50 protein-coding genes and 1 pseudogene (1 of these 51 running past the window's edge) are annotated in these 57,671 nt (G+C 63.3%); 39 read left to right on the top strand and 12 right to left on the bottom strand.

From position 1 onward, the window contains the following. From NKH67_RS00255 to ssuD, 10 genes are all read left to right on the top strand, one after another. On the top strand, positions 1-573 hold the 3' portion of the coding sequence (locus NKH67_RS00255; protein WP_352449708.1) for an ABC transporter permease. 414 nt of this gene lie to the left of the window's left edge; only the last 573 of its 987 coding nucleotides appear in the window; its start codon lies beyond the left edge, outside the window; the stop codon is at positions 571-573. Next, complete coding sequence (locus tag NKH67_RS00250; protein ID WP_352471358.1) at positions 573-1,571, top strand: ABC transporter permease; 999 nt, start codon at positions 573-575, stop codon at positions 1,569-1,571. The genes NKH67_RS00255 and NKH67_RS00250 overlap by 1 nt, the downstream gene beginning before the upstream one ends. A gap of 2 nt (positions 1,572-1,573) precedes the next feature. Next, on the top strand, positions 1,574-2,572 hold the full coding sequence (locus NKH67_RS00245) for an ABC transporter ATP-binding protein (RefSeq protein WP_352471356.1): 999 nt from the start codon (positions 1,574-1,576) through the stop codon (positions 2,570-2,572). Further along, positions 2,550-3,497, top strand: coding sequence for an ABC transporter ATP-binding protein (locus tag NKH67_RS00240; RefSeq protein WP_352502692.1), 948 nt, complete (start codon positions 2,550-2,552; stop codon positions 3,495-3,497). The genes NKH67_RS00245 and NKH67_RS00240 overlap by 23 nt, the downstream gene beginning before the upstream one ends. Before the next feature lie 19 nt (positions 3,498-3,516). Continuing rightward, entirely contained in the window at positions 3,517-4,572 is a 1,056-nt protein-coding gene (locus NKH67_RS00235; RefSeq protein ID WP_352623097.1) for an aldo/keto reductase, read from the top strand. A 73-nt stretch (positions 4,573-4,645) separates the two neighbouring features. Next, the gene (gene msuE / locus NKH67_RS00230; RefSeq protein ID WP_352471353.1) at positions 4,646-5,236 is read left to right on the top strand and encodes an FMN reductase; all 591 of its coding nucleotides are present in this window, start codon (positions 4,646-4,648) and stop codon (positions 5,234-5,236) included. Positions 5,237-5,496: 260 nt separating this feature from the next. After that, positions 5,497-6,504, top strand: coding sequence for a taurine ABC transporter substrate-binding protein (tauA, locus tag NKH67_RS00225; protein ID WP_352503197.1), 1,008 nt, complete (start codon positions 5,497-5,499; stop codon positions 6,502-6,504). Positions 6,505-6,573: 69 nt separating this feature from the next. Next, a complete protein-coding gene (locus NKH67_RS00220) occupies positions 6,574-7,368 on the top strand; it encodes a taurine ABC transporter ATP-binding protein (RefSeq protein ID WP_352503198.1) in 795 nt (264 codons plus the stop codon). Further along, a complete protein-coding gene (locus NKH67_RS00215; protein WP_352503199.1) occupies positions 7,365-8,213 on the top strand; it encodes an ABC transporter permease subunit in 849 nt (282 codons plus the stop codon). Before NKH67_RS00220 ends, NKH67_RS00215 begins: the two co-directional genes overlap by 4 nt. A gap of 42 nt (positions 8,214-8,255) precedes the next feature. Next, complete coding sequence (gene ssuD, locus NKH67_RS00210) at positions 8,256-9,404, top strand: FMNH2-dependent alkanesulfonate monooxygenase (protein ID WP_352503200.1); 1,149 nt, start codon at positions 8,256-8,258, stop codon at positions 9,402-9,404. 267 nt (positions 9,405-9,671) lie between these two features. Here the strand turns inward: ssuD and NKH67_RS00205 are convergent, their stop codons facing one another. The 3 genes from NKH67_RS00205 to NKH67_RS00195 all read right to left on the bottom strand — a co-directional run bounded on the left by NKH67_RS00205 (position 9,672) and on the right by NKH67_RS00195 (position 13,170). After that, positions 9,672-10,280 carry a hypothetical protein gene (locus NKH67_RS00205; protein WP_352503201.1) on the bottom strand — a complete coding sequence of 203 codons (609 nt, stop codon included), beginning with the start codon at positions 10,278-10,280 and terminating at the stop codon, positions 9,672-9,674. A 209-nt stretch (positions 10,281-10,489) separates the two neighbouring features. Continuing rightward, positions 10,490-11,770, bottom strand: coding sequence for a GNAT family N-acetyltransferase (locus tag NKH67_RS00200; RefSeq protein ID WP_352503202.1), 1,281 nt, complete (start codon positions 11,768-11,770; stop codon positions 10,490-10,492). Next, positions 11,770-13,170: a lipopolysaccharide biosynthesis protein gene (locus NKH67_RS00195; protein WP_353030129.1), complete on the bottom strand. Its 1,401-nt coding sequence runs from the start codon at positions 13,168-13,170 to the stop codon at positions 11,770-11,772. Before NKH67_RS00195 ends, NKH67_RS00200 begins: the two co-directional genes overlap by 1 nt. 134 nt (positions 13,171-13,304) lie before the next feature. On the opposite strand from NKH67_RS00195, the pseudogene NKH67_RS00190 reads away from it, so the two are divergent. The 4 genes and pseudogenes from NKH67_RS00190 to NKH67_RS00175 all read left to right on the top strand — a co-directional run bounded on the left by NKH67_RS00190 (position 13,305) and on the right by NKH67_RS00175 (position 20,351). Further along, positions 13,305-14,969: pseudogene (locus tag NKH67_RS00190) on the top strand (type I restriction-modification system subunit M). Continuing rightward, positions 14,969-16,141: a restriction endonuclease subunit S gene (locus tag NKH67_RS00185; protein WP_352503204.1), complete on the top strand. Its 1,173-nt coding sequence runs from the start codon at positions 14,969-14,971 to the stop codon at positions 16,139-16,141. Before NKH67_RS00190 ends, NKH67_RS00185 begins: the two are co-directional and overlap by 1 nt. Positions 16,142-16,275: 134 nt before the next feature. Next, a complete protein-coding gene (locus tag NKH67_RS00180) occupies positions 16,276-17,133 on the top strand; it encodes a DUF4268 domain-containing protein (RefSeq protein WP_352503205.1) in 858 nt (285 codons plus the stop codon). Next, positions 17,130-20,351 carry a type I restriction endonuclease subunit R gene (locus NKH67_RS00175; protein WP_352503206.1) on the top strand — a complete coding sequence of 1,074 codons (3,222 nt, stop codon included), beginning with the start codon at positions 17,130-17,132 and terminating at the stop codon, positions 20,349-20,351. Before NKH67_RS00180 ends, NKH67_RS00175 begins: the two co-directional genes overlap by 4 nt. Positions 20,352-20,515: 164 nt before the next feature. On the opposite strand, the gene secA is transcribed toward NKH67_RS00175, so the two are convergent. Continuing rightward, positions 20,516-23,248: a preprotein translocase subunit SecA gene (gene secA / locus NKH67_RS00170; RefSeq protein WP_352503207.1), complete on the bottom strand. Its 2,733-nt coding sequence runs from the start codon at positions 23,246-23,248 to the stop codon at positions 20,516-20,518. 252 nt (positions 23,249-23,500) lie between these two features. Between secA and NKH67_RS00165 the strand changes: the two genes are divergently transcribed. Next, complete coding sequence (locus NKH67_RS00165; RefSeq protein WP_352456658.1) at positions 23,501-24,418, top strand: peptidylprolyl isomerase; 918 nt, start codon at positions 23,501-23,503, stop codon at positions 24,416-24,418. A gap of 43 nt (positions 24,419-24,461) precedes the next feature. Here NKH67_RS00165 and NKH67_RS00160 read toward each other — a convergent pair whose 3' ends face one another. After that, positions 24,462-25,118 (bottom strand): TetR/AcrR family transcriptional regulator, encoded by a 657-nt coding sequence (locus tag NKH67_RS00160; protein ID WP_352503241.1) that lies wholly within the window; start codon positions 25,116-25,118, stop codon positions 24,462-24,464. Positions 25,119-25,226: 108 nt separating this feature from the next. Here NKH67_RS00160 and NKH67_RS00155 point away from each other — a divergent pair, with 108 nt between their 5' ends. Further along, complete coding sequence (locus NKH67_RS00155; RefSeq protein WP_352471336.1) at positions 25,227-25,463, top strand: putative antibiotic biosynthesis monooxygenase; 237 nt, start codon at positions 25,227-25,229, stop codon at positions 25,461-25,463. Positions 25,464-25,466: 3 nt separating this feature from the next. Here NKH67_RS00155 and NKH67_RS00150 read toward each other — a convergent pair whose 3' ends face one another. Continuing rightward, entirely contained in the window at positions 25,467-26,693 is a 1,227-nt protein-coding gene (locus tag NKH67_RS00150) for a caspase family protein (RefSeq protein ID WP_352503208.1), read from the bottom strand. Between the two features lie 179 nt (positions 26,694-26,872). Between NKH67_RS00150 and argJ the strand changes: the two genes are divergently transcribed. From argJ to NKH67_RS00125, 5 genes are all read left to right on the top strand, one after another. Then, on the top strand, positions 26,873-28,114 hold the full coding sequence (gene argJ, locus NKH67_RS00145) for a bifunctional glutamate N-acetyltransferase/amino-acid acetyltransferase ArgJ (RefSeq protein WP_352503209.1): 1,242 nt from the start codon (positions 26,873-26,875) through the stop codon (positions 28,112-28,114). Next, on the top strand, positions 28,114-28,893 hold the full coding sequence (locus tag NKH67_RS00140; RefSeq protein WP_352471332.1) for a GNAT family N-acetyltransferase: 780 nt from the start codon (positions 28,114-28,116) through the stop codon (positions 28,891-28,893). Before argJ ends, NKH67_RS00140 begins: the two co-directional genes overlap by 1 nt. Next, positions 28,890-29,312 carry a (deoxy)nucleoside triphosphate pyrophosphohydrolase gene (locus tag NKH67_RS00135; protein WP_023677979.1) on the top strand — a complete coding sequence of 141 codons (423 nt, stop codon included), beginning with the start codon at positions 28,890-28,892 and terminating at the stop codon, positions 29,310-29,312. Before NKH67_RS00140 ends, NKH67_RS00135 begins: the two co-directional genes overlap by 4 nt. A gap of 127 nt (positions 29,313-29,439) precedes the next feature. Beyond that, complete coding sequence (locus NKH67_RS00130; protein ID WP_023677980.1) at positions 29,440-29,745, top strand: hypothetical protein; 306 nt, start codon at positions 29,440-29,442, stop codon at positions 29,743-29,745. Positions 29,746-29,889: 144 nt separating this feature from the next. Then, positions 29,890-30,069, top strand: a complete 180-nt coding sequence (locus NKH67_RS00125; RefSeq protein WP_023677981.1) for a Flp family type IVb pilin — start codon at positions 29,890-29,892, stop codon at positions 30,067-30,069. A 50-nt stretch (positions 30,070-30,119) separates the two neighbouring features. Here the strand turns inward: NKH67_RS00125 and NKH67_RS00120 are convergent, their stop codons facing one another. Continuing rightward, positions 30,120-30,992, bottom strand: a complete 873-nt coding sequence (locus tag NKH67_RS00120) for a methyltransferase domain-containing protein (RefSeq protein WP_352503210.1) — start codon at positions 30,990-30,992, stop codon at positions 30,120-30,122. Between the two features lie 54 nt (positions 30,993-31,046). Here NKH67_RS00120 and NKH67_RS00115 point away from each other — a divergent pair, with 54 nt between their 5' ends. From NKH67_RS00115 to NKH67_RS00100, 4 genes are read left to right on the top strand one after another with little or no spacing between them, the layout of a single operon-like run. Then, a complete protein-coding gene (locus tag NKH67_RS00115; protein ID WP_352471329.1) occupies positions 31,047-31,847 on the top strand; it encodes a ComF family protein in 801 nt (266 codons plus the stop codon). A 28-nt stretch (positions 31,848-31,875) separates the two neighbouring features. Continuing rightward, on the top strand, positions 31,876-32,145 hold the full coding sequence (gene grxC / locus NKH67_RS00110; RefSeq protein WP_352471328.1) for a glutaredoxin 3: 270 nt from the start codon (positions 31,876-31,878) through the stop codon (positions 32,143-32,145). A gap of 10 nt (positions 32,146-32,155) precedes the next feature. Continuing rightward, positions 32,156-33,022 (top strand): carbon-nitrogen hydrolase family protein, encoded by an 867-nt coding sequence (locus NKH67_RS00105; RefSeq protein WP_352503211.1) that lies wholly within the window; start codon positions 32,156-32,158, stop codon positions 33,020-33,022. Continuing rightward, on the top strand, positions 33,019-33,444 hold the full coding sequence (locus tag NKH67_RS00100; protein WP_352471325.1) for a DUF1178 family protein: 426 nt from the start codon (positions 33,019-33,021) through the stop codon (positions 33,442-33,444). The genes NKH67_RS00105 and NKH67_RS00100 overlap by 4 nt, the downstream gene beginning before the upstream one ends. Positions 33,445-33,585: 141 nt before the next feature. Here the strand turns inward: NKH67_RS00100 and NKH67_RS00095 are convergent, their stop codons facing one another. Then, positions 33,586-34,368, bottom strand: a complete 783-nt coding sequence (locus NKH67_RS00095) for an SDR family NAD(P)-dependent oxidoreductase (protein WP_352503212.1) — start codon at positions 34,366-34,368, stop codon at positions 33,586-33,588. 152 nt (positions 34,369-34,520) lie between these two features. Between NKH67_RS00095 and NKH67_RS00090 the strand changes: the two genes are divergently transcribed. Continuing rightward, positions 34,521-35,741, top strand: a complete 1,221-nt coding sequence (locus NKH67_RS00090; protein WP_352503213.1) for a helix-turn-helix domain-containing protein — start codon at positions 34,521-34,523, stop codon at positions 35,739-35,741. 9 nt (positions 35,742-35,750) lie between these two features. After that, complete coding sequence (locus NKH67_RS00085; RefSeq protein WP_352471321.1) at positions 35,751-36,404, top strand: Vgb family protein; 654 nt, start codon at positions 35,751-35,753, stop codon at positions 36,402-36,404. A 54-nt stretch (positions 36,405-36,458) separates the two neighbouring features. Here NKH67_RS00085 and NKH67_RS00080 read toward each other — a convergent pair whose 3' ends face one another. After that, entirely contained in the window at positions 36,459-37,949 is a 1,491-nt protein-coding gene (locus tag NKH67_RS00080; RefSeq protein WP_353030125.1) for an FAD-dependent monooxygenase, read from the bottom strand. Between the two features lie 68 nt (positions 37,950-38,017). After that, positions 38,018-38,503 (bottom strand): MarR family winged helix-turn-helix transcriptional regulator, encoded by a 486-nt coding sequence (locus tag NKH67_RS00075; RefSeq protein WP_352471319.1) that lies wholly within the window; start codon positions 38,501-38,503, stop codon positions 38,018-38,020. Positions 38,504-38,604: 101 nt separating this feature from the next. Between NKH67_RS00075 and NKH67_RS00070 the strand changes: the two genes are divergently transcribed. Continuing rightward, on the top strand, positions 38,605-39,495 hold the full coding sequence (locus NKH67_RS00070; RefSeq protein WP_352503215.1) for a DMT family transporter: 891 nt from the start codon (positions 38,605-38,607) through the stop codon (positions 39,493-39,495). Positions 39,496-39,514: 19 nt separating this feature from the next. Here NKH67_RS00070 and ubiG read toward each other — a convergent pair whose 3' ends face one another. Continuing rightward, on the bottom strand, positions 39,515-40,264 hold the full coding sequence (gene ubiG / locus NKH67_RS00065) for a bifunctional 2-polyprenyl-6-hydroxyphenol methylase/3-demethylubiquinol 3-O-methyltransferase UbiG (RefSeq protein WP_352503216.1): 750 nt from the start codon (positions 40,262-40,264) through the stop codon (positions 39,515-39,517). A 214-nt stretch (positions 40,265-40,478) separates the two neighbouring features. Here ubiG and NKH67_RS00060 point away from each other — a divergent pair, with 214 nt between their 5' ends. The 10 genes from NKH67_RS00060 to NKH67_RS00015 all read left to right on the top strand — a co-directional run bounded on the left by NKH67_RS00060 (position 40,479) and on the right by NKH67_RS00015 (position 55,552). Next, positions 40,479-41,048, top strand: a complete 570-nt coding sequence (locus tag NKH67_RS00060; protein WP_352503217.1) for a putative glycolipid-binding domain-containing protein — start codon at positions 40,479-40,481, stop codon at positions 41,046-41,048. Positions 41,049-41,169: 121 nt separating this feature from the next. After that, positions 41,170-43,401 carry a sensor domain-containing diguanylate cyclase gene (locus NKH67_RS00055; protein ID WP_353030122.1) on the top strand — a complete coding sequence of 744 codons (2,232 nt, stop codon included), beginning with the start codon at positions 41,170-41,172 and terminating at the stop codon, positions 43,399-43,401. 163 nt (positions 43,402-43,564) lie between these two features. After that, entirely contained in the window at positions 43,565-44,818 is a 1,254-nt protein-coding gene (locus tag NKH67_RS00050; RefSeq protein ID WP_352471486.1) for an aspartate kinase, read from the top strand. Positions 44,819-45,000: 182 nt separating this feature from the next. After that, positions 45,001-47,271 carry a phosphoenolpyruvate--protein phosphotransferase gene (ptsP, locus tag NKH67_RS00045; protein WP_352503219.1) on the top strand — a complete coding sequence of 757 codons (2,271 nt, stop codon included), beginning with the start codon at positions 45,001-45,003 and terminating at the stop codon, positions 47,269-47,271. A gap of 8 nt (positions 47,272-47,279) precedes the next feature. Next, positions 47,280-48,359 (top strand): peptide chain release factor 1, encoded by a 1,080-nt coding sequence (gene prfA / locus NKH67_RS00040; protein WP_352453082.1) that lies wholly within the window; start codon positions 47,280-47,282, stop codon positions 48,357-48,359. After that, entirely contained in the window at positions 48,352-49,230 is an 879-nt protein-coding gene (gene prmC, locus NKH67_RS00035; protein WP_352503220.1) for a peptide chain release factor N(5)-glutamine methyltransferase, read from the top strand. The genes prfA and prmC overlap by 8 nt, the downstream gene beginning before the upstream one ends. A 304-nt stretch (positions 49,231-49,534) precedes the next feature. Further along, positions 49,535-50,476 (top strand): DUF4167 domain-containing protein, encoded by a 942-nt coding sequence (locus NKH67_RS00030; protein WP_352503221.1) that lies wholly within the window; start codon positions 49,535-49,537, stop codon positions 50,474-50,476. Between the two features lie 238 nt (positions 50,477-50,714). Then, positions 50,715-53,321, top strand: coding sequence for an ATP-dependent chaperone ClpB (clpB, locus tag NKH67_RS00025; protein WP_352503222.1), 2,607 nt, complete (start codon positions 50,715-50,717; stop codon positions 53,319-53,321). A gap of 145 nt (positions 53,322-53,466) precedes the next feature. Beyond that, positions 53,467-53,832, top strand: a complete 366-nt coding sequence (locus NKH67_RS00020) for an MmcQ/YjbR family DNA-binding protein (RefSeq protein WP_352503223.1) — start codon at positions 53,467-53,469, stop codon at positions 53,830-53,832. Positions 53,833-54,070: 238 nt separating this feature from the next. Next, entirely contained in the window at positions 54,071-55,552 is a 1,482-nt protein-coding gene (locus NKH67_RS00015) for a L,D-transpeptidase family protein (protein ID WP_352503224.1), read from the top strand. Positions 55,553-55,575: 23 nt separating this feature from the next. Here NKH67_RS00015 and NKH67_RS00010 read toward each other — a convergent pair whose 3' ends face one another. Then, the gene (locus NKH67_RS00010) at positions 55,576-56,208 is read right to left on the bottom strand and encodes a TMEM175 family protein (protein WP_352471308.1); all 633 of its coding nucleotides are present in this window, start codon (positions 56,206-56,208) and stop codon (positions 55,576-55,578) included. Between the two features lie 168 nt (positions 56,209-56,376). On the opposite strand from NKH67_RS00010, the gene NKH67_RS00005 reads away from it, so the two are divergent. Further along, positions 56,377-57,671, top strand: a 1,295-nt coding sequence (locus NKH67_RS00005; RefSeq protein WP_353030118.1) for an MFS transporter, incomplete at its 3' end; no start/stop codon positions are given.

Raw genomic sequence — 57,671 nt, 5'->3', positions numbered from 1 at the left:
GTGCTCTCCGTTATTTCGCTGCTGTTCTATTCAATCCCGGGTTTCTGGATCGGCTTGATGCTGATCGTGCTGTTTTCGGTCAAGCTCGGCTGGCTGCCGAGCGGCGGCTCGGGAACCATCGGCAGCAACCTGACCGGCCTTGCCGGGCTCTGGGACAGGGCGCGCTACATGATCCTGCCGGCACTGTCGCTGGCGCTGTTCTACGTGGCGATCTATGCGCGGCTGACACGAGCGGCGATGCTGGAGGTCCAGTCGCAGGACTACGTGCGCACCGCCGCAGCCAAGGGCCTGCCGCCGGCCATCATCACCATTCGCCATGTCCTGCGCAACGCGCTGATCCCCATTACCACCATGGCCGGCATGCATGTCGGCGGCATGCTCGGCGGCGCCGTGGTTGTCGAGACTGTCTATTCCTGGCCCGGCCTCGGGCGTCTCGCCTTCGAAGCGGTCATGGGCCGCGATTTCACCGTGCTGCTCGGCATCCTTCTGTTGTCGTCGCTGCTGGTGATCATCGCCAACGCGACCGTCGATCTTCTGCACGCCTGGCTCGATCCCCGCATCGGAGTACGCTGATGGCTTCCACCGATTTCGCCGCGGGCGATGCCCGTTCCCGCCGTCTCCATGCCGATGCCCGCGGGCCCGCGGCACCGCCTGAACCCGAGGCAAAGAGTTGGAGCAATCTCCACGCGCCCGACGCACGCTCCGCTTCGGCAGCGTCGGTGCCGATAGCCGCTGGCGGGCGTGCGCTGAAGGTTTTCCTGCGCAATCCCAACGCCATGTTCGGCGTTGTGTTCCTGTCACTGGTCGTGCTGGCCGCACTGCTCGCACCAGTCCTCTATCCGGCCGATCCGCTATCGATGGTGGCGCGGCCCTTCCTGTGGCCGGGCCAGAACCCAGCCTTCCCACTGGGCACGGACTCCATGGGCCGCGATGTGCTTTCGGGCATTCTGCATGGCGCGCGGATTTCGCTGTTCGTCGGCCTGGTGGCGACCGCGCTCGGCCTCAGCTTCGGCATCCTGGTCGGCGCCGCCGCCGGCTACTTCGGCGGCTGGATCGACGACCTGCTGGTGCGCCTGATCGAGATCTTTCAGACCATACCGAGCTTCGTGCTGCTGGTCGTCATGGTGGCGATCGCGCAGCCGACCGCGCCTGTCGTGACAGTGGCGATCGCCGTCATCACCTGGCCGACGGTGGCGCGGTTGACCCGCGCCGAGTTCCGGGCCATCCGCGAGAAGGATTTCGTCATGGCCGCCCGCAGCCTCGGTTACGGCCATGTCCGCATTATCTTCCGCGAGATCCTGCCCAATGCGCTGCCGCCGTTGATCGTGACCTCGTCGGTGATGGTGGCGACCGCGATCCTGATGGAATCGGCGCTGTCCTTCATGGGCCTCGGCGATCCCAACGTCGTCAGCTGGGGCTCGATGATCGGAGCGGGCAGGGAATTGATCCGCACCGCTTGGTATCTGACAGCGCTTCCGGGACTGGCGATCGTCTTTACCGTGCTGGCGCTGAACCTGATCGGTGACGGCCTCAACGACGCGCTCAACCCGCGCTTCTCACAGGAGCGATAGAGATGGCGGCTCCTTTGCTCAGGATCGACAATCTGACGGTTCGCTTCCCGACCGCCGAGCCGGTCAGCCGGCTGAGCTTCGAGGTCGGTGAGGGCGAGACGCTGGCGATCGTTGGTGAATCAGGCTCCGGCAAGTCGCTGACCGCGCTCGCCCTGATGCAGCTTCTGCCGCGCTCGGCGAAAATACCCAATGGCAGGATCGAATTCGCCGGCAAGGATCTGCTCGGTCTCGACCAGAAGGCTATGCGGAGCCTGCGCGGACGCGAGATCGCCATGATCTTCCAGGAGCCGATGACGTCGCTCAATCCGGTGCTGACCATCGGCCGGCAGATCACCGAGGTGCTGACGCTGCACGAAGGCATACGCGGCAAGGCAGCGCGGAACCGTGCCATCGAGCTTCTCAATCTGGTTCGCATTCCCGATCCGCAGCGGCGCATCGATGACTATCCGCACCAGCTTTCCGGCGGCATGCGCCAGCGCATCATGATTGCCATCGCCGTCGCCTGCCGGCCGCGCCTGCTGATTGCCGACGAACCGACGACGGCGCTCGACGTGACCATCCAGGCGCAGGTGCTCGACCTGCTCGATACGCTGCGCCGCGAACTGTCGATGGCTGTCATGCTCATCACCCACGATCTTGGTGTCGTCGCACAATGGGCCGACAAGGTCGTCGTCATGTATGCCGGCCGCAAGGTTGAACAGGCGCTGCCGGACGCACTGTTCAGAACACCCCTTCACCCCTATACGCGCGGCCTGCTGGCGGCGTCGCCGCGGCTGAAGACCAATCTCCACTACCGCGACGCCAGGCTGACGGAGATTCCCGGCAGTATCGTCTCGGCCGCCGGCGAAAAGGGCTGCCCGTTCCGCCCGCGCTGCGCGGTGGCGCGCGACAGCTGCGCCCATTTCGTACCCGACCTCGTCGAGGTGAGCGAGGATCGTCTAGTCGCCTGCCCCTACAGCTTCATTCCGGAGGTTGCGCATGGCGCTGCTCTCGGTCTCTGACCTTTCCACCCATTTCCACGCCCAGGGCGGCACGCTGCGGGCCGTCGATGGCGTATCCCTCGAAGTCGGACGCGGCGAGACGGTTGGTCTCGTCGGCGAAAGCGGTTGCGGAAAATCGACGCTAGGCAAGACCATCATGCGGCTGGTCGACCCGACTAGCGGCAGGATCGAGTTCAACGGCACCGACATCACCGTTCTCGACACGCGCCGGCTGAAGGCGGCGCGCCGTAATATCCAGATGATCTTCCAGGATCCGTTCGCATCGCTCAATCCGCGCCACACGATCGGCGACATCCTGACAGCACCACTGAAGGTCCATGGCATCGGCAACACGGCCGAGCGGCGCACCATCGTCGAGGACATCATCGAGCGTGTCGGTCTGCCGAGGGATTCGCTTGGCCGCTACCCGCATGAATTTTCCGGCGGGCAACGCCAGCGCATCGGCATCGCCCGGGCGCTGATCCTCAATCCGGAACTGGTTGTGTGCGACGAGCCGGTGTCGGCGCTCGACCTTTCGATCCAGGCGCAGATTCTGAACCTGCTGGTCGACATGAAACGTCAGCTCGGCCTGTCCTATCTCTTCATTTCGCACGATCTATCAGTCGTTCGCTATTTCGCCGACCGGGTGCTGGTGATGTATCTCGGACGCATTGTCGAAAGCGCCGACAATGCGGCGCTGTGGACCTCGCCAAAGCATCCCTACACGCGCGCGCTGATGGATGCCGTGCCGGACCCGGCGCGCCGACGTCAGGCCGCGCCGATCCATGGCGATCTGCCAAGCCCGCAGAACATCCCCAGCGGCTGCCGTTTCCATACCCGCTGCCCGCTGGCGACCGATCTGTGCCGTTCGCAGGAACCGGCGTTCCGGGCGATCTCGCCGGGACACCATGTCGCCTGCCACTACGCCGAACCAACCATCAACTGAAATTCAACGGAGCAGAAAAATGTCCGACTACCGCTATCTTGGCCGCAGCGCCCTGAAGGTTTCGCCGCTCAGCCTGGGCACGATGATGTTCGGCGGGCCGACCGAGGAGACGGTCGCGCATCGCATCATCGACAAGGCGCGCGAGCAAGGCATCAACTTCATCGACACCGCCGACGTCTACCACAACGGCAAGTCCGAGGAAGTCGTCGGTCGCGGCATCAAGGCGACGCGCGATCATTGGGTCGTGGCGACCAAGTTCGTCAACTCGCATGACAAGGGGCCTAATCTCGGCGGCCATTCGCGCAAATGGGTGATCCAGACGGTCGAGAACAGCCTGCGGCGCCTGGGAACAGACTATATCGACCTGTTCTACTTCCACCGCGCCGTCTTCGATGCGCCGCTGGAAGAGCCGGTGCGGGCGATCGCCGACCTGATCCGCCAGGGCAAGCTGCGCTATTTCGGCGTCTCCAACTTTCGTGGCTGGCGCATCGCCGAAGTCGCGCATCTGGCCGATGAACTCGGCATCGACCGGCCGGTAGCCAGCCAGCCGCTCTATAACATCGTCAACCGCACCGCCGAGGCCGAACAGCTGCCGGCGGCCGCCTATTACGGTCTTGGCGTCGTCTCCTACAGCCCGCTGGCGCGCGGCGTGCTGACCGGCAAATACGAGCCGAACCAGGCGCCTGCCGCCGACACGCGGGCCGGCCGTGGCGACAAGCGCATCGCCGAGACCGAGTGGCGCCCGGAATCGATCGAGATCGCCAGGCAGATCGCGGCGCACGCAAAGTCGCGCGGCGTCTCGGCCGCCGATTTCGCGCTGGCCTGGGTGTTGAACAACCGGCTGATCACGGCGGCGATCGCCGGCCCGCGTACCGAGGAACAGTGGGACAGCTATGCGAAGGCATTGGACTTCAGGCTGAGCGCCGAGGACGAGGCCTTTGTCGACCGCCTCGTCACTGCCGGTCATGCCTCAACGCATGGGTTCAATGATCCGAGCCATCCGGTCGAAGGCCGCGTGCCGCGTTCGGAGCCGGCCGCGCCGATCCCGCTGACACGGCCTCTGCGCGCCGCCTGACGGTCGCCGACGAAATGGCGGGGCCGGCGGCCCCGCCCGCGTTTCCAATTGCTTTGGACAGATGAGAGAGCCCATGAATTTCCACGTCGAACGGCTGCGCCAGAACATCGTCGTGCTTTCGGGCAACACCCACAGGCCGTCGAAGTCGCGGACGCTGGCGCATCATCTCGGCGAGGCGCTGCGCGAAAGATTGTCTGTCACAGTAAATTTCCTCGATCTTGTCGATGCCGGCCGTGGCCTGGGTGCTGCGTTTACGCGAAGGGAATTGACGCCGGAGGCGCTGAATGTGGTAAACGCGGTCGAACAGGCAGACGCGCTGATTGTCACGACGCCGGTCTACAACGGCTCCTATGCTGGCCTGTTCAAGCATCTGTTCGACCTCATCGATCCACTGGCGCTCGTCGATCGGCCGGTCCTGATCGGCGCGACGGGTGGTGGCCAGCGCCACGCGCTGGTAGTCGAACATCAGCTTCGCCCGCTGTTTGGCTTTTACTCCGCCCTGACGGTGCCGAGCGCCGTCTATGGCAGTGACAGCGACTTTGCCGACGGCAAGCTCGTAGATTCGCTGGTTCTGGCGCGGGCCGGGCAGGCCGTGGATCAATTCGTTGCCCTGCTTTCAGCGCGGCAGCCGAAGAGCCAACCCGTCCGGGCGGCTTCGGGCTGACGGATAAAGTGCCAAGGCAAGTGCCTGATAGGCGATATATATAGCCAAGGCGCGGCCCGTAAGCACTCCGCATTTTGCGCCTGAATAATCCCGCGGGCGACAGCGTGCCGTCTAAATCCGAATTCTTTTTTAAGCGCGAGCTGATTTTAAGAATTCCATTGCTATCTAAGTCTATAATATCAGTGGACTTTAATCCAACGCTCTTTGAATAGGGCGGGCAGTCGAGGGGTTTGCCCTCTGTTCAAAAGGATTAAGGCTCCATGCGAAAACTTATTTCCGCCGCCCTTGTCGGGCTTGCCATAGCGGCCACATCCGCTGCAGCGCATGCCGACGACAAGAAAGTCGTCATCGCCTACCAGACCGGTGCCAATCCCTACAATCTCGGTATTGCCAACGGCGATCTTGCCAAGAAAACCGGCTGGAACATCGAATATCGCCGCTTCAATTCCGGTGCTGACATCTTTGCTGCCATCGCATCCGGCGACGTCCAGATCGGCGATGTCGGATCAAGCCCGTTCGCCGCAGCCGTCAGCAGGGGCATCGACGTGAAGGCCTTCTACATCTCCTCGGTCTCCCGTGACGGAGAAGCCCTGGTGGTGCGGCCCGATATCAAGTCGCCGGCCGACCTGCGGGGCAAGAAGCTCGCGGCCGCGCCGGTATCGACGGATCATTACCAGCTTCTCGCCGTCCTCAAGCAGGAAGGCATTTCGGAGAAGGAAACCCAGGTCATCGCCATTCCGCAGCCCGAAATCGTCGCTGCCTGGAAGCGCGGCGACATTGACGGGGCCTTCGCCTGGGATCCGGCACTCTCTGAACTCAAAAAGGACGGCAAGGTTCTGCTCACAGCCGGCCAGGTCGCCGACCGTGGAGCGCCGACCTTCAGCGCGCTGGTCGTGACCGGCGAGTTCGCCAAGGCCAATCCCGACTTCCTCGGCCAGTATGTCCGGCTGATCGACGGCTACAACACCGCCTACCTGAGTAACCCGGCCGCATGGGGACCGGACTCAGAGAGCGCCAAGCTGATCGCCGGCCTGCAGGGCGGCACGGCGGCCGAGAATTCGGAGCAGTTGAAGACGACTGTGGTTCCGCCGCTCGACGAGCAGGTGTCCGACAAATGGCTGGGCGGTGGCGACAAGAGCGCCGTTGCGAAAATCCTCAAGGACACCGCAGGCTTCCTGAAGGACCAGCACAAGATCACCGCCATCAAGGACAGCTACGCCGCGTTCGCCGATCCGGAATACGCAGACGCTGCCAAGGCCTCGAACTAGAAATCACCTGACGAAATTCAGGTTCTGGCTGGCGGAATTCTCGCCAGCCAGACTGCTTGGAGGCCCACCATGCTTCGGATCCGCGATGCCAGCGTGACCTTTCCGGCCTCGGATGGCCAGGACGTACACGCGCTTGATCACGTCTCGCTCGATATCGCTCCAGATTCCATCGTTGTCGCGGTTGGTACTTCCGGATGCGGCAAGTCGACATTGCTCAACGCGATCGCCGGCTTCCTGCCGCTCACCGAAGGCACGATCACACTGGACGGAAAAGAAATTGTCGCGCCCGGCGGCGATCGTGGCGTCGTCTTCCAGAAAGATACCTTGCTGCCCTGGGCCAATGTGCTGGACAATGTCGCTCTCGGCCTGAAATACCGAGGCGTGCGGCGCGGCGAACGCCATGAGCGATCGAGGCGTCTGCTGGAACTGGTCGGGCTCGCCGATTTCGCCGAAAAGCCGCCCTATGAACTGTCCGGCGGCATGCGCCAGCGAGTCGGCATCGCGCGGGCGCTGGCCACCGATCCGAAGATCCTGCTGATGGACGAGCCGTTCGGCGCCCTCGACAGCCTGACGCGCGAGACGATGCAGCAGCTTCTGGCCTCGGTCTGGGCCAAGACCGGCAAGCAGATCCTGTTCATTACCCATTCGATCGAGGAAGCCCTCACGCTCGGCACCACCATCGTTGTGATGTCGCCTCGACCAGGCCGCATCGTTGCCCGGTTCGACGCCGACTTCGTTCGCGACTTCGCTGAGAGCGGCGACATCGGGCCGATCCAGTCCCACCCGCGTTTCATCGAACTGCGGCAGGAAATCCGCTCGCTCATCCACCAGCCGGAAGGCGCCCGCACAGGAACCTTGCAATGACGCTCGCCGCCAATTCCGGAACCTCTTTTTCGTCTTCGATAGCTCAGCGCGCGCCGTCTCCCAAGACACGCCGGTCCGCTTCGACAAGCACGCTCGGCATCAGCCTGGTCACCCTGGCGTCGCTCATCGCGTTGTGGTTTTTGGCCACGCGCTTCGGCTGGGCGTCGCCGCTGTTCCTGCCGTCGCCGGCCGAGGTACTGACCCAGTTCAGCGCCGTCTGGGCCGATGGGTATGCCAACGGTACGCTCCTCGAGCACACACTCGCCAGCCTCGGCCGCATCGCCGCGGCGCTCGGTGTCGGCATTTTCCTGGGCGTTCCGCTCGGCCTGCTGATGGGACTCAATCGCTGGGTCAAGGGCATCTTCAGCGTTCCGATCGATCTCTACTGGGGTCTGCCGCCTTTGGCCTACCTGCCGCTGCTGATCATCTGGCTGGGCATCGGCGAAACGTCCAAGATCGTGCTCCTGTCGCTGTCGACCTTCGCCCCGATCTGTTTTGCCGCACAGGCCGGCGTCCGGTCGGTGCCGGCCGAACGCGTCAATGCCGCGCTGTCGCTCGGTGCGAGCCGGCTGCAACTTTTCACCAGCATCATCCTGCCGTCCGCGTTGCCGGAAATCATGACCGGCCTGAAGATTGCCATCGGCGCCGGATTGTCCACGCTGGTAGCGGCCGAGCTGATCGCGGCCCAGTCGGGCCTCGGCTACATGATCATGTCGGCGGCCAATTTCCTCGCCACCGACGTCGTCTTCGTCGGCCTCATCGTCATCGCCATCCTTGCCTTCGCCTTTACCAGCGGCATGCGCTGGCTGGAGCATCGCCTCATCCCCTGGAAGGGCAAGATCTGACGCTTGCCTAGACATTCCGCAATCGCTGAAGGAAACAATCCGATGTCCAGCAACACCCGTCCGCTCGACCTCTACTGGTATCTGCCGACCCATGGCGATGGACCGTATCTCGGCACGGACGAGCGGCACCGCCCGGCAACCTTCGGCTATCTCAGGGAGATCGCCCAGGCTGCGGACCGGCTTGGCTTCAAGGGCGTGCTCCTGCCGACAGGAACGCGTTGCGAAGACGCCTGGATCGTGGCGGCCGGGCTGATCCCGCTCACCGAACGGCTGAGGTTCCTCGTGGCACTTCGGCCGGGCAGCGGAACACCGGCGCTGTTTGCGCGTCATGCGGCCACTCTGGACCGCATTTCCGGTGGTCGTGTCCTGCTCAATGTCGTCACTGGAGCCGACCCGGCCGATCTCGCCGGCGACGGCAACAAGCTCAGTCATGACGAGCGCTATGCACAGACCGACGAGTTCCTGACGATCTGGCGGCGGATCCTTTCGGGTGAGCCGGCGGATTTCGACGGCAAATATCTTTCCGCCCACGGCACCGACATTTCCTTCCCGCCGGTTCAGCGGCCGCATCCGCCACTCTGGTTCGGAGGCTCTTCGGATGCCGGCATCGCGATCGCCGCCAAGCACGTGGATACCTATCTGAGCTGGGGTGAACCGGTGGACCAGCTTGCCGAAAAGATCGCCCGCGTCAGGGAAGCCGCAGCGGCGCAAGGCCGCATGATGCGCTTCGGGCTTCGCGTTCACCTGATCGTACGCGAAACGGAGGATGAGGCGTGGGCGGCGGCCGACCGGCTGATCAGCCACGTCACCGACGACCTGATCGCCGAAGCCCAGAAGGGATTTGTCCACATTTCGGAATCCGTCGGCCAAAAGCGCATGTCGGCGCTCCATCAAGGCCGCCGCGACCGGCTGGTCGTCGGCCCGAATCTATGGGCGGGACCGGGGCTGGTGCGCGGCGGTGCGGGGACGGCCCTGGTCGGCAATCCCGACAATGTTGCCGCGCGCATTCGCGAGTATCAGGAGATCGGCATCGAAACCATCATCGCGTCCGGCTATCCGCATCTGGAAGAGGCGTTCAACGTCGCTGAATTGCTTTTCCCCAAACTCGGCCTGAATGGCGAAGCCGCACCCCAGGAGCGCAGCTGGGACGTCGAGTTCGGACGCCCCAAAGTCACCGCGTCCGCTTCGTGACGACCTGCCGATAGCGTCGGCCAGAGCGATGTCATGTCACTTCGCGACGGCGATCGGAGCGAGGCTGCGGCCAGGTCCAATGACATGGCTTTCGGGAATCGACCGAGAGCAACGAGCGTCCTGGCTAACCGCCGGATAAAGTTAGGATAGGCCATATCCGGCCGCTCAAGCGAGCTCGGCTGGCGTTATCCCAGGAGCCCTCCTGGGATAACTGCTATTGAGGCCGCGGCCGGTCCCTCCGACAGCCTCAGGCGGTAACGAGGTCGCTCACATCGGCCCCGGCACCATCTTGGTCGGCTGCTCCGGCATCGGGAACGCATAATTGTCGCATTTCACGTCCGGGTTCGTCGGGCTGAACATTCCGAGCGGGTTGTCCTTGAACAGCCAGGCGTGAAGGTCGTAGTGGTGGAACTCCTTCGGGATGAGCGGATAATGCCCCTCCATGGGCCCCATGAATGTCTGGCCGAAAAGCTTCGGCGGCTCCTTGGTGTCGGGCGTCAAGGGCACGAGCCATTCCACGCCGACCAGGCGCAATTCGCCGCCGACCGGCTCATAGATCAGCACATTGGGACGCGTCGGATCCGCGGTCGGGCCGACAGTCGTGACATTGACGAAATGGATGCCCATCGCGCCCTTCGGGTAGTCCATCGCCCCCTCTACCTTTTCGCCGCTGTAGGAGACGCATCCTACCGTCGATAGATAAAGCTCGCGAATGGCAACCTTGTAGTCTTCATACCTGGACAGCGATTTACGCAGGGCATCGATCTCGGCTTTGTCGGGTTCGGCCGCCCGAGGAGTGGCGGCGTTCAGACACGCGCCAACGAGACCTGCCAAGGCGAGGATACCGACACGCCTGAGGTGAGTTGTTTTCATCATGCATTCCTCCCGGATTTTTTTCTTCTGGCCGTGCAGGACCGAGGCGGCAGTGATGCTGGACGCGCGGCCGTAATTGATCGCCTCATCCCGGTTGGGACTGCGTCGATGCTAATCCTTTCCGCTGATCGGGAGAATTAACCCTGACGACCTAGGCCCGAGCGGGCCGACGGTGCAGAGACGGACGGTCGGGCCCGCTTTGGACCGATGCACTAGCGCCGGCGCAGCAGGCTCCTCATCCGGTTGCGCAGCAGGCGCGCCATGTTGCGGGTTTCGCGGTAGAGGTGAAGCTGCGACGCCGCCTGGCGGGCGGGGCGGTCGGCGTCCGGCGTCAGCCCGATCACCAGCGTGCCCATGGGCTTGCGTTCGCTCCACAGCCGGCTCATCACCGGATGGTCGGGCACCGCGCAGGAATCGGTCATCATGATGTTGGGGTCGTCGAGATGCTGCCTGGTCACCTCGATCATCAGCAGCGTGCCCGGCGAATAGGCAGCGAGCGTCTCGTCATAGGCGGTCTTCCAGGTGTAGGCGACGCCGGCCTCGACGAAGACGACCAGGCAGGCGATGGTGCGGCCGTCGAGCGTCAGCGAATGGATGCGGCAAAGATCCTGTTCGGCCAGCCGGTGCACCGCTTCGCGGGCGAAGGCGGCGCGGTAGCGGTCGATGGCCATGGCGGTGCGCTCGCGGCCTTTCCAGCCGGCGGCCTCCAGCGTCAGGAAATTCTCGATGGCATGGCGGATCTCGTCAGGCCCGCGCGCCACGACATGCTCCAGCCGGCCGAGGTCGGCAAGGCGGCGCTTCAGGCGGCGGAACTCGCGATAATGGTGCGCGCGCAGCGAAGCTTTCAGATATTCCTCGCCATCGAGCTCGCTTTCGAGCACCGGGCGCTCGGCCTTGCCGGTGGTGACCAGCGTCAGGCCGCGCGTTTCGGCGACGCTGGCGAGCAGGCTCGCCACCGGGCCATCCAGCCTTATGTCGGGCAGGACGAAGACCTTCGGCAGCTTGAGATGAGGCCTCGACAGCATCGCGAAGAAATCCTCGATGACGCCGATCGGATCGTCGCGGTCGACCAGGGGCGTGCCGATCGGGCCGAACGGGCTCGACCAGGTGCGCATGACTGGAACCCCGAGCGGCACCATCGGCCGCTCGACCGAGAACGGCACCAGCAGGCGCAGCCGGTTGCGATACTGGTCACCGTCCCGGATGACGGCCAGCCGCACCTCGCGGTCCTCCAGCCTGGGCATGGCCGGCGCCAGGAAGCGCGGATTGAAGAAGACGTTGGGCTCGATCGTGCGGGTACAGAGATAGTCGAGCTCCTCGACCAGGTCGAAGCCGGCGGAGGCCGGATAGATGGCAAGCTTGCGCTCGGGCCGGTTGTTGGCGAGGATCTCGACATGGGCGGGGTCGGCTTCGCGGGCAAGCCCGGCAAGGCCGGACACCATGGCGCCGGCCGGGCCGCCGCTGGTTTCCTCGAGCAAGGGGACGGCAGCCATCAGGCGGCTCCTTTGGCGGGCACGAAAATGACCATGACGATGCCGAGCTTGCGCCAGACCGTGAAGGACAGCGCGCCGGCCTCGAAGATCATGGCGAAGACGGTGGCCATCGCCGCGCCCCACAGGCCGAAGAGCGGGATCAGCACGACGCTAAGCGCGATGTTGAAGGCCAGCGTCATGGCGTAGACGGCGGCGCAGATATTCTGGTTGCCGCTCATGGTGAGCAGGCTTTCGCAAGGGCCGACGGCGGCCCGCGCGACGACGCCGAGCACCAGCAGGAACAGCAGCGGATAGCCGGCGGAAAATTCCGGGCCGAACAGGGTCAGCATCGGCTCGCCCAGGGCCAGCACCAGCAGCGCCATCGCCAGCGACGGCCAGAAGGTCCACGACACGGTTTCGCGGGCAAAGGCGGCGAGCTTTTGCGGTTCGCCATGGGTGAATTGCGCATAGCGCTGGGCGACGCCGGCCTTGACCGCGAAATAGACGAAATGCACCAGCGCCAGCGTCTTGACGGTGGCGAAATAGACGGCGACGTCGTTGGGATGGAGATAGGCGCCGACCATCAGCACGTCGGCATTGGTGAGCAGGAAGAAGAAGCTCTCGACCAGGAAGATCGGCAGCGAGACGATGAACCATTGGCCGAAATGCAATTTCATCGGTCCGGCCGGGATCCTTTTGTCGATACGCGACGTCACGCCGATGAGCTGGCCGAGCGTGGTGGCATAGGTGGCGGCGATCGCGGCGAAGATCGCCGTTCTGGCGTCCGGCGCGTAGCCTGCCAGCAGCATCAGCGCCATGAACGCCAGGATCAGCAGCGGCCGCACCAGGAATGTCGGCGACAGCGCAAACAGCGCCCAGGAATTGGCCCGCGCCAGCCCTTGCAGCAGGTCGGACATGGCGATCATCGGCAGGCAGATGATGCCGAGGATGAACGGCACGACATAGTAGTCTTCGATAAAGGCCGACAGCAGCCAGACGCCGAGCGCGCCGACGCCGGCGATCAGCGTCGAGGCAACCAGCACGAACAGCCGGCTGGCCCGCACGATGCCGCGCAGTTCGGCCATCATGCCGCGCTCGCGATATTCGGGAATGAAGCGGATGATCGAGGTGTGGAAGCCGAGGCAGGCGAGATTGCCGACGATGACCATCGTCACCCACACGAGCACGAAAATGCCGTATTCGAACGACCCCATCCAGCGCGCCATCAAAACCTGGCTGACGAAGGCGATGACGGCGCTGACGATGCGGACCGAAAAGGCGATCAGCGACATGCGGCCGGCCTCGCCGCGCGCGCCGGCGCTGAACAGCACGGCATCGATCAGGCCAAGCAGCGGCCTTATGCGCAGCGCAAGGCGCTGCGGCAGGAACCGCCCGGCTGTCGTCGCCGCGGAAAAGCGCACCCAATACTCTCCGTTTTCCGCCAATTTACAGGGGTTGGGTGTAGCGGAGACACATTAAGAAACGGTTGGGTGGGCTTTCCTTCGCCCCGTCTCTATACGGGGAGAAGGTGCCGGCAGGCGGATGAGGGGCGGCCATGCCTAGAGAATGCGAGCCCGATCCTGACGCTCGGGTTGCCATTTTTAACCCTTGGGCTGTAATGGTTGGAGAAGATCGAGGGGGAGTGCATCCGATGGCGATTGATCTGGCCGAGATCGAGAAGAGGCTGTGGAGCGTTGCGGATCAGCTCCGCGCCAATTCCGGGCTGAAGCCGTCGGAATATTCCCGTCCCGTCCTCGGACTGCTCTTCCTGCGCTATGCGGAGACCAGGTTCGCTGCAGTTGAGAAGGACTTGCAGCCGCGCGAAGGCAGCCGCCTCGGGCCGCCTGGACCTGATGCCTACAAGGCCCGCAACGTCATCTATCTGACGCCTGAATCGCGCTTCTCGCATCTCCTGCAATTGCCCGATGGATCAAACCTCGGTCGGGCACTCAATCATGCGATGGAGGACATTGAGAAGCACAATCCCGATTTGGCCGATGCGCTGCCGAAGAACTACGGCGCGGTCGGCGATGGCATCCTGCGTGAGCTTATAAAGCTTCTTGCTCCGGTCGAGATCGCCGGTGACGCTTTTGGCAAGGTGTACGAGTATTTCATGGGCTCGTTCGCGTTGCAGGAAATGCAGAAGGGCGGCGAATATTACACGCCGTCGAGCATTGTCCGATTGATTGTCGAGATTATCGAACCGTATCGCGGGCGCATCCTCGATCCTGCCTGCGGTTCGGGCGGCATGTTCGTCCATTCGGCGGATTTCGTCCGGGCGCATCAGAATGCTCCTGAAAAAGAGCTTTCGATCTACGGCATCGAGAAGGTCAGCGAGACGCTGCGGCTTGCCAAGATGAATCTCGCCGTCCACGGGCTCAGCGGGACGATCATGGATGCCAATGCATACTACGACGAGCCCTTCGCCGATCTCGGCGGCATGGTCGGCAAATTCGATTTCGTCATGGCCAATCCGCCCTTCAATGTGACAGGCGTCGACAAGGAGAAAGAATCGGTCGCCAAACGGGCTGACCGCTTCCCTTTCGGTCTGCCAAAGCCAGACAATGGCAACTATCTCTGGATCGAACTGTTCTGGTCAGCGTTGAATGAGACTGGCAGGGGTGGCTTCGTCATGGCCAATTCTGCCTCTGATGCACGAGGCTCGGAAGCCGAAATCAGGCAGAAGCTCGTCGAGACCGGCGGGGTCGACGTGATCGTCTCGGTTGGCCCGAACTTCTTCTACACGGTGACGTTGCCCTGCACGCTCTGATTCCTCGACAAGCGCAAATGTAAAGGCAAGCGGGCTGATCAGGTGCTGTTCATCGACGCCCGGCACACTTTCCGTCAGATCGATCGCGCGCATCGTGACTTCACCGACGCCCAGGTCGAGTTCCTGGCTAACATCGTCCGCTTGTGGCGTGGTGAGGAGATCGAAGCCAACTGGGGCAGTCACGACTTACTAGCGGCGAATGGGCTCGACAATAGCTATTCCGATGTGCCGGGCCTGTGCAAGGCGGCGACCCGCACTGAGATCGAAGCTCAGGGCTGGAGCCTCAATCCAGGCCGATATGTCGGCGCAAAGCCAGGCGAGGCCGAGGACGTCGATTTCGCCGAGCGCCTAGAGGAATTGCAAGAGGAGTTCGAGCAATTGACGGCCAAGGCGCGGACGCTAGAGGAGCAGATCGGAATAAATGCCGGGTTGATCTTGGAGACCCTGTGATGTGGCGCGACAGCACCCTTGGCAATCTCGTGTCTTTGCAAAGAGGATATGACTTGACCGAAGGAGAACGCACCTCCGGTCCCGTTCCGGTTATCGGTTCGAATGGTCGTAATGGCTGGCACAACAAGGCACGTGTTTCAGGTCCCGGTGTGACAGTCGGGCGAAGCGGGGCATCGGCGGGGGTCGTTACCTATGTCGCCGAACCGTTTTGGCCTCATAACACTGTTCTGTATGTCACCGACTTCAAAGGTAATGAGCCACGTTTTGTTGCCTATCTCCTCAGTACGCTGAATCTCGCTAGTTACAATTCTGGCAGTGCCCAGCCTTCACTAAACCGCAACTTCCTATATCCCAAGGCAATACGGGTTCCCTCGATTGATCAGCAACGCCGCATTACTTCGATCCTCTCCGCCTACGACGATCTGATCGAGAATAACACGCGGCGGATCGCGATCTTGGAGGAAATGGCACGGCGATTCTACGAGGAGTGTTTCGTCCATTTCCGCGCCCCTTGTGTGCAAGGACTGCCGCTCGTCGAGAGCCCGATCGGGCCGATCCCGCAAGGATGGGAGGTTACCCCGCTTGACACCATTATTGATTTTGACCCGCGCGTGCATGTTCCGAAAGATAAATTGAATACTTTTGTCCCGATGACATCCCTCCAAACGGATTCAATGATCTTGGGTGAGTTTGGGATCAAGAAGGGCAATAGTGGCTCGAAATTCCAGAACGGTGATACGCTCCTTGCGCGGATCACTCCTTGTTTGGAGAATGGAAAGACTGGGTTTGTTGACAACCTTCCGACAGATGATGCCGTCGCTTGTGGATCGACCGAGTTTGTCGTGATGAGAGGCGTGAAAGTTCCTTCCGAGTTCGTCCAGTTGTTAGCGAGGAATGATGCCTTTCGGGCTCATGCAATCAGGAGCATGTCAGGAGCAACTGGGCGTCAACGAGTTCGGCGGGCAAGCCTTGAGCAGTACGAGATTGCTAGGCCCGATGATAAGACATTGAACCACTTCGCAAGCTTGGTGGCGCCTATGTTCAGGCTCTGCCGAACCTTGGCAGATACCACTTCCAATCTGCGCGTCCAGCGCGATCTCCTCCTGCCCAAATTGATCTCCGGCGAGATCGGCGTATCGGAAGGAGAAGAACTTATGGAGGCGGCGGAGTGACCTTCCCCAGGCTTGGACGGCTGACGACGATTTCCGCCAAGGCTGTCTGGCTGCACGAAGCACAGACTTTCACTCCATGGCTAGCCGAGAACCTCGACCTGCTCGGCGAGGCCCTTCAGATCGGTGAGCTGGAATTGAAGGCGACCGAACTGCCGGCCGGCGAATTTCGTCTCGACATTCTGGCTGAAGATGAGAGTGGCAACCCGGTTCTGATCGAGAACCAGTTCGGCAATACCGATCATCGGCATCTGGGGCAACTCATCACCTACATTGCCAGCCAGAGAAGCGATGTCACCGCCATCTGGATCGCCGAGTCGATCCGGGAAGACCATCGTGCCGCAATCGACTGGCTGAACAGCACGACCAAGGAAGGCTTCAACTTCTTTGCGGTGGAAGTCGAAGCGCTGAAGATTGGCGACAGCGACCCAGCGCCATTCTTTCGAGTGGTCGCCCAACCGAACAATTGGGCACGGGCGGTCGACGCCAAGGTTTCGAGCGAGGGCGAATTAGCCGAGCGGCACAAGGTTCGCTTAGCTTATTGGGCATCGTTCGCTGAGTATCTGCGCAAGAACGATCCTTCTTTCGCAATTAATCGACAGAACAAGGACAATTGGATCCAATTTCGCATCGGCCGTGCTGGGTTCGCAATCCTCTGCACGATCAGCACAAGCAAGCAGCGGATTGGTGTGGAACTCTATTTATTCAATGACCCGCTCAAAGTCGGCATCCGCGAGCTGAAGCTCAACCGCGCGGCGATCGAGGCCGCTATCGGCGAGCCGCTCGAATGGCAAGAATTGCCGAATAAGAAGGCCAGCCGCATTGCGCTCTACAGGAATGATGTCGACCCTTCCGAAACGGGCAGCTATTCCGACCTCCACGCTTGGATGCTCGACAAGATGCAGAGGTTCCGGCTGGTATTTGCCCCGCGAGTGAAACTGCTCGATCTTGGTGCTGACGGCAGCGGGAACGGTGAGCCCGACGAGGCCGCATGAGCGAAGGGGATCATCTCGTCTATGAGCAGAGGGCGTCGAGTTATCGCGGCTTCTCCGAAGATGAGCTTATCGAACAACCCGCCATCGACCTTTTCAAGGCTCTTGGCTGGCAGACAGCCAATCTCTACGGCGAGTTCGGTACTCCCGCGACGCCACGGACGAGCCCGGAGGGGCGAGAATCGCGCCGTGACGCATTTCTCCCAAATCGCCTTCGAGCGGCCCTCTCCGGACTGAACCCCGGACTGCCGCAATCCGCCCTAGAGGAAGCCTATGCGTCGCTGACAAGCGAACGCACGGCACTGGAGCCGGTCCGCGCCAATGCCGACTTGCACCAAATGCTGCGCGACGGAGTGAAGGTGAAAGTTCGCTCATCGGGCGGATCGCTGCGCGACGAAACAGTCCGCGTTGTCGACTGGGCGAATGCCAGCGCGAATGACTTCTTGCTTGCCAGTCAGGTCTGGTTCTCGGGCGATCTCTACACCCGCCGTGCCGATCTGGTCGGTTTCGTCAACGGGATACCGCTGCTCTTTATAGAACTGAAGGCGCTCTATCGCTCGATCGCGGACGCCTATGAGGGCAACCTCAAGGACTATCGAACCGCAATTCCACAGGTCTTCGTTCCCAACGGCTTCGTCATCCTTTCCAATGGCCATGAAGCCAAGCTCGGAGCGCCGCTCGCGCCGTTCGAGTTCTTCACTGACTGGAAGAAGATCGACGACGAGGAGGAAGAGGGCGTCGTCTCGCTGGAGACCTTGATCAGGGGCACTTGTCGTCCCGAACGCTTCCTCGGCATCGTCGAGAACTTCATTGCCTTCCAGGAGGGCGAGAAGGGCCTGATCAAGATTCTCGCCAAGAACCACCAGTATCTCGGCGTAAACCGCGCGATGGAGGCCGTCGGTAAGCTGAAGGAGAACCAGGGCCGTCTCGGTGTCTTCTGGCACACGCAAGGATCGGGCAAGAGCTTCTCCATGATGTTCTTCAGCCGCAAGGTGCTGAGGAAACGTCCTGGCGACTGGACCTTCGTCATTGTCACCGATCGCACGGAACTCGATGACCAGATCGCCGATACGTTCTCGTCGTGCGGTGCGCTTACCAAGGACCGGCAACTGGTGCAGGCAGACTCGCGCAAACATCTCCAAGAGCTGCTTTCAGGGAACGAGCGTTACATCTTCACGCTGATCCAGAAGTTCGGCACCGAGCGCGGCGAAATCTATCCGCAATTGTCGGCTCGCTCCGATATCATCGTCATCACCGACGAGGCGCATCGCAGCCAGTACGATGTACTTGCCGCCAACATGCGAGCGGCACTCCCCAACGCCGCTTTCCTCGGCTTCACCGGCACGCCGCTGATAGCAGGTGAAGAGGAACGCACACGCGAGGTGTTCGGCGACTATGTCTCGGTCTACGACTTCGCTCAGTCGATCGTGGATGGCGCGACAGTGCCGCTCTATTACGAAAGCCGGTTGCCAGAGCTGCAGCTCAAGAGCGCCGACCTCGACGAAGAGATAGCCAAGGTTCTTGACGAAGCCGGGCTCGATCCCGAAGCGGAAGAGCAATTGGCGAAGCGCTTCGCCAAGCAATACCACCTCATCACCAACGATGACCGGCTCGACAAGATAGCGGCCGATTTGGTGCGTCATTTCACCGGTCGCGGTTATCGCGGCAAGGCGATGTTTGTGGCAATCGACAAGGCGACCGCCGTGCGGATGCACGACAAGGTGCAGGTGCATTGGACCGCGCATCTGAAGCAAGAGCGGACCCGCATTGCAGCACTCACGGATGCTGTCGAGCGGACGGCGCTGGAGGAGCACTTGGCGTGGCTGGAGGCCACGGACATGGCGGTCATCGTCAGCCAGTCGCAGAATGAAATCGAGGTCATCGCCAAGCGCGGAGCCGACATCCGACCGCACCGTCAACGGATGGTCAAGGAGGAACTCGACGAACGCTTCAAGTCGGCGGACGATCCGCTGAGGTTGGTCTTTGTCTGCGCCATGTGGATCACCGGCTTCGACGTGCCGACCTGCTCAACGATCTATCTGGACAAACCAATGAAGAACCATACGCTGATGCAGACGATCGCTCGGGCGAACCGTGTCGCGCCCGGCAAGCAGGCGGGCCTTATCGTCGACTATGTCGGCGTGTTCCGGAATCTCAAGGAGGCGCTGGCGATCTATACAAGACCTCGCCCCGGCGCGGAGACTGACCCGATCAAGGAGAAGGCCCAGTTGCTTGCCGAAGTCAAAGCGGCGCTGGACAAGGCGCTGGCTTTTGCCGCCGTGCGAGATGTTGATCCGGATGCAGTCATCGCCGCGCAAGGCTTTGAGCGCGCTGCAAAGATCAGGCAAGCGGCAGAAGCCTTGCTCGGTACCGACGAGGCCAAACGCGCGTTCCTTGGGCTGGTGAGCACGGCGTGGAAGCTCTTCAAGGCAGCGCTGCCGGATCCGGCCGTGCTTCCCTATCGGGGTGCTATGGTGGTCCTTCAGGTCATAGCGGAGACGATGCGCAGCCTCACAAGGGCCGGTCCGTCAAAGGACCTTGAAGCTGTGCTTGCAGAGATCGAACGGCTCGTCGATCAGGCGATCTCAGGCATCGCGATCCGCGCTCCGATACTTCAGGGCGGCGATCTGAAGAAGTTGCTCGATCTGTCGACGATCGATTTCGACAAGCTCGCCGCACTGTTTGCCCAAGGCTCCAAGAAGACCGCCACAGAGGTCCTGAGGGGCACGGCGGAGAAACGGGCAAAGGACCTCGCGGCCAAGAACCCGGCCCGTGTGAGCCTTCTGGAGCGGCTGCAGAAGCTGATCGACGAATACAACACCGGCAGCATGGATATCGAGGAACTGTTCCAGCAACTGATGGCCTTTGTCGGCGATCTCGACGAGGAAGAGCAGCGCCACATCCGCGAGGGTTTGAGCGAGGAAGAACTCGCGATCTTCGATATCCTGACCAAGCCCGAACCGAAGCTGACAAAGACCCAGGAGATCGAGGTCAAGAAGCTGGCGCGGGAGTTGCTCGCCAAGCTCAAGAAGGAGAAGCTCGTTCTCGACTGGCGGTCCAAGGAAACGGCAAAGGCGGGCGTAAGGCAGACGATCGGCGAAGAGTTCGACGCTCATCTGCCCGAGGTCTACGACCGCAAGCTGTTCGAGGAGAAAGTCCAGAGGACTTATCAATTCGTGTTCGAGCGGATGGGAACTTCAAACGAGCGTACGGCGCTGTAGGGCGGCTGAAGGCGGCATAGGCCCGGCGGGACAGCGCCCCCCTCTGGCCTGCCGGCCATCTCCCCCTCAAGTGGGGAGATCGGCCAATCGCGAAAGTCCGCGCTGCCCCTCATCCGCCCTTCGGGCACCTTCTCCCCGTGAACGGGGAGAAGGAAAGGCGCGCCTTACGCAAACGCCCCGTGACAATGCTTGTATTTCTTGCCCGACCCGCACGGGCAGGCCTCGTTGCGGCCGACCTTGCCCCAGGTCGCCGGGTTCTTCGGGTCGCGGTCTTCGGGGGCGACGATGGCGTTGGTCTCCTGGCGGACCAGAACGGCCGTCTCGCCGCCTTCGAAATCGTCCTCGCCGGTGAAGCCGTCGATATGGCTGCCGAACATGTCGGGGGCTTCGGGCGGCGGCGCATCGGCCGCCTGGCGGACCAGCTCGACGCGCATCAGCTGCGCGGTGACGGCCTGGCGCAGATTGCCCAGCATTGCCTGGAACAGCTCGAACGCTTCGCCCTTGTACTCCTGCAGCGGATCGCGCTGCGCATAGCCGCGGAAGCCGACGACCGAGCGCAGATGGTCGAGATTGACGATGTGCTCGCGCCACAGATGGTCGAGCGTCTGCAGCACCACCGAGCGCTCGACATAGGTCATCACGTCGGGGCCGAAGCGCTCGGCGCGTTCCTTGGCGGCGGCCTCGGCGGCCTGGCTGATGCGCTCGCGGATGTCGTCCTCGGCGATGCCTTCTTCCTTGACCCAGTTCTCGACCGGCAGATCGAGGTTGAGGAATTCGGCGATCTCGGCCTTGAGGCCGGCAACGTTCCACTGCTCGGCATAGGCGTTTTCGGGAATGTTCTTGGCGACGATCTCCTCGATGACGCCTTCGCGCATCTCTGTGATGGTCTCGGACAGGCCCTCGCCGTCCATCAGCTCGATGCGCTGCTCGAACACCACCTTGCGCTGGTCGTTGGAGACGTCGTCATATTTCAAGAGGTTCTTGCGGATGTCGAAGTTGCGCGCCTCGACCTTCTTCTGCGCCTTTTCCAGCGCCTTGTTGATCCAGGGGTGGATGATCGCCTCGTCTTCCTTGAGACCGAGCTTCTGCAGCATGCCGTCCATGCGCTCGGAGCCGAAGATGCGCATCAGGTCGTCCTGCAGCGACAGGAAGAATTTCGAGCGGCCGGGATCGCCCTGGCGGCCCGAGCGGCCGCGCAACTGGTTGTCGATGCGGCGCGATTCATGGCGTTCGGTGGCGAGCACGTAGAGGCCGCCGGCGGCGAGCGCCTTTTCCTTCAGCCGGGCAATGTCGTCGCGGATTTCCTTTTCCCTGGCCTCGCGCTCGGGGCCGGCCGGCATGTCGCCAAGCTCCTCGGCGATGCGCATGTCGGCATTGCCGCCGAGCTGGATATCGGTGCCGCGGCCGGCCATGTTGGTGGCGATGGTGATGGCGCCGGGCTTGCCGGCCTGGGCGACGATCGCCGCCTCGCGCTCATGGTGGCGGGCGTTCAGCACCTCGAAATCCTTAAAACCTTCCTTGCGCAGGCGCTCGGCCAGTTGCTCGGACTTCTCGATGGAAGTCGTGCCGACCAGCGTCGGCTGGCCCTTGGCGCGGGCTTCCTTGATCTCCTTGACGATCGCCTTGTATTTCTCCTCGACCGTCCGGTAGACCTCGTCGTCTTCGTCAATGCGGATGACCGGCAGGTTGGTCGGAATCTCGGTGACGTCGAGATTGTAGATGTTGGCGAATTCCTCGGCCTCGGTCAGCGCCGTGCCGGTCATGCCGGCGAGCTTCTTGTAGAGGCGGAAGTAGTTCTGGAAGGTGACCGAGGCGAGCGTCTGGTTCTCCGGCTGGATCGCCACATGCTCCTTGGCTTCGAGCGCCTGGTGCAGGCCCTCCGAATAGCGGCGGCCGGGCATCATGCGGCCGGTGAACTCGTCGATGATGACGATCTCGCCGTTGCGCACGATATAGTCCTTGTCCCGCTGGAACAGCCGGTGCGCCTTCAGCGCGTTGTTGACGTGGTGGACGATGGCGACGTTCTCGACGTCGTAGAGCGACTCGCCCTTGAGCAGGCCGGCATCGCGCAGCATGTTCTCCAGCTTCTCGGTGCCTTCCTCGGTGAAGATCGAGGTCTTCTGCTTCTCGTCGATCTCGTAGTCCTGCGGCTGCAGCTGGATGATGAAGGTGTCGATGGTGTTGTACATTTCCGAACGGTCCTCGAGCGGACCGGAAATGATCAGCGGCGTGCGGGCTTCGTCGACCAGGATGGAATCGACCTCGTCGACGATGGCGTAGCTGTGACCGCGCTGCACCATCTGGGCGCGCTCGTATTTCATGTTGTCGCGCAGATAGTCGAAGCCGAGCTCGTTGTTGGTGGCGTAGGTGACGTCGGCGGCGTAGGCGACGCGGCGCTCCTCGTCGGACAGGCCATGGACGATGACGCCGACCTTGAGGCCGAGGAATTTGTAGACGCGGCCCATCCATTCGGAGTCGCGGGTGGCCAGGTAGTCGTTGACGGTGACGACATGGACGCCGTTGCCGGCGAGCGCGTTTAGGTAGACCGGCAGCGTCGCCACCAGCGTCTTGCCTTCGCCGGTGCGCATCTCGGCGATGCCGCCATTGTGCAGCACCATGCCGCCGATCAGCTGCACGTCGAACGGCCGCATGCCGAGCACGCGGCGGGCGGCCTCACGCACGGTGGCGAAGGCCGGCACCAGGAGGTCGTCGAGACTGGCGCCGTTGGCGATGTCCTGGCGGAATTTGTCGGTGCGGGCCTGAAGCTCGGCGTCGGAAAGCGCCCGCATCTCGTTTTCCATGGCATTGATCGCCTCGACGCGCGGCCGGGTCGATTTGACCCGACGATCGTTGGAGGAGCCGAAAACCTTACGGGCGAGACCGCCGAGACTGACCATCCAATGGCCCTTTCGATAGCATTCCAAGTCATTGCGACAGGCGCCGGCTGGCCCCATCAAATGCGCGTGAACGCGGACAAACGCAAAAAGCGCCCGGAAAACGGTTCTGGACGCAAAGTCGTTGGACAGATAAGAGGGGGCTCATTCGATGTCAACGCCGCGCTCGCCCTGTCGACCGCGCCAAATTCCGCCACAATCTTGCTGGTCTGGAAGCCATTCCGCTCTAGCTACCCCGCTTTGGAGATAATCGTAATGTCAGTATTGTTCCGCCGCGCGTCGCTCGCCAGCCTTGGTCTGGCATTCGGGCTATCGGCCCTCTCGCTGTCGCCGCTGATGGCGCAGGAAGCCGCCCCTGCCCAGCCGGCAGCACCCGCTCCGGCGGCCAAGCCGGTCGATCCGAACGCCGTGGTCGCCACCATCAACGGCCAGACGCTGACCGAGGCAGACCTTGGGCTTGCCGAGGGCGAGCTGTCGCAGCAGTTCGCGCAGCTTCCGCCCGAGCAGCGCCGCGCCGCGGCACTTTCGGCGGCGATCGAAATCCGCGTCATGGCGGCTCAGGCGGTGACCACCGGCCTCGACAAGGACCCCGACTTCCAGCGCCGCATGGCCTTCCTGCAGCAGCGCGCGCTGCATGGCGAAATGGTCGAGAAGGGCGTCGTCGACAAGGTTACCGATGCCGAGGTCCGCGCCCGATACGACCAGGAAATCGCCAACACGCCGCCCACCAATGAGGTGCACGCCCGTCACATCCTCGTGAAGACGAAGGAGGAGGCAGACGCCATCATCAAGCAGCTCGACGGCGGCGCCGACTTCCAGAAGCTTGCCAACGAGCACACCAGCGATCCGAGCGGCAAGACCAGCGGCGGCGATCTCGGCTGGTTCGGACCTGGCCAGATGGTGCCGGAATTCGACAAGGCGGTGTTTGCGCTGGCGGTCGGCAAATATACCGACCAGCCGGTGCAGTCGCAGTTCGGCTGGCACGTCATCAAGGTCGAGGACAAGCGCACCAAGCAGCCGCCGGCGTTCGACCAGGTCAAGGACCAGGCGCGCCAGGCGGTCATCCGCGACAAGTATTTCGCGCTGGTCAAGTCGCTGCGCGCCAACGCCAAGGTCGACATCCCCGATGCGAACCTGAAGAAGACGGTCGACGCGCTGGAAAGCGCCAAATAGGCCAGACTGGGCTACGACAGGGCGCGCTGCCGCCCTGTCGCTTCTATTTGGTAGGGCGAGCGATGATGCGTCGACGCCGCCGCCGGACCGCCGTGGCGTGGTCGGCATCGTCAGCGACTATGCCTTTCAAAACATAGCCGACCGCCCTGCGCAGCGTCGCTTCGTCCTCGTCCAGGCGGTTCGTCAGAAGATGCGTCCAGGCGAACGAGGCAATCAGGTCGGCGACGACAGTGGCATCGACGTCGGCAGCTATTTCTCCCCTTGCCTTGGCGCGTTCGACCATCTGGCCGGTGTGGATGCGACGCCCTCTTGCGTATTCGGCGAGGGCGGCGGCGGCTTTTTCGTCCGACTGCGCCTCGGCAATCAGCGATCTGAACACGCTGCCCGACGACGTGTCGCGCCAATGCGCGAACAAGCTCTTCAGGAAGCCGACGAGATCCTCCGCAAGGTTCCCGGTATCGGGATTATCGACGCGCTTTTGCCGCTGATAAACGTCGAGCAGCAAGGCGGCCTTGCTTGGCCACCAGCGATAGATCGTCGGTTTTCCGGCGCGTGCGCGGCGTGCCACCGCCTCAATCGAGAAGCCGGAATAGCCGGCTTCGACCAGTACCGCCTCGGCGGCATCGAGAATGGCATCGGCGCTTTCCGGGCTGCGCCGTGCGCCAGCCGACTTGCGCCCGGGATCGGTGATTTCGCCCATCTCTTCTTCCTTACCCGCGATTTCGCCAGCCATCATATACAACTCTTGACGAAACGGAACGATCCGTTTTATATGTAACGGAACGTTCCGTAACGATAAGGAGAGTTTATGAACTCGACCGCCGTGACCCGCTTTTCGCGCCTGCGCTTCGCCCTGCTTGTGCTGCTCGGCGTGTATCCGCTGATCACTGCCATTCTGTATGTGGTTTTTCCGCTGACGCAGGAATGGCAAATCTGGCAGCGTACGCTGGTCATCGCGCCGCTGATGGTCTCGATCATGATCTGGGGACTGATTCCGGGCGTGCAGCGGGCGTTTCGCGGGTTCATCAACCCAGCGGTCCGCTGATGTTCATTCCAGCGCTTGCGACGTTTCCGACGCAACGCGCCACGCGCCATCGGCCAGCACGAGTTCCAGCGTCACCCGCGCCTTGCCGGTCAGGCGCTGCGCCGATTTGTCTTTCGGCACATAGTCGTAGCGCATGGCGAAAACCACGTCGGCACGGTCCTTGCCGTGCGGCGTCACCTCAAGGCTGCCGGGCTCGAGACCGAACGACCATGATGCCCATTGCGCGAACCAGTCGGTCTTGACCTTGACGATCGCCTCGCTGTCGTAGCGCGTGCCGTAGATGGTGGCCGACGCACCGTAGAGCCGCTTGACGGTTTCGCGCATTCTCCTGGCATCAGGCGCCAGATAGTTTTCGCGCAAGAATTTTTCGATGGCACCCTCGTCGCCGACGGAGCGTTCGAGCGCAGCCACCTGCGACGCGGGAGCCGGGCTGACGGCCGGTTTCGGTTGCTGGGCAGTGTCTCCGCCCGGAACGAATTCGAAACGCTCGAGCAGCGAACCCTGCTCCCAGGGACGCTGCGCCTCGCGCGTTGCCGAAACGACGTCGCGGCGCACCGCAATCATCATGTCGTTGATGCTCTGTCCGGGTTCCGCCATATGCCGCAAAAGTGCCGCCGCAAACGGCGAGTTGCGTCCCGTCCCGTCCATTGCGACGGCGCCGGGCGCAGTCGAGAAGGCGATGAATGAGCCGCGTGTCGACTCGAACTGGGCAAGACCGGCGAGAGCCGTCGCCGAGCGCGTCGTGGCGCTGCGGCTGAGACTTCGGGCAAACGGGTTGTTGCGGCAGGCATCGAGGAAGACCAGGCTGACCTTGGTCTGCTGCTCCATGATGTCGAGAACCTCGTCGATCGGCACCGCCTCGAGCTGCAGCTTGACCGGCATGTCCAGCCGGGCGTCGACCGGCACGATGAAGTTGCGCCCGTCGACCTGCAGGCCGTGGCCGGCATAGTAGAACAGCCCGGCACCGGCACCCTGCAGCGCATCGGAGAATTCGCCGATCTTGCGTTCGAGCTCGCGCTTGCCGAGATCGTTGCCTTCGATCACCTCGAAACCGATGGCGCGCAGCTTGTCGGCGATGTCGAGCGCATCGTTGACGGGATTGGCCAGCGTGCCGGCTTCGGCGTAGCTGCCGTTGCCGACCACAAGCGCCACGCGCCGCGCCGTCTGCGCATCGGCGCGCAGCAGCAGAAAGCCCAGAAACGCCAGTGCCAAGACCACAAGCCTGCCCATGGGGCAGGATCATAGCGCTATCGGTCGCAGCGACGCCAACAAATTTGCAACAGCCTGCTTGCTGCATGAGGCGGTGTCAGGCTTCCGGCACCCGTAACGGCTGTGAAACGCCTTGCGCCAGCGCGTGCTATCGGGCAAACCGGCGTTCCTTTCGCGATTTTTCCCGCCCGGGGTCTTCCATGTCCACACAGGTTTCGCCGCTCGCGCCGAAGAAATATCCCAAGATGCCGGTGATCGAGAGCGTGCGCATCGCCACCGCCGAGGCCGGCATAAAATACAAGAACCGCACCGACTTGCTGGCCATGGTGTTCGACGCCGGCACCACCGTCGCCGGCGTGTTCACCAGGTCGAAATGCCCGTCGGCGCCGGTCGATTTCTGCCGGCAGAACCTCGTGGCTGGCAAGGCACGCGTGCTGGTCGTCAATTCCGGCAATGCCAATGCCTTTACCGGCCAGAAGGGCCGCGCCTCGACGGCACTCACGGGCGAGGTGGCGGCGAAAGCGGCCGATTGCACAGCGGGCGAGGTATTCCTGGCCTCGACCGGCGTGATCGGCGAACCGCTCGACGCCGGCAAGTTCAGCCATCTGCTGGCCGGTCTGGTCAAGGACGGCAAGCCGGAATTGTGGACCGAAGCCGCCAAGGCGATCATGACTACCGACACCTATCCCAAACTGGCGACCGCGACGGTCAAGCTCGGCGATGCCGACGTCACCATCAACGGTATCGCCAAGGGCGCCGGGATGATCGCGCCCGACATGGCGACGATGCTTTCCTTCATCGCCACCGATGCGCCGATCGCAGCACCCGTGCTGCAGGACCTCCTGTCGCGTGGCACGGCCAAGACCTTCAACGCGGTTACCGTCGACAGCGACACCTCGACCAGCGACACGCTGCTGATGTTCGCCACGGGTGCTGCCGCCAGGCGCGGCGCGCCGGCAATTTCCGACCCCAAGGATGCGCGCCTCGGCGCCTTCCGCCGTGCCCTCGGCAAGGTGCTGAAATCGCTGGCACTGCAGGTGGTGCGCGACGGCGAGGGCGCCCGCAAGCAGGTCGAGGTCACCGTCACCGGAGCCAAATCGGCCCGCTCGGCCAAGCGCATCGCGCTGTCGATCGCCAATTCGCCGTTGGTCAAGACGGCAGTCGCCGGCGAGGACGCCAATTGGGGCCGCGTCGTCATGGCTGTCGGCAAGGCCGGCGAACCGGCCGACCGCGACCTTCTGTCGATCTGGTTCGGCGACAACCGCCTGGCCTATCAGGGCGAGCGCGACGCCGCGTATTCCGAGGAGGCGACTTCGGCGTATATGAAGCGCGACGAGATCCGCATCCGCGCCGATATCGGCATCGGCCGCGGCAAGGCGACGGTGTGGACCTGCGATCTCACCAAGGAATATGTCGCCATAAACGGCGATTATCGGAGCTGATGGCGTTGGCTTCCAGACATCCGGCAAGCGTGTTGGCGATCGTGCGCCGCTATGAGGCGGCCGGCTTTCGCGCCTGGCCGGCGGCCGCCGTCCATTATGACGGCACCTGGGTGGTTCGGCTGACGGCCGGCCACCCGGCCAAGCGGCTGAACTCGGTCAATCCGCTCGATCCGGGCGACATCCAGCACATTGCCGAGCGCATCGGTCGCGCCAGCCGCCGCTTCGACGCCTATGGCAGGCCGCTGACCTTTCGCATCTCACCGCTGTCGGGGCCTGATCTTTCGAAGTACCTCGACAGCGAAGGCTGGAGTACGTTCGCGGAGTCGCTGGTCATGCGGCTGCCGCTGGCGGACGCCGCGCTCGACGATGCCATGGACCAGATTCCGTTGAAGGACATCAGCCGTTTCATCGGCGCGGCGCTCAAGGTGAGCGGCTCGGATGTGTCGCTGCGTCCGGGCCTGTCGGAGATCATCGGCGCCATCCAACCGGAGGCCGGGCTGTTTGCGCTGGAGGCCGGCAGCGAACCGCTGGCAACGTTGATCTGCGTGCATGACGGCGACCTTGCCGGCCTGTTCGAGATCGCCACTGACAGGTCGGTGCGCAACCAGGGCCATGGCCGCCATCTCATCCGGTCGGCGCTGAAATGGGCGCGGCTGCGCGGGGCGCGGGAAGCCTGGCTGCAGGTCGAGGCGGACAACGCGCCGGCGCTGGCGCTCTACCGTTCGCTCGGATTCGACGAAGTCTATCGCTATCGCTATCGCCGGCCACCCGGCGCATGAGCGGCTTGGATACGATCGGCAAACGCCTGCTCCTGGTCGCGGCCTGCGCCCTGGTCGATGCCGACGGGCGCGTGCTTTTGGCGCAGCGGCCCGAAGGCAAGCAACTCGCCGGCCTGTGGGAGTTTCCGGGCGGCAAGGTCGAGCCCGGTGAGACGCCGGAACAATGCCTGATCCGCGAATTGTACGAGGAGATCGGCATCGAAACCGACATCCCTTGCCTGGCGCCACTCACCTTCGCCAGCCATTCCTACGATGATTTTCACCTGCTGATGCCGCTGTTCGTCTGCCGTCGGTTCCGCGGCATTGCCCAGCCGAAGGAAGGCCAGGTGCTGAAATGGGTGCGGCCGCGCCAGATGCGCGATTTTCCAATGCCGCCGGCCGATGCCCCGTTGATCCAGTTCCTCATCGATCTGCTGTAACGGCCGACCTGCCGTAAATCGGGCAGCGCCGCAACGCGCCGGCAGCAGCGTTAATGAAAGATTTATCTGACCGTGAAAAATTGACGCTAGGCGGTTTCGCCGATTCCACCGCTGGGGAGCGATTTGCATGAGCCTTGAAAAGGACTGGGACTCGCCTTGGCCGGACCGCCTTCCTGGCGCCGCCAATGCCGGCATGGGAATATTGCGCATCGCCCTCTTGTTCGGCTCGGCCGCGGTGGCTCTGGCCTTGATCGCGACGCCCTACCTCGACAGCCGGACCCGCTCGCAGTTTGCCCGCGACGGGCTTGATACGATGAGCACCGGCTCGATCGGCCAGCGCGACAGCTATACGCTACGCAAGAGCGTGCTGCAGCCGCTGCCCAGTTCGGTCTGCGTTATACGGGCCGATGGCAGAAGCAGCGGCGACTGCTGACTCCTCAACAGATCTCCAGGATTCGGCTGTTTCCTAGAATGCAGCTGGTTCCTAGAATGCAGCTGGTTCACCGCGCGTTAAGCCTGTCGCATTAACCTTTCTTAACGGGTCGGCGCTAGGTTCGGGCAAGAGGGATAGGCGCCCATGAAAATGTTGCTGCAACGATTTTTAGAAGACGAGAGGGGTGCGACGGCTATCGAATATGGTTTGATCGTCGCCGTTCTGTCGCTTGCCATTGTCGCTGGTATTGGCCAGGCTGCCGGCGCCATCCAGTGGTTGTTCAGCGACAACAGCAGCAAGCTTGCCAACGCTTTTGCACAGTGACCCGCTTAGCTTTTGCGTGGGATACGCTTAGCTTTTGCGCAAGGATGCGCTCAGGGGCCGCCGGGGTTTTCCAGGATTGTCTTCAGCGATATTTTTGCGGAGCCCGGCTTCAGCGGCTTTTGCTGAGAGGCATCGGGCGCCCAGCCTGACATCCAGACCACCGAGAAACTCGCCCTGACGCGGCCATCGGCATCCGAAAACCGCTCCGCATAGATTTCGGCGGCGCGCGCGAACAGCGCTCGCGTGCCCGGCCGCCTGCTGCGGTCGACAAGCGCGCTGGTCTCGCCCATGGCGCGCAGATCGGCGACCAGGCCAAATAGCGAATCGTAGCGCACCGTGATCGTCTCGACGTCGGCAACTGGCAGTGCCAGGCCGGCGCGCTGCAGCAGCGCGCCGGCGTCGCGGACGTCGGTGAACGGGATCACACGCGGGCTGGCGCCGCCATAGAGTTCGGTCTCGGCGGCAAGCAGGCTTTCGCGCAGTTCGGAGAGCGTGCCTGTGCCGGCGAAGGCGCCAAGGAAAAGCCCGTCCGACTTCAGCGCCCGGCGGACCTGCACCAGCATGCCGGGAATGTCGTTCATCGCCTGCAGCGACAGCAGCGAGACTGCGAGGTCGAGGCTTTCCGGCTCGAATGGCACGGTTTCCAACGGTGCCAACAGTCCTGGCTGGCCACCCAGGAAAGCGGCGTCGGCCTCGACGCGCACGTTTTCCGTCACCTTGCCGCTTTCGGCGAGCACCTCTGCTGCTGCCGGCGTCTGGCAAAACAATGAGGCCGCCTTGCCGAACCTGCGTTCGACGGCGCCGAGCCGGTCGGCAAGATCCTCGGCCGCCCGCCGCATGAGGAAATCCGCGCCGGCGATGGGGCGGGCCAGTGCCCGGCGCTTGCGCGCCAGCCAGAGCGAGGTGTCAATTACAGGCTGCAATGGGCAGGTCCTTGTGCTTCGCTCTCTGATATAGTGATGCGGAGGACCAACCACGTGGCCGATCCCATGCCAGAGATCAAGCGTATTGCGATCAAGAGCATTGCCCGCAAGGCATTGGGCTGGCCAGCGCGGCTCTTGTTCCCGCCGGTCTGTGCCGGCTGCCGCCGCCATGTCTCGCAGCCCGGCGTGTTGTGCGGCGCCTGCTGGCCGAAACTCAGGCTGCTGGAACGGCCGTGGTGCCCGGTGATGGGCACGCCGTTCACCCACAATATGGGTGAGGGTTTCCTGTCGGCGGAGGCGATAGCCGACCCGCCGCCGTTCGAGCGCGCGCGGGCGGCGGTCGCCTATTCCGGCGTTGCCCGCCAGATGGTGCAAGGGCTGAAATACCAGGACCGCACCGATCTGGCGCCGTGGATGGCGCGCTGGATGCTTCGCGCCGGTGCCGAGCTGATCGCCGAGGCCGACGTGGTCGTGCCGGTGCCGCTGCACTGGCGGCGTTTCTTCCGACGGCAGTTCAACCAGTCGGCGGAACTGGCGCGGGCGGTGGCGCAGCTCGGGGAGCGGCCTTTCGCGCCATCAGCCATCAGGCGCGTCAAACTCACGCGCCAGCAGGTCGGGCTGGAGCGGCGGGAACGCGAGGAAAATGTTCGCGCCGCATTCAAAGTGCCTGATGAGGCGGAGATCGAAATCACCGGCCGCCGGGTGCTGCTGATCGACGACGTCTACACCACCGGCGCCACCGTCCGCGCGGTCGCCAAGGCGTTGAAGAAGGGCGGCGCCGGCGCGGTCGACGTACTGACCTTTGCGCGTGTGCTGCCGGGGGACTTTCGGGCCGACGAATCGGCGCCTATATAGCCTAGGAACGAGGCAGGATTGCTGACCGATGGTCGATGTGACGATCTACACGCGGATGATGTGCGGCTATTGCACCGCGGCCAAGCGGCTGCTCGACAGGAAGGGTGTGACCTACACCGAGCACGACGCCTCGTTCTCGCCGGAGCTGCGCCAGGAGATGATTTCCCGCGCTCACGGCCGTTCCACCTTTCCGCAGATATTCATCGGCGACACGCATGTCGGCGGCTCTGACGATCTCCACGAATTGGAGGCGGAAGGACGGCTGGACACATTGCTCGCCAACGGCTCGGCCAGATAAGGACATGACGATGGGTGGTTTCAAGGCGGCGGCGATCCAGATGCGTTCGGGAACCAGCCCGGAGCGCAATGCGGTCGATCTGGAACGGCTGGTGCGCGAGGCAGCAGGCCTTGGCGCGACCTATATCCAGACGCCGGAAATGACCGGCGCGCTGATCCGCGACAGCCAGGCGCGGGCCGCTTCCTTCACCTCCGAAGACAAGGACATCGTCGTCTCGACGTCGCGGCGGCTGGCCAGCGAGCTCGGCATTTTCCTGCATATCGGCTCGACCGCCATTCTGCGCGCCGACGGCAAGCTTGCCAACCGCGCCCTTCTGTTCGGGCCGGACGGCGCCAGGATTGCCACCTACGACAAGATCCACATGTTCGACGTCGATCTCGACAATGGCGAGAGCTGGCGCGAATCCGCCGCCTATGAGCCTGGCACCGAGGCCGTCGTCGCCGAAGTCAATGGCGCGAAGCTCGGCTTTGCCGTCTGCTACGATCTGCGCTTTCCGCAGCTGTTCCGTGCCGAGGCGCTGGCCGGCGCCGATCTGCTTACGGTGCCCGCCGCCTTCACCCGCCAGACCGGCGAAGCGCATTGGCATGTGCTGCTCAGGGCGCGCGCTATCGAGAACGGCGCCTATGTGGTTGCGGCCGCGCAAGGCGGCGTGCACGAGGACGGCCGCGAAACCTATGGCCATTCGCTGATCGTCGATCCCTGGGGCCGCATCGTCGCCGAAGCTGCGCATGACGAGCCGGCGGTGATCGTCGCCGAGATCGACCCGGCGCAGTCAGTCGCCGCGCGCAAAAAGATACCGAATCTCAAAAACGCACGCGATTTTGCCGTAAACGCCGGTTCGGCGGAGGCAATGCCGCTCAGGGGTGCCGCCTCTTGATCCGCTTTTCCCTGATCTGCGAGCACGAGCACGAGTTCGAGGCCTGGTTCCGCAGCAACGACGATTTCGACACCCAGAAGAGGCGCGGTTTCGTCGATTGCCCGGCCTGCGGCTCGCACAAGGTCGACAAGGCGCTGATGGCGCCTGCCGTCTCCACCGGGCGCAAGCGCGAAAGCATCGCGCTGGCCATGGGCGAGGCGCAGAAGCAGGCGCTGGCGCAGCTCAAGGCGCTGGCCGACAAGGTGCGCGAGAATGCCGACTATGTCGGCGACAAATTCGCCGAGGAAGCGCGCAAGATCCATTTCGGCGAAAGCGATCCGCGCGGTATCTATGGCGAGGCGACGCTGGACGAGGCCAAGAGCCTCGCCGAAGACGGTGTCGAGTTCATGCCTATTCCAAGCTTCCCCGACGACCGCAACTGATCCGTCAACTTGCTCCAGACATAGCGAGGCATCTCTCCGCCAGGCAGAGCCATGATCTGAAGGTCGGCGCCGTCGTCGGTGACAGGCGACCGGCTGCGTCGTGGAGCCATGCTGCCGCCCCCTGCACAAGCGTCCGCAGTTTCAGGCCGAGCAGCAAGGATGGGGCTCGCGGGCAATCGTTTCGCTGCTTCTTTCATGCCCACCACTTGACGGAGTTGCTTCCGCATAGGCTGCAAACTGGCGTTCAAGCGCCTTGACTGCACTGCTGCGCCAGCCTTCCGCCAGGGATTCCGACATGGGATCGGGGAAGATTTCCTCTTCGCCGTTCTCCACGCCGTCCAGGATCGCCCGCGCGACAGACTCCGGAGAGGCTTTCGCGATGTCCAGGCCCCGTGTCATGTCCGTGTCCACCGGGCCGGGAAGGACCCTGTGCACGCTGACACCCCGTCCGGCCAAAAGGGTGCGCAACGACTGCGACAGCGAGAACGAGGCCGCCTTCGAGACCGAGTAGGCCGGACTGAACGGCACGGCGGCAATCGAGGCCAGCGACAGAATGTTGACGATGGCTCCCCGCGACCGGGCCAGCAACGGCAGCAGAGCCTGGGTAACGTCGTACGAGCCGAAGAGGTTTACGGCGAGCTGTTGTTCGAGCACACGACGGTCGCTGAGGTCATCGATGGGCGATACGCCGGCGTTGTTGATGAGGATATCGAGAGCATCGATCTTCTCGACGGCTTCCCGGATCTGCGCAGCGTTGGTCACATCCATGGTCAGGGAGGTCACACGCCGGTCCGGATGAGCCATCGGTTGGCGGGTTGCGGCATAGACGCGCTTTACGCCTCTGCTCAGGGCTTCCTCGACCAGTGCCCGACCGATGCCCCGATTGGCTCCAGTCACCAGGATGGTTGTACCTTCGATCTTCATTGCGTCTCTCCTAATGCTTATCGTTGTGTTCGAGCGTTGGCGCGCCGCAACTCAGGTTGGCTACAGTCGCCGTTGTCGATACGACTGGTTGGTGAGATGGACTTAGCGCCGGACGTCGAAGCCATGGGAGTGACAAGTGTGACGGGATTCCGATGGACTCGCTGATCACGGCCGCGGCGCATGCGCTGGCGACGGGCGATCCGCTCGGCGCCTTGAAGCGGGTTGCGCTGCGCGACGATGCGCCGGCGCTGGCGTTGCGCGGTATCGCGATGGCGCAGCTTGGCGACCTGAATAGGGCGAAGGTTCTCCTCAAGAGGGCGGCGCGCGCATTCAGCCCGAGGGAGGCCGTGGCCCGCGCGCGGTGTATCGTCGCCGAGGCCGAGATCGCGCTCGTCTCGCGCGACCTTACCTGGCCGGCCAAGGCACTCGACGCCGCACGGGCGACGCTTGAAAAGCATGGCGACCGCGTCAACGCCGCGCATGCGCGCAACCTCGACGTTCGGCGCCTGCTGCTGATCGGCCATCTCGACGAAGCCGAGCGCAGGCTGGACGGCTTCGATCCGTCGCCGCTGCCGCCGGCATCGCGGGCCGCCCACGAGCTGGCTGTCGCCGGCATCGCCATCCGCCGCTTGCGGACCGGTCCTGCGCGCGCCGCGCTCGGGCTGGCGGCGCGGGCGGCGCGGGCGGCGGGCATCCCCGCGCTGATCGCGGAGGTGGAGAGCGCATCGCTGGTGCTGGACACGCCGGCCGCGCGCCTTGTCGCGCGTGGCGGGGAACGGCCCCTCCTGCTCGATGAAGTCGAAGCGCTCCTGGCGTCGGGGGCGCTCGTGGTGGATGCATGCCGCAATGTCGTGCGTGTCGCAGACACCGTCGTCTCGCTGGCGACCCGCCCGGTGCTGTTCGCGCTGGCCCGCGCGCTGGCCGAAGCCTGGCCGGGGGACGTGGCAAGAGCGACGCTCATTGCGCGCGCTTTCCGCGGAAAGGACGCGGACGAATCACATCGCGCACGATTGCGCGTCGAAGTCGGGCGGCTTCGCGCGGAGCTTCGGAGCTTGGCGGATGTGAGCGCGACGAAGCGGGGCTTTGCGCTGGCCCCGCGCCGCGCAGGTGAGGTCGTCGTGCTGGCGCCACCCGTCGAAGAAGAGCATGCCGCCGTGCTCGCCTTCCTCGCGGACGGCGAGTCTTGGTCGAGTTCGGCCCTGGCGATTGCGCTTGGAGCCAGTTCGCGTACCGTGCAGCGAGCGCTCGAGCAGCTCGCCCAGGCCGGCAAGGTGCAGTCGTTCGGCCGCGGACGGGCGCGTCGCTGGATGACCCCGCCGCTGACGGGTTTCCCGACAATCTTGTTACTCCCCGGCCCACTGCCGGGCTACTAGGATGGAATTATGGAACGATCCGCAGCCGAAATCCTTCGAGAATATGGACCCTTTCCGGGTGTCGACCACGTGGACGGCGTTACCTTCGACGGTGAGCATGTCTGGTTTGCCTCAGGCGACAGATTGAACGCCTTCGATCCGGCGAGCGGCAAAGTGGTGCGCTCGATCGACGTCGCGGCACACGCCGGAACGGCCTTCGACGGCCAGCACCTCTATCAGATCGCCGAGGATCGCATCCAGAAGATCGATCCGAAGAATGGCCAGGTGCTGGCGACGATCCCGGCGCCCGGCAATGGCGGTGATTCCGGGCTCGCCTGGGCCGAAGGAACACTCTGGGTCGGGCAGCATCGGGGCCGAAAGATTCATCAGGTCGATCCCGAGACAGGGGCAATTCTTCGCACCATCGTTTCCAACCGCGTCGTCACCGGCGTCAGCTGGGTCGACGGCGAGCTGTGGCATGGCACCTGGGAGGGTGAGGAAAGCGATGTCAGACGGATCGATCCTGAAACGGGAAAGGTCCTTGAGAAGCTCGATATGCCGCCGGGAACAGGCGTGTCGGGGCTCGAATCCGATGGCGGCGACCAGTTTTTCTGTGGCGGCGGAAACAGCGGCAAGATCAGAGCTGTTCGCCGGCCCAAACGAGGCTCGGCGACCAGGATCTGAGTTTTTGCCGTCCGTAGCCGTTTGACCATTCGAGCTAACTGGTTTTTGCGGTTTTTAGCCCGGTGGTCCGAACCAGGTGTTCATCGCGTCTTGAAGACCATCCTGCGTCCTGTCGCCTACCCAAGCAACATATCCGTCGGGTCGGATTAAAACTGCGGCAGCGGAGACCAAACCTAGCGCAGGCAACTCCCATGGATCGTCGCATTTGGCGTAAACCAACTTAATGCGGTCTGACCACGGCTTGATGTCGAGGCTGCCCGGCGCGTCGAGATTCAAGAGCACTGGCCGCGCATTTTGGAGGAGCGCAAATACGCGCATGGGACCATCAGGCGTGGCCAGGTCGAGGTCGGGCATGCGGCGGCCGACCAGCGGATGCGCCTGGCCGAGGTCGTAATGGATACCAAGTCCGGACATCTCGGCAGCGATCCGTTTGCGAGGCTCCTCCATCCTAAGGAGCTCTGATACGATTTCACGCAAGGCTTCAGTGCGATCATCAGTACGTTGCAATGCGACCTGTGCCATTGTCGTACGCAACACGCGGGCCGCAACCGGATGCCGCTCGATGTGATAAGTGTCGAGCAAGCGTTCAGGCGATGTTCCTTTCACCACTTGGGCCAACTTCCAACCGAGGTTCACCGCATCCTGCACACCGATATTGAGGCCTTGTCCGCCCACCGGGGAATGCACATGGGCGGCATCGCCCGCTAGGAGAACCCGGCCCTTGCGGTAAGCCGCCGCCTGCCGCGACATGTCCGTGAACCTGGAAATCCAGGTTGGGCTATGGATTCCGTAATCTGTTCCGCATGCGGCGACGAGCGCTTCGCGGAGATCGCGCAGCGTGGGTTCGGTCGTGGCGCCGACATTCTTTTCAGTGACCATGACGCCTATGGGACCTTTACCGGCAAAGACGACCTTGCCGTCACGAATTTCGTACTCTTCCCTGCCGAAGGCATGGATGCCAAGTGCGGTGCGATGAATGCCCAGTGGCGGCTCCTCCGCCATCTCGGCCTCGGCGAGGATGCTGCTGGTCGTCGCATCCCATCCTCGAAACTCAATGCCAGCAGCTTTGCGGACCAGACTGCGGCCTCCATCACACCCGACGAGATAGCTTGCCCGCAGCGACGCACCATCGGACAGTTCGATGGTGACGCCGGCGTCGTCCTGCACGAAACACATCAATTCACGGGCGCGATAGATCGGCACTGCCAGCTCGCTGACCCATCCAGCGAGAATGCGCTCAAAGTGTTTCTGTCTCAGCGCCAGCCCGTAGTTGTGGCGGGTCGGAAAATCGCTGATGTCTAAACGCATCGCCGCGAATCCCGTGACTTGGGCTATTTGTCCTTCGGCGAGGAACCGGTCCGCGATGCCGCGCTGATCGAAAACTTCGAGAGTGCGTGAACTCAGACCTCCAGCACGCGAACCGGCAAGCTCCTGGTTCGGGCGGCGTTCGACAATGGCTACGTCGATGCCTGCCAACGCCAACTCGCCTGCCAGGGTCAGGCCCGTCGGACCTCCTCCGGCAATCACGACTGCATGTTCTGTCATCGGCAAACTCCCCTGGCAGTTACGACTCCCAATCAATGATCGCAGAGTCCCAGTGGTTGCCGTTTGGGTTAGTTCAGGCTCGCTATCAATTTTTCGAGCAGGCGTGCGAGCATGATCTGCTCCGGGCGTGCTAACCCAGAAAGTATCTGGTGCTCGTTGGCGACGTGAGCGGTAACCGCCTCGTCAATCAACGCCAGACCCTTTTTAGTCAGTTGCACGACAATGCCGCGGCGATCGTCGGGGTGCGGCCCGCGCTTGATCAGACCGGATTTCTCGAGCCGATCGAGGCGGTTGGTCATCGCGCCCGACGTTACCATCGTCGCCTCGTAGAGAGCCGTCGGCGTCAGCGCGTATGGCGGCCCGGAACGACGCAGCGTCGCCAGCACATCGAATTCTCCGGATTGCAGCCCGTAACTTGCAAACAGCGGCGCCAGCCGCTCTCGTGCGATCAGCGAGGCGGCCTCGTTCAACCGTCCGAGCACGGCCATCGGCGAGACATCGAGATCCGGCCGTTCCTTTTTCCATTGCCCGATCGCTTTTGCTGCGCGATCCATGTCTCTCACCGTTATGTATCTTGACGTGAAGAATCTTTACCTTATCTTACCTCAGCTTGCGATATTGGCCAAGTGCCGCGAACGGACGACGGGACGGTGCGATGAAATTTCTCTGGGACTCGGCGCTTGGCCTTCTGGTCGTCACCGGTGGACTGCTCGGCCTGACGCTGCCGTTCGGCAAGATCGCGACGGCGGCCGGCGTGGCCGCCATGGTCTGGGCCTTCGTCATCTCGCTTGGTGCCGGCGGCGTGCTTTTGTGCGCATTGCTGCTCAACGGGAAGCGCATGCGGCTTACGCCGCACAGGTTGCGCTATTTCTTCGTCACCGCGGCCGTCTCATATGCAATCCCCAATCTGCTGATGTTTTCAGCCATTCCGCATCTGGGCGCCGGCTACAGCGGCATCATGTTCACGCTGTCGCCGGTCGTCACGCTGGTGTTCTCGATGCTGCTCGGCGTCAGGCGCCCGACCATGCTGGGCATCGTCGGCATAGTCGTCGGTTTCGTCGGCGCAGTCATGGTGGCGGTGACGCGCGGCGAAGCGGGCCAGCCGGCCGAATTTTTCTGGGTTGCGATGGGCCTGCTCATCCCGGTCAGCCTCGCCGCCGGCAACATTTACCGTACCGTCGACTGGCCCGAAGGCACCGGCCCGATCGAGCTCGCCGTCGGCAGCCATCTGGCAGCAGCCTTGATGCTGTTTGCCGGCATTCTGGTCCTGCTTGGCGGCAATGCATTCGGCTCGCTCGGCGGCGTGCCGCTGGTCGCCGCGGCACAGGTGGCATCAGCCTCGGCGATGTTCGCCTTCTTCTTCCGCCTGCAAGCGGTCGGCGGCCCGGTCTATCTCAGCCAGATCGGCTACGTCGCGGCGGCGGTCGGGCTGTTTGCCGGGACCCTCTTCCTCGGCGAGCGCTATCAACTGCTGACCTGGGCCGGTGCCGTCATCATCACCGCCGGCGTGTTCATCACCACCAAGGCGCAAAGCCAGAGGCCATAGGGGCCAGAAGGCGTAAGCTTCAGACGGATGCCTTCTCCGCCAGCACCATGTAGTTGACGTCCATGTCCTTCGAGCGCTGCCAGCGGTCGGCGAGCGGGTTGTAGGTGACGCCGGTGCGGTCGATGACGGTCAGACCGGCGCCGGCAAGCGCCTTTTCCAGTTCCTCGGGGCGCACCAGCTTGCCGAACTGGTGGGTGCCGCGTGGCAGCCAACGCAGCACATATTCGGCGCCGATGATGGCCAGGCCCAGGGCCTTCAGCGTGCGGTTGATGGTGGCGACGAACATGATGCCGCCGGGCTTGACCATCTCGCCGCATTTGGCCAGAAACAGATCGACATTGGCGACATGCTCGACCACTTCCATGTTGAGGATGACGTCGAATTTTTCGCCGGCATCGGCAAGGTCTTCCGCGGTCGTGGCGCGATAATCCACGCTCACGCCGACTTCCGCCGCATGCAGCTTGGCCACTTCAATGTTGGTGGCGGAGGCATCGGCGCCGATCACTTCGGCGCCAAGCCGCGCCATCGGCTCGCACAAAAGCCCGCCGCCGCAGCCGATGTCAAGGAAGCGCAGGCCTTCGAACGGCCGTGCCGCACGCGGATCGCGGCCGAAGCGGGCCGCCACCTGGTCGCGGATATAGGCAAGCCGGATCGGGTTGAACTTGTGCAACGGGCGGAACTTGCCGTTCGGGTTCCACCATTCGGCGGCAAGGGCGGAAAAGCGTTCCACCTCTCCGGCATCGATCGTCGATCGTCGGGGCTCTGGCATGGCGTGGTCTCCTCGGACGCTAGGAAGTCGGGCGCGAGGCTGCGAATGTCAAGGCGCGAAATTCACCGCCGGCGGTGCGATGCGCGCGATGCCTTCCGGCGCCGCCTTTTGCCGGCTGCATTTGTGTCAGCACGTGTCAGTTGATGGTGTGCCGGAAGGAAACGCCTAGGCTTTGGCGGACGAAGCAGAGACATCGGGTTCGGAGGAGTGCGCAATGATGCGAGCGGTTGCTTCCATTCTTTGGCGCCGGCTTGACCAGGAAGGCCACGACGCTTGCCTTCTGTCGGAAGCGAGTTCCGGGTGGAACCTCAGGGGACACGCGCTTTTCGTCCAGGACGGCGAGCCGTGCAGCATCGCCTACGAGGCGGACTGCGACGCCGATTGGCATACACGATCGGCGCGCGCCGACGGCTTTCTCGGCACGCAACAGCTGCATTACAGGATCGACCGGCTGACCGAGCGCCAATGGACGCTGAACGGCGAGCATCAAGCGGAAGTCGACGGTCTCATCGATGTCGATCTCGGCTTCACGCCCGCCACAAACCTTTTGGCGCTTCGCCGTTTTGCCCTCGATGTCGGTATGGCGACGCCCGCGCCGGCAGCCTATCTGACATTTCCCGAACTCAGGCTCGTTCGCCTCGAGCAAACCTATCAGCGCGTCGATGCTGCACATTACGCCTATGCCGCCCCGATGTTCGGCTACCACGAGACACTGGAGGTCTCGTCGCTCGGTTTCGTCCTCGATTATCCGCGCCTGTGGCAGGCCATCGTGCGGACGGGCTGAACCGCCCGCGTTGGGAGTGCAACTGGCCGGTGTGGCTTAACGGCAAATTTACGATATTGGCGGTTTCTTAACGTTGGGTCAGTGTTTGGCATTTAGATTGCTGTCCGAGTAGGGCAGCCCGGTGCGCATAAGAACCCAGATAGTCGCGACATTGTTCAGCGCCGTGGCCTTGATCGGCCTGGTTGGCGGCGTTGCGATCGTCTCGCAGATATCGCTGACCAAATCCGTGGCGCTGGCCGAGGCGACAAGCGTCGCACGGCAGTTGGCCGAAACTATTGCCTTCAGGGCATCGGACGCGCCGCGTTCATTATTCGAGAGACCCGATGCGCTCCGCGAATTCGTGACTTTGCAGCACGGCCGCTCGAAACGCGATCTCGTCATCGTAGACAAAAACAAGGTTATTTTCGCCGACGTTCCGGGAGAAGAGCAAAATATCGGCACGACGTTCGACTACGATCCCGGCAATGAAATCGCCCGGACGATTGACGACGGCGTGCCGCGCAACTTCGTCGAGGCCAGTGCCGACGTGGCCGATCCGATTGACCTGGTTGCGGTGCCGATCGAGGATGCACCCGGCAAGATCGTCGGCGCCGTCCTGTTCGAGTATACGCCGCTGCTGCGTGCCGCACAGCAGCGCACGAATGATATGCTGTGGCTTGTGGGCCTGTGTACCGCGGCAGCCGTGCTGATCGCGGCGGCCTCCGCCTTCCTGTTGTTGCGAGGCTTCAGTAAAGGCCTTGCTGGTCTCAACCGCGGCATCGAATCGCTGGCGCGCGGCGACGCTGGGGCCCGTATCGGCCGCACCTCCGATGACGAGTTCGGACAGTTGGCGCAAGGGTTCGACACTATGGCCTCCGAAATCGAAGCCTCGCGCGCTCAACTTGTCGATCAGAAAGCCTACATCGAAGACATCGTCCAGACCGTTGCCGAAGGCATCGCCGTCATCGACGGCAAGGGTCAGGTCGTGTCCGTCAATCCGGCGGCAGCCGAGATCATCGGGCGGCGCAGCGACAAGGTCGTGGGGCAGGACTGGCAGTCGGCCCTGGATATCAGGGGGCCGTCGGGAGACAAGCCCGCGTCGGGAACATCTCCGGTCGAACTGGCCATGACCACCGGCCGCCGCCACCAGAATGAGGTGAGGCTGGCAAAGCCGGATGGGACCTCCTTGCCCGTGGTCGTCAGCTGCAATCCGCTCAACCGCGCCGATGGCGGCATCGTGCTGACGCTCAGCGATATCAGCGACCTGCGCAGTGCCGAGCGGGCGGTGCACGATCGTGCCGAAGAACTGGCGAGGCTCAATCGTGAACTGAAAGAGACATCGGAGGCCACGACCCGCCTGGTCAAGCTCGGCGAACTGCTTCAGGCCTGCGTCACTTTTCACGAGGCATTTTCCGTCGTCGGCTCCGCCATGCCTGATTTCTTCGGCGGATTGAGCGGAACCGTTCATCTGACCAGTGCGTCGCGCAACCTGGTGGAGGAGATGGCGCATTGGGGCACCATCCGGTCGAGCGTCGGCCAGTTCGGACCGGAAGATTGTTGGGCGCTGCGGCGCGGCCAGGAGCACGTCGCCGGTCCAGGCATGCTGACGCCGCGCTGCAACCACATCACCGAAAATGGCGGTCGCGGCTATGTCTGCATGCCTCTAGCAGCGCAGGGAGAGACGCTTGGCATCCTGCATCTGTGCGAGCCGAATGCCGTTGACAAGCCGGATTGGCTTGCCGAACGGCAGCAGATACTGCGCGGCGTCGTCGATACGCTGGCGCTGGCGCTTGCCAATCTGCGCCTGCGCGAAACGCTGCGGCAACAATCGATCCGCGACCCGAATACAGGGCTCTACAATCGCCGCTACCTCGAGGAGACCAGCAGCCGCGAGCTCAGGCGCCTGGAACGTGCCGAGCAGCCGCTGACGTTGATCATGCTCGACGTCGATCATTTCAAGCAGTTCAACGATACGTTCGGCCACGAAGCGGGGGATCTCGTCCTCAAGCAGGTGGCCGCCACGCTGGTCGACCATGTCAGGGAAAGCGACGTGGTTTCGCGCTACGGCGGCGAGGAATTTGCCTTGATGATGCCGGGAACGTCACTGGCCGATGGCGCCGATCGCGCCGAAGCGTTGCGCAAGGCGATTAAGCAGCTGCATGTCACGCATCGCGGCCGCACGCTCGGCACCATCACCGCGTCGTTCGGGGTCGCCGCCTTCCCGGAGCTCGGCGCCTCATGGGCGGAGATCGTCAATGCCGCGGATCGCGCTTTGTATCAGGCAAAGGCTGAGGGCCGTGACCGCGTCATCGCCGGAGCGGGTCTCGCCCGTGTCGAGCAGCAAAAGCCAAAACTCACCAAGAGCGTGGCTTGAAATCTGGTTGATGGACGGGGCAAGGCGACGGAATCCTCACCGCCTTGCGAAACCGCGATCATTTGGCTAAGGAGGCCGCGCATTGAGCGCCCGGCCACAGCTCGGCGCATTTTTCCGCTTTTCGGCCTTCGGTCCGGCATCCAGTCAAAGGCATTTCGCTTCTATGGCGCGCATCGTGATGAAATTCGGCGGAACCTCCGTCGCCGACATCGCCCGCATCCGCAATGTGGCGCGTCATGTCAAACGCGAGGTCGACGCCGGCCATGAGGTCGCCGTCGTGGTCTCGGCGATGTCCGGCAAGACCAACGAGCTTGTGCAATGGACCCGCGAGGCCTCGCCGATGCACGATGCGCGTGAATATGACGCCGTAGTCGCGTCCGGCGAGCAGGTCACTGCCGGCTTGCTGGCGATCGCGCTGCAGAATATCGGCGTGCATGCCCGCTCCTGGCAAGGCTGGCAGATCCCGATCAAGACCGACAACGCGCATGGCGCGGCGCGCATTCTCGATATCGACGGCGGATTCCTGATCAAGCGCTTCGGCGAAGGCCAGGTGGCGGTGGTCGCCGGTTTCCAAGGCATCGGGCCGGACAACCGGATCGCAACGCTCGGCCGCGGCGGTTCCGATACCAGCGCTGTCGCCATCGCGGCAGCGGTCAAGGCCGACCGCTGCGATATCTACACCGATGTCGACGGGGTCTACACGACCGATCCGCGCATCGAGCCGAAGGCGCGGCGGCTGGCCAAGATTTCGTTCGAGGAAATGCTCGAAATGGCCTCGCTCGGCGCCAAGGTCCTGCAGGTGCGCTCGGTCGAGCTTGCCATGGTGCACAGGGTGCGTACTTTCGTGCGGTCGTCCTTCGACGATCCCGATGCACCCGGAATGGGGGATTTGCTCAATCCGCCGGGAACGCTTATTTGCGACGAGGAAGAGATCGTGGAACAGCAGGTCGTCACCGGAATTGCCTATGCCAAGGACGAAGCGCAGATTTCGCTGCGCCGTGTCGGCGACCGGCCGGGCGTCGCCGCCGGCATTTTCGGGCCGCTGGCCGAGGCCAACATCAACGTCGACATGATCGTCCAGAACATTTCCGAGGACGGCAAGTTCACTGACATGACCTTCACCGTGCCATCCGGCGACGTCGACAAGGCGCTCGCCGTGCTCGAGCGGCTGAAGGCGACGATCGGCTACGACGTGGTGCAGTCGGAAGCCGGCATGTCGAAGGTGTCGGTCATCGGCATCGGCATGCGCAGCCATGCCGGCGTCGCCGCTACCGCCTTCAAGGCGCTGGCCGACCGCGCGATCAACATCCGCGCCATCACGACGTCCGAAATCAAGATTTCGATCCTGATCGACGGTCCCTATACGGAACTAGCAGTTCGCACTTTGCATTCCGTGTACGGTCTGGATAAGCAGTAGCAGACTGCATCGGCCCGAAAATCGGAATCGATTTTCGGAAGGCAGGATGCAGCGGATCGAAAATCTTGGAGCGGTCTTTATGCGTCCAATTGGACGATGGCGCTCTAATTGAGTTGTTGCGTTTGTGCCGCTGTGCAGGGCAACCTGCACCGGTTGAAATGCTATTGGAGGAAGAAGCCGCGATGCGTGATTCGGCCAGTGGCCCGCGCGTTTTGCTGAAACGGCTCCGCGAGCTCATGCAAGAGCCGCTGGAGCCGCAGGAGCGGCTTGACCGAATCGTGCGCGACATCGCCTCCAACATGGTTGCCGAGGTCTGCTCGCTCTATGTGCTGCGCGCCGATTCGGTGCTCGAACTCTACGCCACCGAAGGCCTGAACCCGAACGCCGTCCACCTGGCGCAGCTCAGGCTGGGCCAAGGTCTGGTCGGCACGATCGCGGCCTCGGCGCGGCCGCTCAACCTCTCCAATGCGCAGGAGCATCCTGCCTTCGCCTACCTGCCGGAGACAGGGGAAGAGATATACAATTCCTTCCTCGGCGTGCCGGTGCTGCGGGCAGGGCGGACACTCGGCGTCCTGGTCGTGCAGAACAAGACCATGCGCCATTATCGCGACGACGAGGTCGAGGCGCTGGAAACAACGGCGATGGTGATCGCCGAGATGATCGCCACCGGCGATCTGGAGCGGCTGACAAGGCCCGGCCTCGAGCTCGATCTGCGCCGCCCGGTAAGCTTTACCGGCCTGTCCTTCAACGAAGGCGTCGGTCTCGGCCATGTGGTGCTGCACGAGCCGCGCATCGTCGTCACCAATCTTTTCAACGAGGACAGCGAGGAAGAGGTCAGGCGGCTCGACGCGTCGCTCGGCTCGCTCAGGCTCTCCATCGACGACATGCTGGAGCGCCGCGACGTCGCCTTCGAGGGCGAGCATCGCCAGGTGCTCGAAGCCTATCGCATGTTCGCCAACGACCGCGGCTGGGTGCGCCGGCTCGAGGAGGCGATCCGCAACGGCCTGACGGCCGAAGCGGCGGTCGAAAAGGTGCAGAGCGACATGCGTGCCCGCATGCTGCACATGACCGATCCGTATCTGCGCGAACGGATGAGCGATTTCGACGATCTCGCCAATCGGCTGCTGCGGCAGCTGATGGGGCGCGGACCGGAGGACGTCGCGGCCTCGCTGCCCAAGGACGCCATCATCGTCGCCCGCTCGATGGGTGCTGCGGAGCTGCTCGATTATCCCAGGGACAAGCTGCGCGGGGTGGTGCTGGAGGACGGCGCCGCGACCAGCCATGTCGTCATCGTGGCGCGGGCCATGGGCATACCGGTCGCCGGCCAGATGAAGGGCGCCGTTTCCATGGCGGAAAACGGCGATGCCATCATCGTCGACGGCGAGGAAGGCGCGATCCATCTGCGCCCGCAGCCCGACCTCGAGGCGGCCTATGCCGAGAAAGTGCGTTTCCGGGCGCGCCGGCAGGAGGTCTACCGCGAGCTGCGCAAGAAGCCGTCGGTGACCAAGGACGGTGTCCAGGTCGACCTTCTGATGAATGCCGGGCTGGCGGTCGACCTGCCGCAACTGGCCGAAGCGGGCGCGGCCGGCATCGGCCTGTTCCGCACCGAGCTGCAATTCATGGTCGCCTCGACCTTTCCGCGCGCGGAAGCCCAGGAGCGCTTGTACCGTGACGTGCTCGAGGCGGCGCGCGACAAGCCGGTGACGTTCCGCACCATCGATATTGGCGGCGACAAGGTGCTGCCCTATTTCAAGGGCTCGATCCAGGAGGAAAATCCGGCGCTCGGCTGGCGGGCCATCCGCCTGACGCTCGACCGGCCTGGATTGCTGCGCACCCAGATCCGCGCGCTGCTCAAGGCGTGCGGCGGGCGCGAACTGAAGCTGATGCTGCCAATGGTGACGGAACTCGGCGAGATCGCGCAGGCGCGCGAGATCATCGATCGCGAGGTGCGGCATCTGTCGCGCTTTGCCCATCATTTGCCGACCAGCCTGAAGCTTGGGGCGATGCTGGAGGTGCCGTCGTTGCTGTTCCAGCTCGACGAACTGATGAAGGCGGTCGATTTCGTCTCGGTCGGCTCGAACGACCTGTTCCAGTTCGTCATGGCGGTGGACCGTGGCAATACCCAATTGTCCGACCGCTTCGACCCGCTGTCGACGCCGTTCCTGCGTGTTTTGAAGCAAATTGCCGATGCCGGGGCTCGCAACCAGACGCCGGTGACCTTGTGCGGCGAACTTGCCGGCAAGCCGATCTCGGCGATGGCGCTGATCGGCCTTGGCTACCGCTCGATCTCGATGTCGCCGGCATCGATCGGCCCGGTCAAGGCGATGCTGACGGAACTGCCGCTCAGCGAGTTGGAAGCGTTCTTCGACGACAATCTGATGGCGCCGGCGCATGGCCTGCCGATGCGGGCGCTGCTGCAAGCCTTTGCCGACGACCGCTCTATACCGCTATAGACTTCGCCATGATCAACCTGCCCCGCGACCGTATGGATCAAGTCGTCAAGCGTTTCGACATGCTCGAAGCGCAGATGTCGGCCGGGCCAGCGCCGGACGCCTATGTCAGGATGGCCTCCGAATATGCCGATATCCAGGAGATGGTGGCAAAGATCAGGGCGCTGCGCGCCGCCGAGCGCGAACAGGCCGATCTGGAGGCGATGCTCGCCGACAAGGGCACCGACGCCGAGATGCGGGCCTTGGCCGAGGCCGACCTGCCAGGGGTCAAGCATCACATCGAGGCGCTGCAGAAGGACATCCAAATCCTGCTGTTGCCCAAGGATGCCGCCGACGACAAGAACGCCATCCTCGAGATCCGCGCCGGCACCGGCGGCGACGAGGCGGCGCTTTTCGCCGGCGACCTGTTTCGCATGTACGAGCGCTATGCCGCGGCGCATGGCTGGCGTTTCGAGACGGTGTCGGCCAGCGAGGGTGAGGTCGGCGGCTACAAGGAAATCATCGCCACCGTTTCGGGCAAGGGCGTCTTTGCCCATCTGAAGTTCGAATCCGGCGTGCACCGGGTGCAGCGCGTGCCGACGACCGAAGCGGGCGGACGCATTCATACCTCGGCGGCGACGGTCGCGGTGCTGCCGGAAGCCGAAGAGGTCGACATCGACATCAGGGCCGATGACATCCGCATTGACACGATGCGCGCCTCGGGTTCCGGCGGCCAGCACGTCAACACCACCGATTCGGCCGTGCGCATCACCCATCTGCCGACCGGCATTATGGTGGTGCAGGCGGAAAAGTCGCAGCACCAGAACCGGGCGAAGGCCATGCAGATCCTGCGCGCCAGGCTCTACGACCTCGAGCGCAGCAAGGCGGACGAGGAACGTTCCGAATCGCGCAAGTCGCAGGTCGGCTCGGGCGACCGCTCGGAACGCATCCGCACCTATAATTTTCCGCAGGGTCGCGTCACCGATCATCGTATCAACCTGACGCTCTATAAGCTCGACCGGGTGATGATGGGCGAACTCGACGAGATCATCGACGCGCTGATCGCCGATCACCAGTCGAAGCTGCTCGCCGATATCGGCATCGATGGCTGACAGCCTGCCCGCCACGCTGGCGCCGCTGCTGCGGGAGGCGCGAAACCGGCTCACCGCAGCCGGGATCGCGGATCCGGCGCTCGATGCCAGGCTGATCGTCGAGCATTTTTCCGGCACCAGTCGCACGCAGGCCATCGCCGATCCCGGGCGCGCTGTCGATGCGGACGTGACGGCGGTAATCGAAGCCGCCTTGCGGCGGCGCATCGCCGGCGAACCGGTGCACCGCATCCTCGGTTATCGCGAATTCTACGGCTTGCGCCTGTCGCTTTCGCCGCAAACGCTGGAGCCGCGGCCGGATACCGAAACGCTGGTCGAGGCTATACTGCCCTTCGTCAAGGCAATGGCGGCAAGCGAGGGCGACTGCCGCATCCTCGATCTAGGGACCGGTACCGGTGCCATCGCGCTGGCGCTGCTCAGCGCCGTTCCGGCCGCGACCGCCACCGGCGTTGACATTTCGCAGGAGGCGCTGGCCACAGCCATGCGTAATGCCGGGGAATTGGGGCTCGCCGGCCGGTTCACGCCACTCAAATCCGACTGGTTTGAAAAAGTTTCTGGCCGGTACCATGTAATTGTCGCAAACCCTCCCTATATACCCTCAGACGACATTGGAAATCTGCAGGACGAGGTCCGCGGTTTCGATCCACGCCAGGCCCTCGATGGCGGCGTGGACGGTCTGAGCCCCTACAGGAAGATCGCCGCGGGAGCGGCAGCGTATTTGGAACTCCAAGGCAGGATTGCGGTCGAGATCGGCCATACGCAGCACCAACAGGTTACGGAGATATTCTCCGCGGCCGGGTACCGTTCGGTCGGGGTGTTTCGTGATCTCGGCGGAAACGACAGAGTTCTTGTGTTCGAACGGTGGAAGCCGTGATGCAGTGCGAAAAAAGCGCTTGGCAATACCGGGGAATGCGGCTAGGGTCGCCTTAACCGGATGAGACGAAGCAGGCAGTGCTCTTAGCGATTCGGTTTTCCTTGGAAATAGCTGCCTTCTTGCGCAAACGACGCCCAAGCTTCGTGCGGGAATCGTCCGGCAAGTGAAGTAACCGGAACAGGATGGCACGTGGCGCCAACGCAATTGATGCGGGCGAACGCCGGTGAAGGAACGAAACGGCTGGCCGCATGAGCGCCTCCGTTCGTGAAGAGTTTTTCGAAAATTTCAAAGTGAAGAGAGTCTAATGAGGCCACAACAGCAAAACAGGCGCATGCGCGGTCGCAACAACAATGGCGGCGGCGGCAACAACAATAACAACAACAACCGTAAGGGGCCTAATCCCCTGACGCGCAACTACGAGAGCAACGGCCCGGACGTGAAGATCCGCGGATCGGCTCAGCAGATTGCCGAGAAGTACGCAACCCTTGCCCGTGACGCGCAAAGCTCCGGCGACCGGGTGATGGCGGAAAACTATCTCCAGCATGCAGAGCACTATAACCGCATCATCGCAGCCGCTCAGGCGCAGATGCCGATCCAGAACGCCCAGCAGAATCGCGACGATTTCGACGATGACGGCGACGAGGATCGCGACGAGTTCGACAATGCCGGCAACAACAATGCCAACGAGGCATCGGCTTCGGCCAATCACGGGGCCGGCCCGCAGCCGGTCATCGATGGCACGCCGGCCGAGCTGGCGCTGAACCAGGAAAACAGCCGCGACAATCGGGGCGGCCGCGACAACCGTGACGGCCGCGACAACAATGGCGGACGCCACCGCGACCGTCGCCCCAATGGCGGTTACGGCCAGAACGGCCAGCGCGGCGAGTATGGCGCGCGCGGCGAGCAGCAGGGTGGCCAACGCGTCGAACAGCCACGGCGCGACGAGACGCCGGCGCAGGCGGAGCCCGTGCCGGCCGCTGAGCCGGTCTTTGTGAGCGAGCCCGCACCGCAATTCGAAAACCTTTCGCCAGCGGGTCTCGCCGCCCAGGCCGAGCTCAACGAAGCCGCGGCCGAAAACAGCCCGGCACGCCGCCCCAGGCGTCCGCGCCGTCCGCGGCTCGATGTCGAACAGGCAAATGGCGGCAACGACAATGCCGTCCCTGACAGTGCCGAGACTGGCAAGGTCGATGCAGCGCCGGCTGAAGACGCAGGCGGTCAACCTATTATTGCCGACGTCGAGAATTGATCGGAAAAACGTTCAGTCGATCTTAGCGCATCCTTTACCCCAGGCGGCGGAGAGAAATCTCCGCCGTTTTTGCTTTGCGCGCTCGGAATATTATGCATTCGCCAGTGTCGAGGCGTCTTGAGGGTCCGTGGTTTGCGTCCCATATCTTGCGTGAACAGGATCCGGCTCGAACGGGCGGGTCCGTCACCGCAATCTGATCCGGTGCCGCGAAGCGGGCCGGTGACGGAAGGAGACAGGCATGAATCTTGAAAAATATTCCGAGCGCGTGCGCGGCTTTATCCAGTCCGCACAAACCATGGCGCTTTCCCGCAATCACCAGCAATTCACCCCCGAGCATATCCTCAAGGTCCTTGTCGATGACGACGAGGGCCTGGCTGCGTCGCTGATCGAGCGCGCCGGCGGCAATGTCCGTGACGTCAAGCTCGGCGTCGAAACGGCACTGGAGGCAATGCCCAAGGTCGAGGGCGGCAATGGCCAGCTCTATCTGGCGCAGCCGCTGGCAAAGGTGTTTTCGACCGCCGAGGAACTGGCCAAGAAGGCCAGTGACAGCTTCGTTACCGTCGAACGGCTATTGCAGGCGCTGGCCATGGAAAAATCGGCCAAGACCGCCGACATCCTGTCCAAGGCGGGTGTCACGCCGCAGGCGCTGAACCAGGTCATCAACGACGTACGCAAAGGTCGCACTGCCGATTCGGCGAGCGCCGAGCAGGGCTACGACGCGCTGAAGAAATACGCGCGCGACCTGACGGCGGACGCCCGCGCGGGCAAGCTCGATCCGGTCATCGGCCGCGACGACGAAATCCGCCGCACCATCCAGGTGCTGTCGCGCCGCACCAAGAACAACCCAGTGCTGATCGGCGAACCCGGCGTCGGCAAGACGGCGATCGCCGAAGGGCTGGCGCTGCGCATCGTCAATGGCGATGTGCCGGAATCGCTCAAGGACAAGCAGCTGATGGCCCTCGACATGGGGTCGCTGATCGCCGGCGCCAAATACCGCGGCGAGTTCGAGGAGCGGCTGAAGGCGGTGCTTTCCGAAGTCACGTCTGCCGCCGGCGGCATCATTCTGTTCATCGACGAGATGCACACGCTTGTCGGTGCCGGCAAGGCGGATGGCGCCATGGACGCGTCGAATCTGCTGAAGCCGGCGCTCGCCCGCGGCGAACTGCATTGTGTCGGCGCAACCACGCTCGACGAATACCGCAAGCATGTCGAGAAGGATGCGGCCCTTGCCCGCCGCTTCCAGCCGGTCTTCGTCAATGAGCCGACGGTCGAAGACACTGTCTCGATCCTGCGCGGCCTGAAAGAGAAATACGAGCAGCACCACAAGGTGCGCATCTCGGATTCGGCACTGGTCGCGGCCGCAACCCTGTCCAACCGCTACATCGCTGACCGCTTCCTGCCGGACAAGGCGATCGACCTGGTCGACGAGGCCGCGTCGCGGCTCCGCATGCAGGTCGATTCGAAGCCCGAGGCGCTGGACGAGATCGACCGCCGCATCATGCAGCTCAAGATCGAGCGCGAGGCGCTGAAGGTCGAGAAGGACGATGCCTCGAAGGACCGGCTCGCGCGGCTCGAGAAGGAACTCTCGAACCTCGAGGAGGAATCGACCGAGCTGACCTCGAAATGGCAGGCCGAGAAGCAGAAGCTCGGGCTTGCCGCCGACCTCAAGAAACAGCTCGACGAGGCGCGCAACGAACTTGCCATCGCCCAGCGCCAAGGTGAATTCCAGCGCGCCGGCGAACTTGCTTACGGCAAGATCCCGGAACTCGAAAAGCAGCTGAAGCAGGCCGAAGCCAGGGATGGCAAGGCCGGCATGGTCGAAGAAGTGGTCGGCCCCGATCACGTCGCCCATATCGTCTCGCGCTGGACGGGGATCCCGGTCGACAAGATGCTGGAAGGCGAGCGCGACAAGCTGTTGCGCATGGAAGACGAGGTCGGCAAGCGCGTCGTCGGCCAGGGCGAGGCGGTGCAGGCAGTGTCGAAAGCGGTGCGCCGTGCGCGCGCCGGCCTGCAGGACCCGAACCGGCCGCTCGGCTCGTTCATGTTCCTCGGGCCGACGGGCGTCGGCAAGACCGAACTGACGAAGGCGCTGGCCAGCTTCCTGTTCGACGACGAGAGCGCGATGGTGCGCATCGACATGTCGGAGTTCATGGAGAAGCATTCGGTCGCCCGGCTGATCGGCGCGCCTCCCGGCTATGTCGGCTACGAGGAAGGCGGCGCGCTGACCGAAGCGATACGGCGCCGGCCCTATCAGGTCGTGCTGTTCGACGAGATCGAGAAGGCACATCCTGATGTCTTCAACGTGCTGCTGCAGGTGCTGGACGACGGCCGGCTGACCGACGGGCAGGGCCGCACGGTCGACTTCCGCAATACGCTGATCATCATGACGTCCAATCTCGGCGGCGAATATCTGGTCAATCTCGGCGAGGACCAGGATGTCGACGTCGTGCGCGACGAGGTGATGAATGTCGTCAGGGCTTCGTTCCGGCCGGAATTCCTCAACCGCATCGACGAGGTAATCCTGTTCCACCGGCTGCGCCGGCAGGATATGGGTCGTATCGTCGAGATCCAGCTCAAGCGCCTGGAAAACCTGCTTGTCGACCGCAAGATCGCGCTTTCGCTCGATCAGGAGGCGATCGATTGGCTGGCGGCCAAGGGCTATGACCCTGCCTATGGCGCGCGGCCGCTGAAGCGGGTGATGCAGAAGGAATTGCAGGACCCGCTGGCGGAAAAGATCCTGCTCGGCGAGATCCTCGACGGCTCGACCGTCAAGGTCACCGCCGGCTCCGACCGCTTGAACTTCCGCTCGAAGCCCGCGGTCGTGGCAACCGAGGCAGCCGCCTGAGCTCAAGCCAGGAGCCTGTTCCATCCCGATCGAATCGGGATGGAATTCCTATCTTCAATCTCGACCATGATCCTTTCCGAAAAACCGGCATACCCTTTTGTTACGCCGGCCTTCGGTTCATTGTCTAACACTTGGTGGGGCGCAGATGACATTGGACGACTACAATAGTTTCTGCGCCTCGCTGCCTTCGACGACCCACGTCGTGCAGTGGGGCGGCGCCCATGTCTGGAAGGTCGGCGGCAAGGTCTTCGCGATCGGCGGCTGGAGTGAGGGCAAGGAGCCGTTCGTTACCTTCAAATGCTCCGACATCGCCTATGACGTGCTGAGGGAGCAGCCGGGCCTTCGGCCGGCGCCCTATCTTGCCTCACGCGGCATGAAATGGATCCAGCGCCAGACCGGCGAAAGCATGGATGATGGCGCGCTGAAGGATTACCTGCGCGAAAGCCACCGTCTTGTCGTGCTGAAGCTGACGAGGCAGGCGCGCAAGGAATTGGGACTCGCTGCCGGTTAATCGGTCAGAAATCCGCCATCTTCATGCCCGGTTCATATTGGAACCTTATCGTTGGCAACTGATTTGCTGGCGAAGGGGTTCGCCTACCACATCAGCCCGAAATCGAGTTTTGATTTTCGCAAAGCACGATGCGGAGATTTAAAGCGTTAGAGCGTCCTTTGCGCGTCGAAAAAGACGTGCGGCGCTTTGAAGAGACAATGCCGGCGGCGGCAATTACGGACCGGAGAATTTGGCCATCATGTTGCGCACCATCTTCACCCTTTCAGCGCTTGCTGCCGGGCTGCTGGCGTCGAATGCGATGGCCTCGCCAATAGTGGATACCGCGCCACGGGTGGTTCGTGCCGCCAATGGCGGCGGCGTTCTGATTGCCCAGAACGGCAATCTCGACATCTATTACGACGCCAGGGGAAACCGCGTCATCGTCGATGCGGAGACCGGCAAGGTTATCGCCATCCAGCCGCCGCAGACCAGGCTCGACCGCCGTGCCTTGCGCCGCGAGCGCTTGCGCAACCTCGGACCGGTCGAGGACGACCCCTATTATCTCGACGACCCTGAGGACACGGCGCGGTTCCGCCGCAGGCAGATGGAAGACGAGGGCAGGGTCATCATACCGCCGGCTGACGAGTACGACCCCTATGGCGACAATTCGGTGGAAGCCTTCCCCGAAGCGCCACGGGATGACGGCTACGGCAACGGTTATCCGGAGGCAGCGCAGCCGGTAAAGCCGCGCACCATCGAGCGCCAGCCGCTCAACGAGGCCTCGATCGAGCCGATCGAGCCGACGGTGCCGAACGAGCAGGTCGCCTTACCGCCAGACACAGCCCCGCCGCCAAGCACTGGCGGCAAGACGGCGGTCGACCCGTCGCTTGCGCTCGGCGCCCGCGAGGACGTGGCGGCACTGCAGGTGCTGCTCGACCGTGCCGGTTCTTCGCCCGGCGTCATCGACGGACGCTTCGGCTCGAATGTCGACAAGGCACTTGCCGCCTATAACGAAATCACCGGCAGCAATCTGAAATCCACCGACGCGGTCGGTATCCAGGCCGCCCTGGCGCAATCCGGTGGCGATGCCTTCGCCTCCTACACGATCACGCCCGAGGATGCGGCCGGTCCCTATGTCGCCTCGATACCGGAGGACTACAGCCAAAAGGCCCAGCTCGATCGGATGGGCTACACGTCGGTACCCGAAGCGCTGGCCGAGCGCTTCCATATGGATGAAACCTATCTGAACAAGCTCAATCCGGACGCCAATTTCAATCGTCCGGGCACCATCATCAAGGTCGCCAATTTCGGCAGGCTGGCGGCGACGCCGGTGGCGCGCATCATCGCCGACAAGTCCAATAAGCAGGTCCGCGCCTATGACGCGGCGGGCAAGCTGGTCGCAGCCTATCCGGCGACTATCGGCTCGTCCGACACGCCGTCGCCGTCCGGCACGCATGCGGTGTCGCGTGTCGCATTGGACCCGAACTACACCTACAACCCGAACATCAATTTCAAGCAGGGCGAAAACGACAGGATCCTGACCATCCCGCCGGGGCCGAACGGCCCGGTCGGCTCGGTCTGGATTGCGCTGGACAAGCCGACCTACGGCATCCACGGCACGCCGGATCCGTCCAAGATCGGCAAGACCGAAAGCCATGGCTGCGTGCGGCTGACCAATTGGGACGCGCGCGAGCTTGCCAAGATCGTGACGCCCGGCGTTATCGTGGAGTTCGTCGACTAAAGCGCAACGCCCGCGCGCCCGAATCACCCGATGACCTTGCGCAGCAGTGGCGCGCGCGGCGCTGCGGCATAGATCAGCTGCACCACCAGGATGAAGCCGACGCTGAGCAACGGGCTGATCAGGCAAAGTGCAGCGCCGACGGCCCACAGGATCTGTGCCTTGACGATGCGCAGATAGACCGTTCGGGTGGTCTCCGCGTCGACACCTTCGGCCAGAAATCCGTTTTTGTCCGCGTAGCGCCAACTGGCGAGCAGCGTCAGTCCGAGCATCAAAAGATTGAACCAGTAGGCGAGCACCGCAGTCCTGAATTCGAGGAAGTCGGCGAGAAGGTCGGTCGAGAACGGCAGCAAGGCGATGAAGCCGAGGAAGCAGAGGTTCAGCGTGGCAAGCCGCCGGTCGGATTTTGCAATCAGCCCGTGTTGCGCCTGCTGGCCGAACCAGAAGATGGTCAGCGTCAGGAAGCTGAGCGCATAGGTCAGGAAGCGCGGCGCCAGTGCTGTGATCGCTGTGATCAACTCGCGTTCGGAATGCACCGTTTCATGCGCCGGCACCCTGATCTCGAGGACGATCAGGGTGAGCGCGATGGCGAACACGCCGTCGGTGATGCCGACGACGCGCCCGCGTCCTTCCGCCGAGGGTTCGAGCGGCCGTTTCATACGGTATTTCCCCCTTGTCTGTAGCGCTGCGAGAAGCTTAGCACGGCACTTGCCGTTTGCACCCTGAGCGGCGTGATCCTGCCTGTGTGGCCAGGTTGGACCTGGTTTCAACGAGAACAGTCTGCTGGCCGGTTGTCGCCGGCGCGCCGGCGATCTAGGTAAGGCGGCATGCACACGCCAACCAAAGTCGGTACCGGCGCCGTTCCCCTGACCGGCTCACTTCCCGCCGATACGTTCTGTCCGCAGGCGCAGCGGCGGTTCGTGCTGATCGCCGCGATCCTGGCTTCTGCGCTCGGCTTCATCGACGGGTCGGTCCTGGCCATTGCGACGCCGGCGATCCGCGTCGACCTCGGCGCCAGCCTCGCCGAGGCACAATGGATTTCCAATGCCTACGCATTGACACTCTCAGCCCTCATTCTCGTCGGCGGCGCCGCCGGCGATCGCTTCGGCCTGCGCCACTCCTTCGTCGCCGGCATCGTCCTGTTCATTGCCGCCTCGCTTGCCTGCGCGCTGGCGCCTAACCCGGCGGGGCTTATTGCGTTTCGGGCTATCCAGGGTGTCGGAGCGGCCATCATGGTGCCGGGCAGCCTGGCCATTATCGCCAAAGCCTATCCGAAAAAGGAACGCGGCCGGGCGATCGGCATCTGGGCCGCAGCATCAGCACTGACGACGGCGCTCGGCCCGGTGCTGGGCGGCTTCGTGCTGTCGGCGTTCGGCGACGGCATCTGGCGGGCGATCTTCGCCATCAATCTGCCGCTCGGCCTTATCTCGGTCTATCTTCTGCTGGCCAAGGTCCCTGCCGACGCGCCGGTGGAAAAGCGCAGCCTCGATCTCGGCGGCGCTGCACTCGCCATATTGGCGTTCGGAGCTCTCGCTTACGGTCTGACCTCGATCAGTGGCGACGGGGAGGGGCTGATGTCCGGCCCGAGTATTGCCGCCGGTGCGGTTTTGCTCGTCGTGTTCATCGTCTTCGAGCGCCGGCGGCGCGAGCCGATGATCGATCTGTCGTTGTTTCGGATCGGCGCGTTCGCGGGCGCCAATGTGGCTACCTTCTTCCTTTATTTTGCGCTGTCGGCCAATCTGTTCTATCTGCCGATGCTCATGATCGCCGGATGGGGGCTGAGCGCGGCCGAGGTCGGTTTCATCTTCTTGCCGCTTTCGGCATTGATCGCAGTGTTGTCCGGACCGGTCGGCCAGTGGTCCGACCGCATCGGGCCTCGCTTTCCGATCGCCAGCGGCAGTCTGGTTGTGGCTCTTGCCTTTGCCGGACTTGCCTTGCTGGCCTATTGGGGCATCCACAATTTCTGGATCGGGGTATTCCCGCTGATGGCATTGATGGGGCTCGGCATGGCGCTGGTGGTATCGCCGCTGTCGAGCGCCCCCGATAAGGGGGGGGGGGGCCAAGATAAAGGGGGGGGCGCGCGGGGAGACAAACCCCCGGCGCGCCGCCGGGGGCGGCTTTG

The sequence above is a fragment of the Mesorhizobium sp. M0968 genome (assembly GCF_040319065.1).
GTDB lineage: Bacteria > Pseudomonadota > Alphaproteobacteria > Rhizobiales > Rhizobiaceae > Mesorhizobium.
Note: the sequence above shows the minus strand (reverse complement) of the source record. Positions and strands in the feature narration are given on the sequence as shown.

Excerpts from the sequence above, each read along its gene's own strand:
- NKH67_RS00155 (WP_352471336.1), top strand. The coding sequence starts at position 25,227 with ATGAACTCGACCGCCGTGACCCGCTTTTCGCGCCTGCGCTTCGCCCTG.
- NKH67_RS00235 (WP_352623097.1), top strand. The coding sequence starts at position 3,517 with ATGTCCGACTACCGCTATCTTGGCCGCAGCGCCCTGAAGGTTTCGCCG.
- NKH67_RS00240 (WP_352502692.1), top strand. The coding sequence starts at position 2,550 with ATGGCGCTGCTCTCGGTCTCTGACCTTTCCACCCATTTCCACGCCCAG.
- NKH67_RS00010 (WP_352471308.1), bottom strand. The coding sequence starts at position 56,208 with ATGAAACGGCCGCTCGAACCCTCGGCGGAAGGACGCGGGCGCGTCGTC.
- NKH67_RS00175 (WP_352503206.1), top strand. The coding sequence starts at position 17,130 with ATGAGCGAAGGGGATCATCTCGTCTATGAGCAGAGGGCGTCGAGTTAT.
- msuE (WP_352471353.1), top strand. The coding sequence starts at position 4,646 with ATGAATTTCCACGTCGAACGGCTGCGCCAGAACATCGTCGTGCTTTCG.
- NKH67_RS00130 (WP_023677980.1), top strand. The coding sequence starts at position 29,440 with ATGAGCCTTGAAAAGGACTGGGACTCGCCTTGGCCGGACCGCCTTCCT.
- grxC (WP_352471328.1), top strand. The coding sequence starts at position 31,876 with ATGGTCGATGTGACGATCTACACGCGGATGATGTGCGGCTATTGCACC.
- NKH67_RS00080 (WP_353030125.1), bottom strand. The coding sequence starts at position 37,949 with ATGACAGAACATGCAGTCGTGATTGCCGGAGGAGGTCCGACGGGCCTG.
- NKH67_RS00140 (WP_352471332.1), top strand. The coding sequence starts at position 28,114 with ATGGCGTTGGCTTCCAGACATCCGGCAAGCGTGTTGGCGATCGTGCGC.
- NKH67_RS00205 (WP_352503201.1), bottom strand. The coding sequence starts at position 10,280 with ATGATGAAAACAACTCACCTCAGGCGTGTCGGTATCCTCGCCTTGGCA.
- argJ (WP_352503209.1), top strand. The coding sequence starts at position 26,873 with ATGTCCACACAGGTTTCGCCGCTCGCGCCGAAGAAATATCCCAAGATG.
- NKH67_RS00245 (WP_352471356.1), top strand. The coding sequence starts at position 1,574 with ATGGCGGCTCCTTTGCTCAGGATCGACAATCTGACGGTTCGCTTCCCG.
- ssuD (WP_352503200.1), top strand. The coding sequence starts at position 8,256 with ATGTCCAGCAACACCCGTCCGCTCGACCTCTACTGGTATCTGCCGACC.
- NKH67_RS00090 (WP_352503213.1), top strand. The coding sequence starts at position 34,521 with ATGGACTCGCTGATCACGGCCGCGGCGCATGCGCTGGCGACGGGCGAT.
- NKH67_RS00220 (WP_352503198.1), top strand. The coding sequence starts at position 6,574 with ATGCTTCGGATCCGCGATGCCAGCGTGACCTTTCCGGCCTCGGATGGC.
- NKH67_RS00165 (WP_352456658.1), top strand. The coding sequence starts at position 23,501 with ATGTCAGTATTGTTCCGCCGCGCGTCGCTCGCCAGCCTTGGTCTGGCA.
- prfA (WP_352453082.1), top strand. The coding sequence starts at position 47,280 with ATGATCAACCTGCCCCGCGACCGTATGGATCAAGTCGTCAAGCGTTTC.
- NKH67_RS00135 (WP_023677979.1), top strand. The coding sequence starts at position 28,890 with ATGAGCGGCTTGGATACGATCGGCAAACGCCTGCTCCTGGTCGCGGCC.
- NKH67_RS00160 (WP_352503241.1), bottom strand. The coding sequence starts at position 25,118 with ATGGGCGAAATCACCGATCCCGGGCGCAAGTCGGCTGGCGCACGGCGC.
- NKH67_RS00215 (WP_352503199.1), top strand. The coding sequence starts at position 7,365 with ATGACGCTCGCCGCCAATTCCGGAACCTCTTTTTCGTCTTCGATAGCT.
- secA (WP_352503207.1), bottom strand. The coding sequence starts at position 23,248 with ATGGTCAGTCTCGGCGGTCTCGCCCGTAAGGTTTTCGGCTCCTCCAAC.
- NKH67_RS00085 (WP_352471321.1), top strand. The coding sequence starts at position 35,751 with ATGGAACGATCCGCAGCCGAAATCCTTCGAGAATATGGACCCTTTCCG.
- NKH67_RS00070 (WP_352503215.1), top strand. The coding sequence starts at position 38,605 with ATGAAATTTCTCTGGGACTCGGCGCTTGGCCTTCTGGTCGTCACCGGT.
- NKH67_RS00030 (WP_352503221.1), top strand. The coding sequence starts at position 49,535 with ATGAGGCCACAACAGCAAAACAGGCGCATGCGCGGTCGCAACAACAAT.
- NKH67_RS00075 (WP_352471319.1), bottom strand. The coding sequence starts at position 38,503 with ATGGATCGCGCAGCAAAAGCGATCGGGCAATGGAAAAAGGAACGGCCG.
- NKH67_RS00060 (WP_352503217.1), top strand. The coding sequence starts at position 40,479 with ATGATGCGAGCGGTTGCTTCCATTCTTTGGCGCCGGCTTGACCAGGAA.
- NKH67_RS00020 (WP_352503223.1), top strand. The coding sequence starts at position 53,467 with ATGACATTGGACGACTACAATAGTTTCTGCGCCTCGCTGCCTTCGACG.
- ptsP (WP_352503219.1), top strand. The coding sequence starts at position 45,001 with ATGCGTGATTCGGCCAGTGGCCCGCGCGTTTTGCTGAAACGGCTCCGC.
- NKH67_RS00015 (WP_352503224.1), top strand. The coding sequence starts at position 54,071 with ATGTTGCGCACCATCTTCACCCTTTCAGCGCTTGCTGCCGGGCTGCTG.
- tauA (WP_352503197.1), top strand. The coding sequence starts at position 5,497 with ATGCGAAAACTTATTTCCGCCGCCCTTGTCGGGCTTGCCATAGCGGCC.
- prmC (WP_352503220.1), top strand. The coding sequence starts at position 48,352 with ATGGCTGACAGCCTGCCCGCCACGCTGGCGCCGCTGCTGCGGGAGGCG.
- NKH67_RS00095 (WP_352503212.1), bottom strand. The coding sequence starts at position 34,368 with ATGAAGATCGAAGGTACAACCATCCTGGTGACTGGAGCCAATCGGGGC.
- NKH67_RS00250 (WP_352471358.1), top strand. The coding sequence starts at position 573 with ATGGCTTCCACCGATTTCGCCGCGGGCGATGCCCGTTCCCGCCGTCTC.
- ubiG (WP_352503216.1), bottom strand. The coding sequence starts at position 40,264 with ATGCCAGAGCCCCGACGATCGACGATCGATGCCGGAGAGGTGGAACGC.
- clpB (WP_352503222.1), top strand. The coding sequence starts at position 50,715 with ATGAATCTTGAAAAATATTCCGAGCGCGTGCGCGGCTTTATCCAGTCC.
- NKH67_RS00050 (WP_352471486.1), top strand. The coding sequence starts at position 43,565 with ATGGCGCGCATCGTGATGAAATTCGGCGGAACCTCCGTCGCCGACATC.
- NKH67_RS00185 (WP_352503204.1), top strand. The coding sequence starts at position 14,969 with ATGTGGCGCGACAGCACCCTTGGCAATCTCGTGTCTTTGCAAAGAGGA.
- NKH67_RS00105 (WP_352503211.1), top strand. The coding sequence starts at position 32,156 with ATGGGTGGTTTCAAGGCGGCGGCGATCCAGATGCGTTCGGGAACCAGC.
- NKH67_RS00150 (WP_352503208.1), bottom strand. The coding sequence starts at position 26,693 with ATGGGCAGGCTTGTGGTCTTGGCACTGGCGTTTCTGGGCTTTCTGCTG.
- NKH67_RS00200 (WP_352503202.1), bottom strand. The coding sequence starts at position 11,770 with ATGGCTGCCGTCCCCTTGCTCGAGGAAACCAGCGGCGGCCCGGCCGGC.
- NKH67_RS00125 (WP_023677981.1), top strand. The coding sequence starts at position 29,890 with ATGAAAATGTTGCTGCAACGATTTTTAGAAGACGAGAGGGGTGCGACG.